Below are 57671 nucleotides of genomic sequence, written 5' to 3' on the forward strand. Positions count from 1 at the left end.
TCGCTGGCGCCCTGGTTGCTCTCGCCGGGTGCGGCGGTCGTCATGACCGTGCTCGCCTTCAACTTCCTTGGCGATGGCCTGCGCGATGCGGCCGACCCCTATGGGCAGTAAGACGATGAAAACATTTGATATGCCCCAAGAGCGGCTGCTCGACGTCGACAATGTGCAGGTGCACTTTCCCTTGCGCGAAGGCCTGGTCAAGGCGGTCGATGGCGTCTCTTACCATGTCAACAAGGGTGAGGTGCTCGGCATTGTCGGCGAAAGTGGCTCGGGCAAATCCATCACCGCCCGCTCGATCATGCGTTTGCTGCCCAAGCGCGCGGTAGATGCGGGGGGCCAAGTGCGCATGCAACTGCGCTCCGGCGAGCAGTTCGACCTTTCGTCATTCGGCCGCAACAGCCGGGCGATCCGGCAGGTGCGCGGCAAACATATTGGCATGATCTTTCAGGAGCCGATGACAGCGCTCTCGCCGGTGCACACCATTGGCGCCCAGATCATGCGCACCGTGCAGTTGCATATGGGGCTAAGCCGCGCCGCGGCGCGGGAACGCGCCATTGACCTGTTGGCCAAGGTGCAGATGCCGCGCCCCGAGCAATTGGTCGATGCCTTTCCGCATCAGCTTTCAGGCGGCATGCGCCAGCGTGCGATGATTGCGCTGGCCATCTCCTGCGATCCGGCCCTGTTAATCGCCGATGAGCCGACCACGGCGCTCGACGTGACCACGGAAGCGCAGATTCTCGAGCTACTCAAGCGGCTGCAGTCCGAGCTGGGCATGGCGATCATTTTCATCACCCATAATTTCGGGGTGGTTGCCGATATCGCCGACCGGGTGTCTGTGATGTATCTGGGGCGCATCGTCGAAACCGCCACGGTCGACGACATCTTCTATGCGCCCAAGCATCCCTATACCCAGGCCTTGCTGCGCTCCATTCCCCGGCTGGGGGTGGATCAGGGGCGGCGGCTGCCGACCATTCCGGGCATGGTGCCCGATCCGTTCAGCGTGCCGCCGGGGTGTACCTTCAACCCCCGCTGCAGCCATGCCCTGTCAGGCCTGTGCGACACCCAGACCCCGCCGGAGAAGCGGTTCGGCAGCCAGATGTCGCGCTGCCATATTGCCGAGCAGTTCGCCCAGGAGCCCGTCCATGCTTGATGTTGCAACACAAAATGCTGGTCTGGCTCATGCCGACATGCCCGAAGATGCGTTGATCTCGGTTCGCAATCTCAAAAAGTATTTTCCCATTCAGGCCGGCTGGCTGAAAAAGACTGTGGGCCAGATCAAGGCCATCGATGATGTGACCCTCGATATCCGCAAGGGGGAAACCTTTGGGCTGGTGGGGGAATCCGGGTCGGGCAAGTCTACCGTGGCGCGGCTGATGCTGCGCGCCTATCAGTTGACCGATGGGCAGATCCTGTTCCGCCAGGCCGATGGCTCGGTTGTCGATCTTTCCGGCCTGACGGACCGGCAGATGCGCACAATGCGGCGCGAAATGCAGATGATCTTTCAGGACCCCTATTCCTCGCTCAACCCGCGCATGACCCTGCTGCAACTGGTGGGCGAACCGATGCTGATCCATGGCGTGGGCAGCCAAAGCGAGATCCGCGACCGGGTAGCCGAGTTGCTGCAAGTCGTCGGTTTGCGGCCCGAATATGTCAACCGCTACCCGCATGCCTTTTCCGGTGGGCAACGCCAGCGCATCGGCATTGCCCGGGCCTTGGCGCTCAACCCCAGCTTCATCGCGGCCGACGAGGCCGTCTCGGCGCTGGACGTTTCGGTGGCCGCGCAGAACATCAACCTGATGCAGGATCTGCAGGAAAAATTCGGGCTGACTTATCTGTTCATCACCCATGATCTGGGCATGGTCGAGCATATCTCGGACCGGGTCGGTGTGATGTATCTGGGCCGGCTGATGGAGACCGCGCCGACCGACAAGCTGTTCGCCAAGCCGCTGCACCCCTATACCGAGGCGCTGATGGCGGCAGTGCCGCAGCCCGATCCGCGTGGCAATCGCACGCGCAAGCGCGTGCCGCTCAAGGGTGAAATTGCCAATGCGGCCAACCCGCCCAAGGGGTGCAGCTTTCACCCGCGCTGCCCTTATGCCCAGCCAATCTGTGGCACGGACGTGCCGGCCCTGCGCGCTGTTGAAGGCGGACGCCAGGTGCGCTGCCACTTTGCCGAGGAGCTGTCGCTGACCGGTGTGACGGCTTAGGCGCCGCTGCGCCCAATATTGACAAGGCCTTTTTTGATGACCACCCCTCTTTTGACCATTCGCCGTGGGGACAGCCTGACCGCCTGGGCATTGTCGGCCGTCGAGGCGACTTGTTTTCCCGGTGTGCCGGCCCCCGCCAATGATCCGCAGGACTACAAATATATCAACGGGTTCGTGGATGTCGGGGATCTGCCTTGCCGCGTTGCGACCTGGAAGGACGTGGCGAGCCGCAGTGTTGCCTTGCGCACCGACTGGGCGGTCGAGGCGCTTTATCTGCCGGGCAATAACCGGCGGGTGGAGTTCAGCCAGTTCCGGCATCGGCCGACGCGGCTGGCGCGGTGGTGCCGCACGAAGGTGAGCAGCCCGGTCGACCGCTATTGCTCGTTTGACCTGCACACACGCGGCGGCGTGCATATCTGGGTCGATGGCGAATTGGCCGGGCGTTTTGAGCCATTCACCCGCAATGCCGATCAACGCAGCGTGGTCCACCTGCCCATCAAGGCGGGCGGCAGCGAGATCATCGTGCTCACGGAGGACATGGCCGAGCGGGACACCAACTGGTTCTTCGAGTTGGTGCTGCTCGACGATGTGGCGCTCAACGTCTATCTGCCGGGTGCGAGCCTCGGGGCGCATGTCGAGACGTTGCGCGGGCTCTCGACACAGGTTCGGACGCGCGGCGATGTGGTAACGAGTAAAGATGCGCTGACCCTTTTGTTCGACACACCGGCCAGCCTGCCGGTGCGTATTCGCGCCGTCATTGCCTCGACCTCGCACACCAAGGCCGTGTTGCTCGATGCCACCTATGATTTGCCGGCGGGCGCGACCAAACTGGTGTTATGCCAGGGCCGGGACCTGCCGCAGGGCTATCACGATCTGCGGCTGACCTTTTCGGCGGGCGATAGCGTGGTCGAGCGCAATATCGGCTGCGCCATTCTACACCAGGTTTCGGCAAGCGCGCTTGGGGGCGATCTCCCCAGCCGCAAAGAACTGGCGCTCGAGAATGCCATTGCCCATGGCGAAGGCCGGATGGGGCTGGTCGTGGCACTTCTCGAAAGCGGCAAGGCCGACGATCCACGGATTGCCGGCATTATCGAGGAGACCTTGCTGGCCATGGCAGAACGGCGCGACTGCGCCGATTTCGTTGCCGTGCCTTTGCTCTGGGTCTGGATCCGCTGCCGCGATGCGCTGCCGGCTGCGCTGCAAACGCGTATTCGCCAGACCCTGCTCGGCTTTCGCTATTGGGTGGATGAGCCGGGCAATGACGTGATGTGGTTCTGGAGCGAGAACCACGCGCTGTGTTTTCACGTCGCACAATTGCTGGCCGGTCAGAGTTTTCCCGAGGACATATTTTCTGCCTCAGGCCGGATCGGGGCCGAGCAGGCGGAACTGGCTGTCGAGCGACTGGCGCGCTGGTTCGATGCGGTCGAAGAGGACGGGTTGGCCGAATGGAATTCGGCCGCCTATTACCCGGTGGATTTCATCGGGCTGCTGACACTGGCCGAGCTTGGGCCCGCAGACCTGGCGGAACGCGCCCGGGCCATGTGCGACCGGATCTTCACCATGGTCGCGCTGCACACGCTGGACGGCGTGCCAGCGGGATCGATGGGGCGGGCCTATGACAAGGAATTGCGCGCCGGGCCACTGACCGAGCTGGCGCCTTTTGCGGCGATCGCCTTTGGCAAGGGGTGGCTGAACAAGGGGGTGGCTTCGCTGCCATTGTTTGCCGCAGGCCGTTATGAACCGCCCGAGGGGCTTGAGCGCTATGCTTGGCCAGAGCCGGGACAGGTCGTTTCCGCGCGCTACCTGCAGGGCTATGGCCCGGCGGCTTCGCTGGGGCTCTACAAGACGCGCGCTATCCAGCTTTCCACCAATAGCGGCGCCAAGGCGGGCGGCTATGGTCATCAGCAGCATGTGCTTGACCTGCGCTTTGCCAGTCATCCCATGGCCCGCGCCTGGATCAACCATCCGGGCGAAGACGATCCCTGGGGCCAGCAGCGCCCGTCATACTGGGCCGGCAATGGCAGGCTGCCGCGCGTTGGCCAGCATGAAAACATCGCCCTGCTGCAATACCGGCTGGGGAGCGAGCCGCGTGTCGATTTCGCCCATGCCTATGCTGCCCGCACAGGTCTGATCCACCACCACCATGGTGACACGCTCATTCTCGAGGGCGGGGATGGGCTCGTCGCCCTCAAGGCGACTGGACCGCTGCAGGCGATCACCGAGGGGCCTGCAGAGGGACTTGAATATCGTTGCAACGGACCGCTACAGGGGTGGGCCGCCATAGTTGCGCAAGGCGAATCCCTTGCCGATTTCATCGACCTGATCGCGCAATGCCGGCTGCATTTCGACGGCGGAGACGCACTTGTGCTCGAAGGGCCGGGCCTGGCCAATCTGCGCCTCGACTGGGAACAGGGGCTGCTGGTCAATTCAATCCCGCAGCCGCTCCCGGCCTATGGCGTGACGCCAGACATCACGATCAGCACCCTTTAGGGGCAGGACGAACGACATGCGTATCAAGAAACTGGACCACCTTCTGCGTCGCCTGCGCGCGCATATCTTTACGGAGATCACCACGGAATTGCCGCTGCGCTTCCGGCGCGGCCTGCCCGAGCAGCGCGGCGATATCGTTGGCGAAGATCCAAAGGGCTGGGAGGCGGTCGGTCCCGATCTGGTGTGGGGTGAGCCGGAGAGCTATTTCTGGTTTGCGACGCGTTTTGCCATGCCGGAGTCCGTTGACGGGCAGCGGGTGTTTCTCAAGGTCAATGCACAGTTCGGCAATACGCGTGGCCGCTCGGACCCGCAATGCCTGGTCCGGGTCAATGGGCGCATTGCCCAGGGCGCCGATGGCAATCACCAGGAAGTGCTGCTGAGCACTGCTGCCAAGGCCGGCGAAGAATTCGATATCCTGGTCGAGGCGGGCACCATCGAGGATCGCCGGCAATATGGCATGTTGTTCTCGCTGCTGGCGCATGACGCACTGGTCGAGAAGGTGTTTTACGATCTATCCGTGCCGCTTGATGTGGCGCGCCTGCTGGCCGAGGATGACCCGCGGCGGCACCATATTCTCAAGCGGGTGGATGCGGCGCTGGCGCTGATCGATTTCCGGCCCGGCGATGCGGCACGCTTTGCCGCCTCGCTCGAACAGGCCGAGGCGATTGCCGAAGAAATCTACGCGGCCGAGGATTTCGAGGACAAGCCGGTGATCACCGTTACCGGCCACACCCATATCGATGTTGCCTGGCTCTGGCGCGTGCGCGAAACCCGCCAGAAGATGGCGCGCTCGATGTCGACGGCCCTGGCGCTGATGGAGCAATATCCCGATTATCGCTTCATGTATAATCAGGGCGTGTTGCTGGATTACCTCGCCCAGGACTATCCCGAAGTGTTCGAGCGGCTAAAAGGGCAGGTCAAGGCGGGCAAGTTCGAGATCGAAGGGGCGCTCTGGCTCGAACCGGATGCCAATATCACCAGCGGCGAGTCGTTTGCCCGGCACATCCTGCATGGCGTGGCCTATCACGAGGAAACCTTCGGGGTGACGCCGCGCGTGTTCTGGCTGCCCGATACGTTCGGCTATTCGGCGGCCCTGCCGCAGATGATGAAGCTGGCTGATGTCGACATGTTCGTCACCCACAAGATGAGCTGGAACGACACCAACCGCATGCCCAACGAAACCTTTCACTGGCAGGGGATCGATGGCAGCACGGTGGCGGCCTATTTCATGACCACCCAGCCCTATACCGCGACCGGTTTCGGCACGACCTACAATGCCGACATCAAGCCCACTTTCGTCATGGGCACCTGGAAGCGCCATGCCCAGCAGGCGCTCAACAAGGAACTCTTCATGGTCTATGGCCATGGCGATGGCGGTGGCGGGCCGACCCGCGAGATGCTGGAAAACATCCGCCGCATGGAAAAGGGCATTCCGGGCTGCCCCTCGATCCGGCATGAACATATGCGCCCCTATTTCGAGCGGTTGCTGAAACGCATGGCGAAGCGCCCCGACGACTATCCAACCTGGGTGGGGGAGCTTTATCTCGAGTACCACCGCGGCACGCTCACGTCGGTGGCCAAGAACAAGCGCAACAACCGGCTGGCTGAACAGGCGCTGCGCGAGCTCGAAGTGCTGGCCGTGTTGGCGCAGGAACAGCTTGGGGTGCCCTATCCGGCGCAGCCGTTGCACGATCTGTGGCGCATCGTGCTGCTCAACCAGTTCCATGACATCTTGCCCGGCACCTCGATTGGTGGCGTGTTTGACGATAGTGACCGAGACTATGCACGCTTCTTTGAAACTGCCGAAAGCTTGCGCGCCGAACTGACCGGTGCCCTGGCGGGGAAGGGGCACTTCGGCCTGTTCAACGCCCTGGGCAGGTCGCGCGATGGGTTGCTCGAATTCGATGCCGACCAGCCTTCCAGCCTGACACTGGGTGGTCAAACTCTGGCCAGCCAGATCATTCATCGGGCCGACGGACGGACGCGCCAAGGCGTGCTGGTCAAGGACCTGCCAGCCACCAGCGTTGTGACAGTTCAGTGTGCGGAAGCGGACCTGGCCGAGGGTACTGGCGGGCTCGTGGTCTCGGCGCATCGCCTGGAAAACGCCTTGATTGCGGCACGTTTCGACGACAAGGGACATCTGGTGTCCCTGTTCGACAAGCGGCGGGGGCGAGAGACGATCAAGCCCGGGCAGGCGGCGAACCGGTTGCAGGCCTATCGCGATATGCCGGTCGAATATGACGCCTGGGACATTGACGACAGTTTCGAGGATCAGGTCTGGGAGATCGACACCCTGGTCAGCGCCGAGGTGGTCGAGACCGGCCCGCACCGCGCCGCGATCCGTTTCGAATGGCGCTATGAGCGCTCGCGCATCGTGCAGATCGTGGCCCTTGAGGCGGGTAGCGACCGGCTGGACTTTGACAGTTTCGTGGACTGGCATGAACACGATACGCTGGTGAAAGTGGCGTTTCCGCTCGATGTGCTGGCCCAGGAAAGCACGGCGGAAATCCAGTTCGGTCATGTCCGTCGCCCCAGCCACGCCAATACCTCATGGGATCAGGCGCGTTTCGAGACCGTCATGCATCGCTGGGTCGATGTGTCCGAACCCGATTTCGGCGTCGCCTTCGTCAATGACTGCAAATATGGCTATGATGTGCGCGGCAGTACGGTGCGGCTCACGCTGCTGAAGTCGCCGGTCTATCCCTGGCCCGAGGCCGACCAGGGCGAACATCATTTCCGCTACGCGGCCATTGTGCATCATGGCCTTCTGGCCAGCGACATTCCGGCTCGCGCCGAGGCATACAACCTGCCCCTGAGGCTGGTGGCGGGGCAGGGCGATGGGGCCGCAAACGGGCCGCTGCTGGCACTGGACGGGCAGGGCGCGACACTCGAAGCGCTCAAGCGCAGCGAAGACGGGACAGGCCTTATCTCCCGCATCTGGGAGACCCATGGCCGCAGCAGTACGGTGAGCGTCCGCCTGCCCGAAGGCACAAGTCAGGCCCAGATCGTCAATCTGCTTGAACGGGATCCGCAGGCCCTGATAATCGAGGACGGCAAGGTGCAGTTGGCACTGGCGCCCTTCCAGATCGTGACTCTCAAACTGCAGACGGGGACCGGGGCGTGATCCCGGCCATCCCAAATTCTTTACCGCCACTCGAGGCCCGGGAAGGGGTTTGGCTCAAGGGCGATTGGCATCTGCATTCCCGGCACAGCACGGATTCGTCCAACAATTCGATTGGCAAGATCATCGGCTTTGCCGAGCGGCATGGTTTTGACTATCTCGCCATCACCGATCACGACGTTCACGTCATGGGCGCGGTGGCCAGCCACACCTGGGCCGATCCCGAATTTGGCTCGGATAGGCTGCTGCTGTTCCACGGTGCCGAGCTGACCGCCAATCGCGGTCATATCAACATCCTTGCCACCGAACCCTATGACCACCAGCGTGTGTTCGACCATCGCGATGATCGCGACTGGAACCTGCTTGCACTCAAGCGCGAGCTGGGTGTGCATTTCTCCGCCAATCATCCGAGCACCAAGAACCATTATGGCTTTTCGTTCGACCTGGCGGATTCGGTGGAAATCTGGAATGGCAGCGCCTGGCCCAAGAACATTCCGGGCGTCCGCATCTGGGACGACATGCTCAAGTCCGGGCGCATGCTGGGGGGGCGCGGCGGCAGCGACGCCCATCATGGCGTGCCCGAAACACCTGAATTGACAACGTCCCTGTCCATCGAGGCGAGCGCCAATTATGTTGGCACGCCCACCACGTGGATTTATGCGCGCGAGCGCAGCAAACAAGCCGTGCTTGAAGCCATGGCGGCCGGCCGGGCTTCAGTCAGCGCCAATCCGTTCAATCCACGCGTCGAACTGGTCGCCGATCACGATGGAGACGGGGTGATGGACATGATGATGGGTGACAATGTCAAACCCACCGGTGCGCCGGTAACCTTCGAGGTGCGCCTTTTGGGCGGAGGCATCGAGGGGGCCAGCTATCGCGTGCGGGTGGTCCGCAATCGCGACGAATTTGCAACGCTGATTACCGATCCTCAGACGCGCAGCGTTCGCTTTACCGACACGCCAGGTCTTGACGAGCGCAACTACTATCGCGTCGAGATCGAGGGACCGCAGGTGCCCTATCCGGCGGTGCCCAATTCCATGGCGCTGAGCCAGAACATGGTCGCCCTCTCCAATCCGCTCTATTTCAACTACAATCCGTCTTTCTAGGCGCCCAAATGGGCGGGATTGCCTGCCTGACTTGACAACCGAGCGGACCGACCGCCACTAGCAGGCATGAAAAAGGCAAAGTCCATGCTTGTTCTCAACGGCGTCACGCGGCATTTCGGTCGCGTCGCGGCGCTTGAGGATGTCTCGCTCGAGATCGGGGCCGGGCAGGTGTTGTGCCTGGTCGGGCATTCCGGCTGCGGGAAATCGACGCTATTGCGGACCATTGCCGGCATCGAGACGCTTGATGCCGGCAGCATTGTGATCGACGGCACGCCGGTCTCGGGGCCGGGCGTGTTTGTCGAGCCGGAGCATCGCCGGGTTGGCTTCATGTTCCAGGATTATGCGCTGTTTCCGCATTTGAGCGTGCGCGACAATGTCGGTTTCGGGCTAGGCCGGCTGCCGCGTGCAGAGCGTGGGGCCCGCGTCGCCTCCATTCTGGACAGCATTGGCATTGCGACGCTGGCGGACCGCTATCCCCACATGCTTTCAGGTGGTGAACAGCAGCGTGTGGCGCTGGCACGCGCCCTGGCACCGCAGCCGCGCCTGCTGCTGATGGACGAGCCGTTTTCCAATCTGGATCGCGGGCTGCGCGATCGGGTGCGGCACGAGACCCTGTCCATCGTGCGCGAACTGGGCATGACGGCAGTGGTCGTGACCCATGATCCGGAAGAGGCCCTGGCCATTGGGGACATGGTGGCGCTGCTGCAGAAGGGGCGCCTGGTTGAAATGGGGACCGGCGAGCGCATCTATGACGCGCCTTGGACGGCCTATGCGGCCTCGTTCTTTTCCAGCATGAATGTCATTCCGGCGCGATTGAAGGCCAATGTGCTCGAGACGCCGCTGGGACGTTTCCCTGCGGCGGCGCTGGAGGGAACACCCAAGGTCTTGTTGCGACCGCAATCGATCACATTGAGTGATGACGGCCTTCCGGCACAGGTGCTCGACAGGTCGGTCCTGGGGGAAATCGAGGAGCTGCTGCTGGCCGTCGAAGGGATGGACGAGCCCTTGGTGATGCGTGGCACTGCACGTCACGATGTGCGCCCCGGGGATGCGGTGCGGTTTGCCGTAAATGCGCATGAGGTCTTGATATTTCCATCGGAATCCGAGCCGATCTGATTATTGAGTACAATCAATAGTTTAGATCCATTCTAAGCTGGTTCCAAATAATTTGACTTTTACTGTCCGGTATGGCTTTTGCGGCGTCGAAGAGGGTGCGGCGGAGGAGTCCGGGCATCCTGCTGATGTCGTAATGGGAGATCGACTATGCGCAAGCTTTTCAAGAATTTTGGTGTTGCCAGCGTGTTGGCCATGGCCGCAGCCGTTCCGGCCATGGCCCAGGAAGTCAACATCTACACCACACGCGAGCCGGGCCTGATTCAGCCGATTCTCGATGCCTTCACTGCAGAAACCGGTATTGCGGTCAACACCGTGTTTCTCGAGAGCGGCCTGATCGAGCGTGTGCAGTCGGAAGGCGAAAGCTCTCCTGCTGACCTGCTGATGGCTGTCGATTTCGGTGCCCTGATTGATCTGGTCGAGGCCGGCGTGACGCAACCGGTGGATTCGGACGTGCTGGAGGCTGCCATTCCGGCTTCGCTGCGGGACGCGGAGGGCAACTGGTTTGCGCTCTCAGGCCGTGCCCGCGTAGTCTATGCGGCCAAGGAACTGGACCTCGACAGCATCACCTATGAGCAGCTCGACGACGAGGAATTCCGCGGCAAGCTGTGTATCCGCTCGGGGCAGCACCCCTACAATACCGCGATGTTCGCGGCCTATATGGCCAAGTATGGCGAGGACGCCACGCGGAGCTGGCTCGAAGGCATCAAGGCCAATCAGGCACGCGCGGCCGCTGGTGGTGACCGGGATGGTGCCCGCGATATTGCAGCCGGTGTCTGCGACATCGCTGTTGCCAATTCCTACTATTACGGCCTGATGGCGAGCGGTTCGAGCGGTGACGAGCAAAAGGGCTGGTCGGATGCGGTCAAGGTGATCCTGCCGACCTTTGAAGGCGGCGGCACGCTGGTCAATGTGAGCGGTGCGGCCGTGGCGGCCCATGCCCCCAACCGCGAGCAGGCCGTTGAACTGCTCGAATATCTGGTTTCCGACGCTGCGCAGAAGCTCTATGCCGAAGCCAATTTCGAGTATCCGGTAACAACCACGGCAGAGGTGCACCCCATTATTGCCGCCTTTGGCACGCTGGAACCCGACAGCCAGTCGCTGACCGAAGTGCTGCCGTTCCGGGCACGCGCCAGCGAACTGGTCGATGAAGTCAATTTCGACACCTTCACCAACTGAGTTGGTTCGGCGGCGCCTGAAAGGGCGCCGCACTTCTTGATGGCCGACATGACCCAAGGACGCCGACGAGGCCGTCCTGACATTGCGATCAGCCCCTGGGCCGCCGTGGCATTCGTCGCGGCGGCTCTTGCGCTCGTCCCCATTTTGGCGATTGCGGCAACGGCTGTGGCGAATACCGGCGGGCTGTGGGGACACATTGTCCAGTTCGTGCTGCCCCAGTCGACCTGGAATACGCTGGTGCTGCTGGCCGGTTCGGGACTGATCGCGACCATGGTCGGCACCGGCGCGGCCTGGATCGTCAGCGCCTATGATTTTCGCGGGCGCGGCTTTCTCGAATGGGCGCTGCTGCTGCCATTGGCAGTGCCGACCTACATCATGGCCTATGCCTATCTCGACATTCTGAACCCGCTTGGCCCGGTGCAGGGCGTGCTGCGCTGGGTGCTCGGCTATTCCAGTCCGCGTCAGTTCCGCTTGCCTGACTTGCGGGCGATGTGGGGCGCTATCCTGGTGTTCGGGTTCGTACTCTACCCTTACGTCTATCTGACCGCGCGGGCGATGTTCCTGACCCAGGCCGCAAATGTAACCGAAGTGGCGCGGACGCTCGGGGTGCCGCGCTCAGCCATATTCTGGCGGGTGGCGCTGCCATTGGCGCGGCCGGCCATTGTGGTCGGCGTGTCGCTGGTTTTGATGGAAGTGCTCAACGATGTGGGGGCGGCCCAATTCCTGGGCGTGCGTACCTTGACGGCCACCATCTACACGACCTGGATCGTGCGTACGGATCTGGCCGGGGCAGCGCAAATTGCCATTGGCATGCTGGTGCTGGTTGTGGCCGTGTTGATGCTGGAGCGCTGGGCGCGGCGCAATCGGCGGTTCGCGTCCACGGCGCAGAATGCACGGCAGATGCAGCGCTTCGCGCTCAAGGGGCCGGCCGCCGCGATTGCTTTCGGCCTGGGTGTTGCGCCGATCCTGATCGGGTTCGTGGGCCCTGCGATCTATCTGGTGGTTGCTGCCGCGCGGCGGCTCGAATTTGCGGGGCTTTCCAACGCATTGCTGCGCGCGACGCTCAATACGGTCAGTGTCTCGGCGATCGCGACATTGGCCATTCTCGCCATTGGCTTTGCGCTGGCCTATGCGGCCCGCCTGCATGCATCGCGCTGGACCAGCGCGGCGATGCGTATTGCCTCGTTGGGCTATGCCGTGCCCGGTACCGTACTGGCAATCGGCATTCTGGTGCCGGTGGCCGCGCTCGACCGGACGCTGGGGGGCTGGTGGACGGCCTGGACGGGGCTGCCGGGCGGGTTGTTGCTGCTCGGGTCAGGGGCTGCGCTGGTCTATGCTTATGCGGCGCGCTTCATGGCGATTTCCGCAGGGGGAATCGAAGCCGGGTTGAGCCGCATTCCGCCCGCCTATGACCACGCCGCCCGCACGTTGGGGCAATCGTCCAGCGGCACGCTGCTGCGCGTTCACCTGCCCTTGTCGCGGTCGGCGCTGACAGCGGCGGGCCTGCTGGTTTTTGTGGACTGCATGAAGGAGCTGCCGGCAACCTTGCTGCTGCGGCCGCTCAATTTCGAGAGCCTCGCCACGCTGCTCTATGGCGAGGCGGCGCGGGGAACCTATGAAGATGCGGCGCTGGCCGCTCTCATCATCGTGGCCATCGGTATCCTGCCGGTGATCCTGCTCGCGCGCACGTCGAACAGGATCCGGTGATGGGCCGCCCTATCCGCTGGTGTCTGGGCTAGATCAGCCGAGCCCGTATGCGGCGGGAGATGGCGTCGATGATCGCCACGGTGACCAGGATCATCAGGATGATGAAGGCAGCTTCCTGCCAATTGTTGATGCGGATGCGGTCGGACAGTTGCAAGCCGATGCCGCCCGCCCCGACAATGCCCAGAATGGTGGCTGAGCGGACATTGGATTCGAAGAAATAGAGCACGTGGCTCATCATGACCGGGAAAACCTGAGGGAAGACCCCGAGCCGAACCACGTGGATATTGTCGCCGCCAGAGGCCCGGACTCCGTCAACCGGCTTATTGTCGACGTTCTCGATAGCTTCGGCGAAGAGTTTGCCGAAGACCATGACATCGCCCACGGCGATGGCCAGCACGCCGGCAAAGGGCCCGAGGCCCACGGCAGAAACGAAGATCAGCGCCCAGACCAGGCCGTCTATGCCGCGGAAGGTGTCGAAGAAGCGGCGGAGCCCGAAATGGAACAGCCAGTTGGGGACGATGTTCTTGGCGCCAAGAAAGCCCAGCGGCAAGGCCACTATGAAGGCGATCAGCGTGCCCAGAAACGCCATGGCCAGGGTTTCGAACATGGCATAGGTGTAGTCCCATAGGCCATCACCGGGCCAAGGCGGGATCATCAGGGTGACCAGCAGGCCGAGCTTGTTGAGACCGTTCACGATCCGCATGGGAGAGGCGTCGATCCACCACAGGCCGAAGGCGAGGACGGCCACAAAGCCCAGCCACAGCCCCCATGTGCGCAGACGCTCAGGTAGCGGGCGGGTGAATATCCGGGGGTTGGTGCGCCTGAGGCGCGCGATGTCGGCGTGCAGCGTAGCGGTCATGGTTCAGGCAACCTGTGTCAGGGTGTGGCCGATCAGGCGATGGCGGATGGCTTCGCAGGTGATGTCGATGACCGAGGTGGTCAGGATCAACAGCAGCATGATGGCCGAGATATCGGTGTACTCGAATTGACGGATGGCGACGTAGAGGTCCTGGCCAATGCCGCCCGCGCCAACAAGCCCAAGTGCCGAAGCGCCGCGCACATTGATCTCGAAGCGCAGGAGCAGATAGCTGGCATAGTTGGGCAGGGCCTGGGGGACGACGCCAAGGCGCATGATCATAGGCCAGTTTCCGCCTGATGCCCGGACACCCTCGATGGGGCGCGGATCGACATTCTCGTTCACTTCGGCGAACAATTTGCCCAATGAACCGGCCGTGTGGACGGCGATGGCAAGCACGCCGGCGAACGGGCCCAGGCCAAAGGCAAAGACGAAGATCAGCGCGAAGACCAGCTCGGGCACGGTGCGGAAGAATTCGAGCATGCGGCGCGCTGCAAAATAGATTCCGGAATTCTCGACAAGGTTGCGCGATGCCGGAAAGCTCAAGGCAAGGGCAATGATGCCGCCCATCACGGTGCCGACAAACCCCATGAGGATGGTTTCGACCAGAAGGCGCAGCCAGAAGCGCAAGCCCCAGTACCAGTCGGCGAGGTCAGCCCAGAAATTCTCCAGCGTCAGCGTGGGGAACGTGCCCAGTATATAGTTCCAGGCCATGGGCAGGCCCTTGACGAGGCCCGGAATGGAAAAATCGCTGACCGCAACGGCGCCAATCAGGGCGGCGAGAAACAGCGCGCCATAAAGCAGGGTCCAGTTGCGGCGGGTGAATTGCTGCTGGCGGTAGCGTTCGTCGAAGGACAGCAGGCGTTCATCCCGCGTCGTCGATGCCAGCCGGCCATTGGTGGGGTTGAGTGTGGACACGCGCGCCTCACGAAAAAAAAAGGCCGGTACGCGGGATGCGCACCGGCCAGGAAGGGATCAGTTGCCGTTCTTGCGGCGCTGTTCGGCATTGAACTCGGTGATCGCCACAACATCGAGATAGTCTTCATGGGTGGCTTCGACATAGCCGCTGGAGGTGCCGCGGGTGTATTCGGCGAAACCTTCAGGATCCTTTTCCGGGAAGGCCATCAGGACGGTCTTGAACTCGTCCTGCAGTTCCTGGGGCAGGGTGGTCAGCATCATCACCGGGGTATTCGGGATGACGGGCGAGGTCCAGATGATACGGGTCGAGCCCTTTTCGATCAGGCCGTTGTTCTCCATGGTCTGGATATTGCCAGCCTCTTCGTTGCGCCAATGGGTGGCGACCACGTCGAAAGTGCCGTTAACCAAGGCCATGACGCTCTGCTGATGGCCGCCGGAGAAGGCAACCTCGCTGAAATATTCGTCGGCCGTGGTGCCCAGGACGGTCGAGAGATAGTAGGAAGGCACTGCATAGCCAGAGGTCGAGTTGGGGTCGGCAAAGGCGAAAGAGGCGCCCTTGACGTCTTCGATCGACTGGTAGTCGCTGTCAGCGCGCACGGCCAGGATCGAGTGGTAGCCGAGATTGCCTTCGTTATCGAGGGTCACGGCGACCGGGGCAATGTCCTCGCCCATGATCTTGCGGGCCAGGGCATAAGCAGCCGGGCCGACCGAGGCGATCTGCACGTGGCCCGAGCGCATGGCTTCGATCACGGCGGCATAGTCGGTGCCGCGCACGATATTGACCGGTACGCCCAGTTCGCGGCTGAGATAGTCGGCATAGGGCTGGTTGCGGGCGATGGCGTCGGTTTCGTTTTCGCTCGAAGAGATGCCGATGGTCAGTTCCGGAAACTGCTCGCGCCAGTCCTGGCTAAGGGCTGGGGAAACCAGGGCGAGCGAAACCATCGCGGCCACAAGGCCGCGGCGCGTCAGGGTAAGCATTGATGTAGCTCCGAGTTGAGGTAAGAGGAGCGGCTAGTGGGCCGCCTCCAGGTGTCGTTTGCCGGCTTGGCCTGCCGTGCCGGTGGCAGCGATGGTCGAGGTCAGGCTCTCGTCCACGGCTGTTTCGTGCTCGTCACCATAGATCTGCTGGATCATCGAGCTGGTCAGCATGTCGGGCGTGCCGTCGAACACGACATGGCCATGGGCCATGCCGATGATGCGGTCGCAATACGCGCGTGCGGCGTCCAGCGTGTGCAGATTGGTGATGACGGTGATCTTGTCCTGCTGGTTGATGGTGCGCAGCGCTTCCATCACCAGTCGTGCATTGCGCGGATCGAGCGAGGCGATCGGCTCGTCGGCGAGAATGATGCTTGGCTTCTGCATCAGGGCCCGGGCGATGGCCACGCGCTGCTGCTGGCCGCCCGAAAGCGTGTCGGCGCGTTGCAGGGCCTGGGAAAGCAGGTCGAGGCGGTCAAGCGCCATGGCTGCATTGGCGCGGTCGGCGGCCGAGAAATGCTTGAACATCACCGGCAAGGTACCGGCACTGCCGATCCGGCCGATCAGCACATTGGTCAGTACATCAAGCCGATTGACCAGGTTGAACTGCTGGAAAATCATGGCGCAGCGGGCGCGCCAGGCACGCAATTGGGTGCCATTCAAGCTGCGAACGTCAATCTCGCCCGAGGTGATCTTGCCTTCATCGGCCGTGGCCAGGCGATTGATCAATCGCAGCAGGGTGGACTTGCCGGCGCCGGAGCGCCCGATCACACCGACCATTTGTCCGGGTTCGAAATTGGTCGAGACATTGTTGACCGCAATCGTGTCACCGAAGCGTTTGGTGACGTTTCTCAGTTCCAGCATTTCCCACCTCGTGGCGTTGCTATGCAGAGACCCTAGATCAGCTAGATGACAGCGTTAACTCATTCGAATGACATGCTCGTGACGCCTGCCAACCGCGGAGACATCGAGGGTACCATCGGCATGCACGATCCGGCCGCGTGAGAAGGTGGCATGTACCTGGCCCACGCCGGTGCGGGAGGCGACTGCCAGGTCAGCGCGGAGGCCGACGCGGATTTCGCCGCGATCTTCCAGGCCAAGGGCGCGGGCGGGATTGCGCGAGGTGAGGCGGGCGGCGCCGGCCAGACCATCGGGATCGGTTTGGGCCAGCACCAGCACTGCGGGCAACATGGCGGAGGGATGATAGTCGGCGGCGAGCAGATCAAGGATGCCGGCAGCGTGGGCATCACGGGCCGAGAGATTGCCCGAATAGGATTGGCCGCGCAGGGCGTTGGGTGCGCCCATGGCATTGAGCATGCCGCGTCGATGCGCTTCCTCAGCGGCTTCCAGGGTCACCGGAAATTCGGAAATATTGGCGCCGAGCTGGTCCATCAGTGTGACCTTTTCGACCGTGTCGTCGTCGTGGCTGGCGACGGGCACGCCGTGCATGGCGCAATATTGGGTGATGGCGCGCAGGGTTTCGGTCATGTCGCCGGCAGTTTCCTTGCGGTCCCGAATACGCTGCTGGAGCTGCTCCATCGCCGCTTCGGGCGAAATGCCCTTGTTCCTGGAGATATTGGCAACCTGCAGATCGAGGTCGCGATACTGCCCCTGGCCGGGTGTGTGGTCGCACAGGGACACCAGGTCCACCGATCCCTCGCCCACCAGTTCCTTGACCACTGAAAGGGCTGCCGGGAAGGTCACCTCGAAACGGGCATGGACCCGGTGGTCGATCAGCAGACTGGGGCGCGCGGCGACGACAGCGCGGATCAAGGCGCTGGTGAAGTCGTAGCTTCGCATATGGCCGTAGGTGGAGCCCGGCGCAAAGGAGAGGGAGGCGTAGGCGGTGGTGATGCCGGCGGTAGCCAGCTTCATGTCGAGGTCGCGCAGCCCCATATCCATGGGCATGCGTACACCGGGGCGGGGCTCGATTTCGCGCTCGATCATGTCGCCATGCATGTCGATCATGCCGGGCAGCAAGAGCAGGCCGTTGCCTACGATATCGGCATTGGCAACCGGCGTTTCGCTGATTTCGGCAATCAGCCCGTCCTCGATACGCAGGGCGCCGCTCTCGATGACGCGGTCGGACAGAACAATTTGAAAGTCAGACAGCCACATGGTCTTCCTCGGCGCTTTGGTCGGCGATGACCCTGGTGTTGAGGTTGATTTCGCGGTCGATCAGTTCGGCCACGTCGCCGGGATGGTGGAACACCCCAATGATGGCGACCCCTTGGGACTTGAGGTCGGCAAGGCGCCGGACGAGCGCGGCCCGAGCGCCGACGTCGAGCGAGGCGGTCGGCTCGTCGAGCAGCAGGAGCTTCTGCGGCAGGATCAGGGCGCGCGCCAGATTGACCTTTTGCTGTTCGCCGCCCGAGAAAGTGCTGGGGTAAGCGCGCCAGAGTTCGGGGCGAACGCCGAACTGATCGAGCCAGTGACGGGCCTGATCGAGCGCCTCGGCCTGGGTGGCACCGGCCAGGCGCAGCGGTTCGGCGACGATATCCTGGGCGGCAACGCGGGGCCGGGCATTGAGGAACTGGGTGACGAAGCCGATTTCCTCGCGCCGGAGCAGGGCAATATCGACATCGGCGGCATTGGCGAGGTCGATTTCGCCATGGCTCGAGGCATAAAGCACCTGACCGGCAACGGGCAGATAGCTGCGCCAGATGGTGCGGAGCAGGGTCGACTTGCCGGCGCCATTGTGACCGCGCAGCAGCAGAAATTCACCCTGGTAGAGATCGAAGCTGATGTCCTCGAAGGCATGCAGCATGCTGTCGAGGTGATACATGCGGAAGGTCTTGGTGAGGCCCTTAACGCGCAAGAGGGGCGTGGTTGTCATGGGGTCACCTCAGAGCTTGGCGTGGACGAGTTGCTGGGTATAGGGGTGCTGGGGGTCTTGGAAGACCTGGTCGGCCAGGCCCTGTTCCACCACCTCGCCATGGCGCATGACCATGACCCGGTCGGCCATGGTGCGGATGACCCCCAGATCGTGGCTGACGAGCACCATGGTGATCTTGCGATCGCGCTGAAGCCTTTTCAGCGTGTCGAGCACCAGTGCCTGAACGGAAACATCAAGGCCGGTGGTCGGCTCATCGAGCAGGAGAAGGGCCGGTTCGAGGGCGATGGCCTTGGCCAGTTGCACGCGCTGCTGCATGCCGCCCGACAGCTCGATGGGCCGGGCGTCCATGCGGTCGAGCGGGAACTCTGAGGCGTCGAGCGCTTCACGCGCCTTGTCGCGTAACACCTCGAAACTGCGCTCGCCGGCGATAAGCAGACGCTCGGCGACATTGCCGCTGGAGGAGTGTTTCATCAGCAGCCCCAGATGCGGGTTCTGATAGACGATGCCGATATTGCGCGCGCAGAGCATGCGGCGCTCGTAGCGGGTGAGATCGAACAGGTTCTCGTTCTCGCGGCCGGGCAGGCGCAGGGTGTAGTTGCCGCTGTCGGGGGTATCCTCAAGATTCATCATGCGCAGCAGCGTCGACTTGCCAGAGCCGCTTTCACCGACAATGCCCATGACTTCGCCGGGATAGACGGCCGCATCGACATCGCGCAGGGCGCGCACATTGCCATAGGACTTGGAAATGTCGCGCATGTTCAGGAGCGGTTCAGTCCGCATGAGGCGGGGGGCCGCGCGCTCCAGCGCGGGAAGTCCGAGGTCGAGGCTCATGCCGAATACTCCCCGTTGCGATACCAGGTTTCGCCGATTTCAATTGCGGAACCGTCAGCCTTGTCGATGGCCTTGATCCCCAGATTGCTGTCCGAAACTTCGAATACCGAGCCGCCGCCATCCTGGGGCAGTTCGTTCATGAAGAAGCCGCGGACTCCCGAACGCCGGCAGGTCAGATCCGCGTGGTCTTCCACCTGGTAGGGCCGATCAGAGAAGACCAGCGGTTCAACCCGCGTGTAGGGTGGCACGGCATGAAGCCGTTTTTCGCGGCCGGCGGAGAGAAAGGTCAGGTGCCGAGCCATATTGAGCTTGGGCACGTCCCAGCGCGGTATAGGCGAGGGGGTCATCACGTGACGGCCATTGACCATGGCCGGATAGGAGGCGCCCTGCATGATGCGGCCCTTGCGCACGATCTGCTCGTAAAGCGTCAGCCAGAGCTTGCCGTAATCAGCATCGGCATGCATCTGCCGGGCGATCGAGATATTGGGCTCCACCCCGCGCAGCGGCTCGGGATTGGGCACTTGAAGCACCAGCACCTGATCCTCGCGCATGATTTCTTCGGGGATGCGATGGCGGGACTGCACGATGGTCGCACTCAGCGTGTCCCAGGTTTCCGCAGCACCGGAGACGCGGGAAATGAATCGGCGGATCGAGGCGGCGTTGACGCCGTCATCGGCGCCCTGGTCGATGACTTTCACGACCGAGGCTGAATTGACCAGGGTCAATGTCACCTGCAGGCCGCCGGTGCCCCAGCCCCGGGCCATCGGCACTTCGCGGCTGGCATAAGGCATCTGGCAGCCCGGAACTGCGATGGCCTTGAGCATCTTGCGGCGCAGTTCGCGTTTGGCTGAGGCGTCGAGGAAGCCGTAGCTGGTGGCGGCCCAGTCTTTAGTCAGACTTGCAAGGCTCATAGGACGGGTTCCTCTTCGGGTTCGGCGACATAGACCTCGCCCTTGGCTTCGGCCGCGGCCTTCTTGGCCTTGGTGTCGCGCATGGCGTCCAGGATCGACTGGAAGGTCACGTAGTGGGGCAGTTTGAAGTGAATGCAGAAGCCCGAGGCTTCGACGCTTTCGGTGTGGTAGAGGTAGAATTCCTCATGCACCGGCGAGCCGACGGGGGCCTCGTCGGAGTTGAGATCGAGCGTGGCGGCGGCAATCACCTTGACCTCGTTCCAGCCGAAGGTGGCGGCAAAGCCGAGTTCGAGATAGCCGCCCTTTTCCTTGGAGGTCACCTCTGCCTGGCTGACGCGCACGCGACCGGCCGAAAATTCCGTGCCGCGCGGATGTCGGACTAACACATTGGCTTCGCCCAGACGCAATTCGTTGACCGTGGGGTGGGCATTGCCATAACCGCGCATGGCAGCATAGCCGAGGGCCAGAACACCGCCGGTTTCGGCACGGGCCAGGCTTTGCAGACGATGGGCGCGCGAGGCTGGGAACAGCAATGGCTCGCGCGTCAGATCGGGGATGTCCTCCGGGGCAATATCGGAAGGTTCGGTCGGAGCAACCAGGCCTTGTTGACGCTGCCAGTCGGCCAATGAAGGCTGCTTTGCCGGGGCGGGGCTTGTGGCCTTCTCGACCTGGGGCGGAGCAAACGGCTTGCCTTCCAGCACGTCGGTGGCCAGTACGCGGTGGGAATAATCGAGCGTTGGCCCGAGGATCTGGCCACCTGGAATGTCCTTGAAGGCGGCGGAGATGCGGCGCTGGGTCAGGACTTCGTCCTGCTTGACCGGACGCGCGATGGCGAGCCGCGGCTGGGTGGTGCGCCAGGCACGCAGCACCAGCACAGCCTCGGATAATTCTCCGCCAGTCTGCGCCAGCGCCAAGGCGGCCAGTTCTTCATCGTAAAGCGAAGCTTCGCCCATCACCCTGTCGATCAGATAGGGCATGGTGGTGCGAATGGTCTCGACGCGCTGTGCGTCGATCGTGCCAAGGTCCTGTCGGAACAGCCGCTCGGCCTGTTCGATGGCCTTTTCGCCACCGCGGGTTGCAACATAGGCCATCTAGAGCACCTCCACCTTGGTCGAGCGCGGAATGCCGATGACCTTGTCGCCATCGACGCAGAAAATGTCGAAGCCTTCGGGATAGAGACAGAGCAAGTCCCGCATGGCCCAGAAGCCGGAGGGCAGGTCCAGTGCAATTTCAGTAGCGTCCTTGATGCCCGGGCCGGACAGCCGCAGGCGCTGTCCCCGGTGAGCAGCGGCGACGATCAGGGTTGCGCCGTCGTCCGGGTAGAGCGCTGTGCCGCAATTGATCTCGGCCAGTTGCTGACCGGCGTCTTCAAGCGCAGTGATAAACACGTGGTCGGCATCCCCGATGCGGTCGGCCAGCATCGCGCCGCTGGCCACAATGCGCTCGCGCATTTCGGATGTATCAGCATAGGCGCTGCATTCGAGGTCAACCAGGGTTTCGGCAATGGCGTCAAAGCCAGCATCGGGCAGAGTGCGGATATCGCCGGGGCGCGAGAGGGCCCACATCAGTGCTTCGAAGGTGGCGTTCGAGCGCAGTTCGACGGCGTCGGGAGGCGCGACGGTGAGCATCAGAAAGTCTCCATTTCAACGCGGGTGGCCTCGACCTGGCGCATGCGCTCTTCGTCGGCAGCAGCGCGATGGGTCCGTTCCTGTTCGAGAAAGCTGGCCGTGATATCGTCCTGACCGCGCGCAGCCACGCTGAGGTCGATGACTGCCATGGCCATGGCCCTTTCGAGGTCGCGGCCGGTGACCATGCCATAGCCGACATGTCCGGCCGCGTCGGTGATGTGGGCTTCGCTCACCAGCACTTCGCCGAGATGGAAATCGACATTCTTGACCGTGTCGCGCATCGGCACCATGACGAGACCCGTGCGGTTGGCGATGACATTGATCTCGCCCATGGTGGTCAACAGCGTTTCAGCGTGTTGCTTGAGGCGGTCGGGGCGGGCGCGGGCGAGGATGTCGAGCATCGCGCCGTGCCCGGGGCCGGTGGTTGGGGTCTCGTTAAACATGGGTAGTGTTCTCGGTGGTCATGACGGTGGGTTGATCGGTTTCAAAGGTGAACTGGACGCGATCTCCGGCCCAGACGGCTTCGGAGAAACCGATAGGGTTGCGGTCAAGATCAGCGTCGATCTTCTGCACCACCAGTACGGATTGGCCGGGCCGCAGCATCAGCATGCCGGCTTCGTGTTCGGTGGCGATACGGGTGAAGACGGTGGTGCGCTGGCGGTGGTAATCGGTGATGCCGTAGGAGCGGTATACTTCAGTGATCGAGGGTGTGTGGTGGCGACGCTCCGGCAGGTCCGGGAAGCGCGCTGCGTCGTGGTAGGCCCAGCCCATGCTGATCGGTAGATCATTGGCGAAGCCACGCCAGGAGCGGGCAAAGACAGGTGCGTCCTTGTCGATCCCAAGCGCCCTGGCAACCCGCTCGCTAGCCGGAATTTTCATTTCGGACAGAGTTTCACCCGAGGCCGTCAGCCCCTGCGCCATGAGATTTTCGCGGAAGCGGGTGCGTGTGCCGATGACGTAATTGAGCAGCGGGGCTCGCTCGACAAAGGTGCCACGGCCGTGCTCGACCCGCAGCTTGCCTTCTGCCACCAAGGCCGCCAGGGCCTTGCGCAAGGAATGACGACGGGCGCCATAGAGCACGCATAGCTCGGGTTCCGAGGGCAGTTTTGAATCTGCTGCCAGACGTCCTGAGGTTATTTCTTCACTGATCCTGTCCCGGGTCTCTTCCCAGGAATGTCCTTGACTGCGCATATCACCAACTCATTCGAATGAGATGGTTCTAGCGAGCCGAAGTGACATTGAAATGACGGTAGCGTTTTCCTGCGACAGTACAGCGTCGACACATTCGAATGTCATCGCCGGGTGTCGTTTGCCTGTCACAGAGCCTGAGTAGGGGAAGAACCAAGGAGACACCCATGACTGCCATCGGACTTGACCAGACCATTCTGACAAATGCCCGCATTGTGCTGGCCGATCAGGTGATGGAGGGGAGTGTCGAGATGGCGGGTGGGGTCATCACTGCTATCGGGTCGGGCAGTTCGCGCGGCGTTGACCTGGAAGGTGATTTCCTTATTCCAGGGCTGGTTGAGCTGCATACCGACCATCTTGAAACCCATTATGCACCGCGCCCGAAAGTGCGGTGGCATCCGGTGGCGGCGGTGCAGGCGCATGATGCACAGATCGCGGCGTCGGGCATTACTACAGTGTTCGATGCCATCCGGGTGGGTACAGATGAACACGCCGATATGGGCGCTGCGGAGCTGCAGGTTCTGGCTGATGCGGTGACGGCGGGTGTCCGGGCCGAGCGGCTGCGGGCAGACCATTTCATCCATCTGCGTTGCGAGGTCTCGGCGCCGGATTGCCTTGAGGCCTTCGAGGCGATCATGGATCATCCACTGGTCCGGCTTGCGTCCCTGATGGATCATGCGCCGGGGCAACGCCAGTTTGCCAATCCGGAGGCCTACAAGGCCTATTATCAGGGCAAGCTCAAGATGAGCGATGCGGAGCTGGCCGAGTTCATCGCGCGGCGCTCGCTGGAATCGATCACTTTTTCCGATCGTCATCGCAAGGCACTGGCAGAACTGAGCCACGCGCGCAGTATCGCGCTCGCCAGCCATGACGATGCGACCGAAGCGCATGTTGATGCAGCGCTGGAGTTGGGTATCCGCATTGCCGAGTTTCCGACCACGCTGGAAGCGGCTCGCGCGTCGCGCGATGCGGGGCTGGCCATTCTGATGGGCGGGCCCAATCTGGTGCGTGGTGGTTCGCATTCGGGCAACGTCTCGGCGCGGGCGCTTGCCGCAGCGGGTCTGCTCGATATTGTCTCATCCGACTACATTCCGTTCTCGATGCTGCAATCGGCGTTTTGTCTGGTCGACACGGTTGAGGGCATCAGCGTGCCCGAGGCGATCGGCCTGGTGACAAGACGTCCGGCCGAGGCCGCGGGTCTTGATGATCGCGGCGAGATTGCACTGGGCAAGCGGGCGGACCTGGTTCAGGTTCGGCTCGATGACGGGGTGCCGATCGTGCGGACGGTGTGGCGTCAGGGCAGGCGGGTGCTATGAACGGGGTCTTTGTTGCGGTTGTCGGCGCCAGCGGTGTTGGCAAGGACAGTCTGATCAATTTCGCGCGCGACCATCTGGCCGATCAGGTCGCCGTGGTGCGCCGGGTGGTCACCCGGGTGGCCGACGATGGCAGCGAGGATCACGACAGCATGACGCCGGAGGCCTTCGCCGCCGCCGAACAGCGGGGTGAGTTTGCCCTGAGCTGGGAAGCGCATGGCCTGCAATACGGGCTGCCGATCACGCTTGATGACGACCTGACCGCTGGTCGCGTGGTGATCGCCAACCTTTCACGCGCGGCCCTGCCACGGGTGCTGGCGCGCTACCCAGCGGCACTGGTGGTTGAGGTGACGGCGGCGCCGGAGATCATCGCCCGCCGGCTTGCGGGACGCGGTCGCGAGGACAGCGAGGAGATCCGCCGCCGCATGGAGCGCGGCGCCGGATTCAGACTGCCGCCCAGCACGGTGCAGATCGACAATTCGGGGGTGCTGGACGAGGCAGGAGAGCGCTTCGTGGCGCTGTTGCGCGATCTGCTCCGGCAGCCGGCTTGAGGACACGAAATGAAGAAGCTGAGCGAAGCGCCCTTCGTCCATGAGACGGCAAGGGTAAGCCAGTCGACCTTGGGTCGATACACGGAAATAGGCGCGCATTGCCATGTCGCCTATTCCACGATGGGTGACTATTCCTACTGTGTCGGGGGCACCCAGATCGCCTATTCCACGATCGGCAAGTTCTCCAATATCGCGGCGCATGTTCGCATCTATGCCTCCATGCATCCCATGGAGCGCGCTTCCCTGCATCACTTCACCTATCGCTCGGCCCAGTATTTCGAAGGGGAGAGCGACGATGCCGCGTTCTTTGACTGGCGGTCGGGCAATGACATCCATATCGGCCACGATACCTGGATCGGGCATGGTGCGGTGATCATGCCGGGCGTGAAAATCGGCAACGGCGCGATTGTCGGTGCCAATGCCGTGGTGACCAAGGATGTTGCGGACTTTGCCATCGCGGTCGGCGTGCCGGCGCGGACTATTCGTCAGCGCTTCAGTGATGAGGTCGCCAGCCGGCTTGACGCGCTCAATTGGTGGGACTGGGACCACGAACAGTTGCATCGGGCTCTGCCGGATTTTCGCAATCTGGGTATCGAGGCCTTCCTCGAAAAATATGAAGGCTGAATTAGCCTCTCAATCTGCCCAAGGCAAAAAGCGGTCGGCGCAGTCCGTCTTGTGCCGCTGGCGGAGCAGTATTGCAGGCATGTTTCCTCGAAATTTCCTTTGAGAAACAGCGGTGTAACGCGTTCATCGAACTGTCGTTCGACTGTCGTGCCGTTGTTACGGCGCCCCTCTAGGTCATTGAACGAAGACCAATGGGGGCGACGGCATGCTAAAGATTTCAAACGTGACGCGACGATTTGGCGACAAGGTCGCCGTCGATGGCGTGACGCTGGAAATCGCCAAGGGTCAGATGGTGGGCATCATCGGACGATCCGGGGCGGGCAAGTCGACCCTGTTGCGCATGATCAATCGGCTGACCGATGTCTCGGAAGGCACGATAGCCTGCCAGGGACAGGCTGTGTCAGAGCTGCGCGGTCCGGCCCTGCGTAACTGGCAGCGCGACTGCGCGATGATTTTCCAGCAGTTCAATCTGGTGCCCCGACTTGATGTCATCACCAATGTGATGCTGGGACGGCTGAACCAGCGCAACACGCTGATGTGCATGCTCAACCTGTTTCCCCGCCAGGACATCTTGCGGGCTATCGAAATTCTTGAGCGGCTCGGCATAGAAGAACACGGTCCCAAGCGCGCCGAAGCGCTCTCCGGCGGCCAGCAGCAGCGTGTCGGTATCGCCCGCGCCTTGATGCAGGATCCACGGATCATTCTCGCGGACGAGCCGATCGCTTCGCTCGATCCGATGAACGCGCAAGTGGTGATGGACACATTGCGCCGCATCCACGACGAGGACGGGCGCCTGGTCATCTGCAACCTGCACACGCTCGATACGGCACGACGCTATTGCGACCGGGTCATTGGCATGCGGGCGGGACAAATCGTCTTTGACGGCCGCGCCGAGGAGCTGACCACCGCTGTCGCCCGCGAGATTTACGGCGCCGACGCGGATTTTTCCGAGGAAGCCACCTCTACCAGCATCGAGACGCTGAGCCGCCCACGGGACGCTGCGACCCGCAGGCCAGAACTCGTCGACTGAGCACAGAAATCCCCGGCATCACGCCGGGGCGGACCACCACCCCACGGGAGACTGAAATGAACAAGTTTGCTGCAGCGCTGCTGCTGACCTCGACGCTGGTCGCGCCGACCATGGCCCAGGAGATCACCGAATTCCGCATCGGTATCCTTGGCGGCGAAAACGCCCAGGACCGCCTCACCTCCAATGAGTGCGTGCGCGCCTATGTCGAGGACCTCCTTGGTGTTGAAACCAAGATCTTCACCCCGGCCGATTATGACGGCGTGATCCAGGGCCTGCTGGGCGGCACCATCGACATGGCCTGGCTCGGTGCTTCCGCCTATGCCAAGACCTACCTGACCGACCCGGAAGCCGTGGACGTCGTGCTGGTCAAGACCAATCTCGACGGCTCGTTCGCCTATCATTCGATCGGTATCGCCCGCGCTGATAGCGGCATCACCTCGCTGGCCGATATGGAAGGCAAGGTTTTTGGCTTTGGCGATCCGAACTCGACCTCCGGCTACCTGATCCCTTCGGTTGAAATTCCGCAGGAAACTGGCGCCTCGATGGAAAATGGCGACTATTTCGGTGAAGTGCGCTTCACCGGTGGTCATGAGCAGACCATTGTTGCCGTCGCCAATGGCGATGTCGATGCTGGCGTGACCTGGGCCGACGGCCAGGGTGACTGGGCCGATGGCTACAATTCGGGCGCCCTGCGCAAGGCCGTGGACTCGGGCCTGGTCGACATGAACGACCTGGTCGAAATCTGGAAGTCCAAGCCGATCCCGGAAGGCCCGATCGTGCTGCGCCGCGCGCTGCCGGAAGACGTCAAGGCCCAGGTGGTCGAGTTCCTCTCGGGCCTGCATGCCCAGGACGAGCAGTGCGCCTACAACATGGCTGCCGGTGAGACCGCAGGCTTTGCTCCGATCACTCATGACGCCTACCAGACCATGATCGAGCTGCGCCAGAGCCAGGAAAACTAGGTCTGGCCGCGCCAGACCCGAGGGTCGGACGCCGAGTGCGCCCGACCCTTTTTGTATCACCGGGAGCCCCGTGACCATGTCGGATGTCGCCATCAGCGGTCCAACCGCCCCTCAGCCCCCCGACCTTCGCGCATCCTATTTGCGGGATCTGCAGCGCCGCAGGCTCTATTCAGGCCTTTTGCTGGCGCTGTTCGCATTGCTCTTCGTGTCCGGCTTCATGCTGGCGGACGATCGCAATGCAGGCGGCTTCTGGGACGGACTACCGAAGATATTCGATTTTCCCAGTGAGCTTGTGGCGGAGGCTGTCGAAAAGTCGGCCAATCTGCCCGCTCATTTTGTGCGCTATTTCCCATCGCTACTGGAAACCATCAACATTGCGGCTGCCTCCACCCTGGTGGGAGCAATTCTGGCCAGCGTGATCTCGATGCTGGCGACCCGCGGGCTGGCGCGCTGGCCTGCGTTGATCCCCGTGTTCCGCCGCGTCATGGACATTATGCGGGCAGTGCCCGAAGTCGTGATCGCCCTGGTGCTGATCTTCGTGCTGGGTGGCGGGCCGGTGGCGGCAATGATCGCGATCGCCTTTCATACCACTGGCGCACTGGGCAAGCTGTTCTCCGAGGTCAATGAAAATGCCGATCTGCGGCCGGTCGAGGGACTGGCCTCGGTGGGGTCGACCTGGACGCAGCGCATGTGGTTTGCGGTGCTGCCGCAGGTGGCGCCGAACTATCTCAGCTATGGCCTGATGCGGTTTGAAATCAATATCCGCGCTTCTGCCATTCTCGGCTTTGTCGGCTCGGGAGGCATTGGCTATGACCTGCGCAATGCCATGAGCTGGGGCAAGGGGCGCTATGACGAGGTGGCCGCTATCTTCATTCTGCTGCTCACCACGATCGTGATCGTGGATCAGCTTTCGAGCCATTACCGCAATCGGCTGGTACGAGGGGTATGACCATGGCGCTCTCGGCAACTGGATTGGACCTGCGCAGCGAGGCATCGGCGCTGTTCCGGCGCAAGCGCCTGATCAGTATCGGCCTGCCGGTGCTGGTGCTGGCCTATTTCGTCTATATCTTCTTCAGCTTCGATATTGCCGGCATCGCCGAACGGGCGCGACCGGACAATGCGCGCATCCTGCTTTCCGATACCTATAGTTTTAAAACGCACGTCACCCGCAATAACCGGTCCGGTGACTTCACCGTGGCCATTGAGGGCGAAACCAAGGGGACATATGCAACGGGTGTGGCGCCCGACTGGGTGTCTCTCAATGGTGATGATGCCGATGTGCGGCTCGATGACGGCTCCTTGGTGCGGTTCCGCGGTGACATGGTCATTGTCGATCTACCCGATTTCGGCACGATCGAGTTGATTTCCGCTGGCGGCGATATCGAGTTGAATTTGCCGACGGACGAGGTCCCCGAATGGATCAGCGCCTCGGCGACGCGCGTGTCACTGACGCTGCCGGCGGGCCGCGTGCAGGTGACACGCTCCAAATCCGAGGTGTTCCGCTATGAAGGCGGATGGGAGCTGTTCTTCTTCACGCTGGACAGTCCATTTCATGGCCGCAGTTTTGCTGAACTGGCCTCTCTGGCAATGTCTCCTGAGGAAGTTGTACCCGGCAAACCCAATGTGGTCGCCATGGTGGAGGGCTTCTGGACCAATACCATGTGGCGCCATGGCGATGTGTTCTGGGCGCTGTGCGAGACCGTGCTGATGGCGTTTCTGGGGACGTTCGGCGCGGGCATGATCGCCTTGCCGATCGCATTTCTGGCGGCATCGAACTTTACCCCAGCGCGCCCCCTGCGCTTTGCCATGCGCCGCATTTTCGATTTTCTGCGCGGCGTTGACGGGCTGATCTGGACGATCATCCTGTCGCGCGCCTTTGGACCAGGTCCGATGACGGGGGCCTTGGCAATTCTGCTCACCGATACGGGCAGTTTCGGCAAGCTGTTTTCCGAGGCGTTGGAAAATGTCGATGACAAGCAGATCGAAGGTGTTCGTTCGACCGGCGCCAATGCCTTGCAGCGGCATCGCTTTGGGGTGATGCCGCAGATCGTCCCGGTGCTGATCAGCCAGCTGCTGTATTACTTCGAATCCAATACGCGTTCGGCTACCGTGATCGGCGCGATTGTCGGCGGTGGCATCGGCCTGTTGCTGACCCAGGCGATCAGTACGCAGAAGGACTGGGAAGAGGTCACCTATTACATCGTGCTGATCGTGCTCATGGTCATGGCCATGGACACGCTGTCGGGCTGGCTGCGCCGCGCCTTGATCAAGGGTGGACAGTGAGGGCGGGAGAACCGTCGCAGAAGGGCGGTCGGGCTATTCCCAGTCATGCCCGAAGCGGGAAAGGCAGTCGGATAGGGCATCCTCCAGATCCTGGGGCGTGACCCCGTTTGCAGAGCGCGCCTGCTGCCAGTGCGCCTCTGCAAACCCAAGTCCGGCGGGCAGATCGGCGGTCGTGAGGATGGTGCCAGCCCGGTCGACGATGTTTCCGCTTTCGAGCAGGAAGGCCGCGAAGTTGAGGGTGTAGTTGATGCCCTTTTCGATGAGGTTGTGCCGCTCATCCTTGAGAGCATTGTCGCGATGATCCCGCAGCAGGATGTGGCATATGAGCGTGCGTTGATACTGATCGAAGTGACCGCGACCGCTTGAGTTCGGGTAGGGCCACGGTTGTTCGGCGGACGCAATCGGAGCCGACATCGCCAGCACAAGAAGCAGGGGAGCGGCCACGGGGTGGCGGCTGGCAGGGCGTGGACTTCGGGTGTTGGCGTGCGCCAGGGCCGGGTTCATGGCCAGGCCGGGGGCGGAAGGGTGTCAAGGCAGACCTCGGGCTGAAAGACGCCACGCGGCACCGGGTCCCGATCCGCATCGGGATCGTCCGTCAGGTCGCCCGCGCCATACCAGAGCGCCAGGCCAATTTCGGGCACCATGATATAGGCTGGTGCCGGTTCGCCGGACATGGGGGGCTCGAACCAGAAGGTGAAGTCTTCATCCAGCGCATAGAAACGCAAGGCACGCAGGACGTCGTGCGTGGCTTCGTCGTTGCTTGAAAGATCGATCAGTTCCTGAGGGCCGTCCGGTTTGGCGTCGGCACGTGTTGGGTCGGTCACGGGCAGCAGGGTCATGCCGCTATAGCCGTTCGAAACCGAGAAGGTGAACCAGTAGGTGCGTTGCGTGGTGGTCAGATAGAGGTAGAGGTTGGAGGCGATGGAAGCATAGTTCTGCGCGCGGGCAAAACCGAGCTCCAACCGGCCCTCTTCGGTGTCGAGACTGTAGAGGGCGCGTTCTGCGGGACATTCATCAGCCAAGAGGGCGACCGGAAAGAATGGCACAAGCACTATTGCGGTCGCGGTGGCCAGTCGGGTGAAAGCCTTGAGCACGGCGTGGCTCCAGCAGTTCAGATGATGAACGGGACGAGCAGGCTGAGGGCGAGCAAGGGCAGCGTCAGAAGCCCCAGCCGCCATCGCTGGGAGGCATACCGCGGTGCGGTAAAGCCATGCCGGAAGGCCTGCAATGTCGCCGAAGGTCCGGGCACAGTTTGGCCGCTGCGCGCAACGGCGTCGGCCCTGATGTCAAAGAGCCAGCGAAAGGCCCAAATAATCCAGATCAGAAACAGGATCGCCTGCGCACACAGAACCAGGAGAAGGTGGAGGGGCATGGCGGTTACTGGCACGTCAGTGTCTGTCCGAGAAAAGAGAATCCGCAGCCAATCGCGTATTGCTCCGCAATGGCGCTCGCCGCATCTTCGGGGACGCCATGGGCCTCGATTTCGATCAGAGCCACCAGGCTTTCGTCCGGCGCCAGGAGACTGAACCAGAGGAAGGGCCGGCCTGAGGGATAAGTACCGCCATAGACAAAGCCCAGATCGCTTTCGGATTGCAGGTCGAAGGTGACATTCCGGCCCGGCAGCAGGGCACGGCCCCTGTCGAACAAGAGCGTATTGCCGACATGGACCAGCACGCGATTGCTGCCATAGTCAAACACGTCGCCATAGTAGCTCGATCCGGCCAGAATCAGAGGCAGGTCTGATTGCGGCCGGGGCAATTGGCCGTCCACAACCGCTGCCTGATTGAAATTTTCGAAGCGTTGGAAGTCGAGATAATCCATGGCGTCGGCCAGGTCTTCCTCAATAGTGGCAAAGGGAGGCGTGAACATCGCGTTGAACCCGCCCTTCTTGAAGATACGGCGTGCCGCTTCGCCACCCGTGCCCAGGGTCGACCAGCCGTCAGGGCGGTGAAACAGCGTAACCATAGGACGGACGGCGCCGGCGACCCCGGGAGCTGTGTAGAGCGAGAGGTCGACATCGCCGTCAAGCCACGCCTGGTCGCTTGGCAAGGCGCAATAGGTGACGTCGAGGGGATTGTCGGGACCCATGCGGAAGCCGCTGAGGGCTTGGCCGGATTCGTTGCTGGCGAAGTCCGTGAGGAATTCGGTGCCCACAGCGTCCGGCGCGGCTTCAAAGTAGGTGTTCTTGTGGTGGGCCAACAGGCGCAGGCAAGCATTGCGAATGGCCGTCGGCTTGTCCCCAATCCAGTGGCCGAGGGCAGACGGTGGCAGGTGACTGCGGGTAAGGTAATAATCCTCGCCGGTCGTAACGTCATAGGATTCATCGGGGCCCATGCTGACGACATAACCGAGGATGTTCGGGTCGACATTCCAGTCGACCAGTTTTTGCACCATCAGGGAAATATCCTCCCGGCTGGCCCCCAGCACTGTGTCCATGCCGTGTGCCGCAACCAGGGTTTCCAGGTCTTCTGACGCGAAGTAGGGGGCGTGAAAGCCCAAGATACCCATCGGCTCGACAATCCGGTCGCCATAGACGCCAATGCCCTGCTGACTCGAGTAGCCGGAACCGCCCAGAAAGGCGAAGGCGCAAGCCGAATAGCACTCGGCCCAGGACTCAACCACGGTCGTGATGGCACGGTCGCGCATCATCTGGGCCAGTTTCAGGCCTTCAATGTAGTTGCCGCCAGGGCTGTGCATGGTCATCACGGCACAATTGCCGCCTTCAGTGGGCAGCGATTGGACATCGCATTCCACAATCTGGTCGATCATTTCGGCAAGGGCATCCGCATCGCCTTGCAGAACCGGCCCTTCATAATGGAAGTGCGGCACAAATCGCTCGGCGGAGTAGTGGTTGGAGATAAAGGATATCGTGGCAGCAGAAGCTGTCGGCAGCGCAAGGCCCCAGGCCAGGAGGCCTCCGAACACTGTTGCTGCCGTGCGCCCAAATGTCCCTATTGCCATCATTCCCTCCTCACGCCGGATGTGGCCTGAAGGTAGCTGGATGCACGCCCATGCCACATACCCCGTTCGGGGGAGCGCATGATTGTGGCGAGGGGGTTAGGCTGGAGAAGAATCTGGAGACATCAGTATGATGCGCGTCAATCTTCCCCATGGTTTGGTCCTGACCCTGGCTTTGCTTGCAAGCCCAGCAGCGATGCTCCCGCCCAACGCGGTGATTGCTGCCGAAACAGTGGGACTGGGCGACGGCGCAAGCATCGACATTCTTGAGTATCTCATCGAGACCAGTCCGAACGGACACAAGACGGTCGTTGTCATGGCCAAGCCAAATTTCGATCCCGAGCCTTTCGGGGCGGTGCCATCCGATAACTTCGCCCGACGTGTCGAGCCTCTGTGCGCCGGCCTGGTGGGCAATAGCCGGGACAGCCTTGAGGCAGAAGGTGTGGGGGCAGTTCGGGTGCGGTGGGACTTCGAGCCGAGTTATGACACTGGCTCACCGAGCGAAATCAAGATCTCCCGCTTTCACGAGTTTGTCTACGACATTGACGAGAACTGGAAATGCATTCCGCGCCCGCTTGGGGTTGGTCTGGACAATCTCTCGCCGGAACTCCCCAGTGGGTTGGATGTCAGCCTGCGCTATATCGAGCAGGGGCCGCGGGCCAGGCAGCTCGCCCTGACCTATCAATCTGCCTTGCCCCTGGAAGAGGTCAGCGACGAAGTTCTTGAGAACGCGGCCATCGAACTGTGTATCGTGCATGGGGACCTGATCCTGGCTGACCGGCGCCGATACTATGAGCAATTGGAAGCGGGGCTGGTGTCGATCGGCTTTGTGCAAACCGACGACCGCGGAATGGAATTGGAGCGGCGTGTTCTGTTTGGCGTGCTGGATGATAGCTGCAATACAGGGTTGAGCTCCACATTGGCCGATGCCATCCGCGAGACGGTGGCCGGAGGCAGCTAGGCGGGGCGCCGGCAACAAGAAATCTGATGCATTGGGTCGTTCCGACGCTGCCATGAATTACCGGCACGGCCTGGTCTTCAGGTCATGCCGCCCCGAACGCAAATTCTGCTCCGATGTTCATCGTGACGGAGCCTAGCCGGTTTCTCCGGTCACGAACTCTTGGATATCATGTGTCACAGAACCGTTGCGTCCGTCGAAATGATGTGCTTAGTTCATTTTTGCATACGAATGCAAAGTTAGTCATGCATACGTATGCAGAGGGTTGGAACGTCAAATTGAGCTTGGTACCGCCAGCGGTGCTGCCAAGAGGGTGGGTACGGAAGTGCCCAAAGTCAGGAGAACTAATATGAAGCCCATTCTTATGCTTGCCGTCTCGGCGGCTGCCTTGGCCCTTGGAACGGGCAGCGCCTTTGCCGATTGCGGCGTGGAGGCCGGGTCGGTACGCATTCTGAGCAATGATTTTGAAGCGTTGCGGATCATCAATGCGACTGCGCAGGAATGCGCGACTGATGCGGTGACCGTAACGGCCAATGCGACTGCCGAGCACAAGGAAATTCAGGTGCCGGCATTGACGATCAATCCTGCCGAATACTCGGTGGCTGTTGTTGCCAACAACTCCATCGTGCCGCTGCTCAACGAAGACCTGATCCGTCCGCTTGACGATCTGGTGGCAGAATATGGCCAGGACCTGCTGCCCAGCCAGCTCGTCAGGATCGATGGCAAGATCATGGCCATCGCCTTCATGGGCAATGGCCAGCACATGTTCTATCGCAAGGATATTCTCGAGCAAGCCGGCGTCCAGCCTCCGACCAGCTATGACGATGTGCTGGCTGCTGCTGCCGCTATCAAGGAAGCCGGTCTGATGGACTATCCGCTTGCAGCTTCCGTCAAGCCGGGTTGGGACCTGGCTGCCGAATTCGTTAATTCCTATCTCGGGACGGGTGCTGATTTCTTTGCGCCGGGCAGTGCCGAGTTGACCATCGACAATGAGAATGGCCTGGAAGTGTTGCGTGTCATGCGAGACATGACGGCGTTCATGGACCCGGACTATCTCACCTTCGACGCCACCGAGATCCAGAAGGAATACGAAGCGGGCAACGTTGCGATCATGAATGAATGGGGCTCGCTGGGCGGCGCCGTTCTCGATGATGAAGGTGCGGTCGAAGGCGTGGTTGAGAACACCGTCCTGACAGCGGCTCCGACCATCGGTGGTGGTTCCATTCCGGCGGCAGCTCTTTGGTGGGATGGCTTCACGATCGCCAAGAATATCTCCGATGAAGATGCCGAAGCGTCCTTCCGCGCCATGGTGCACGGCATCAGCCCGGAGATGATGGCGGCCAACAAGGATGCAGCAACCTGGCTGATCGCCGGCTATGAGCCTGGCCCTGCAGCGGTCGGCGTTATTGCCAACGCCAATGGCGGCGCCCGCGCCTATCCGATGCAGCCCTATATGGGCCTGCTGCACACAGCGCTCTCGACTGAACTGGCCGAGTTCGTGGCGGGTTCGGAAGATGCCGAACAGGCCCTGGCCGACGTCAAGGCTGCCTATGACACAGCCGCCCGCGAGGCCGGTTTCCTTCAGTAAGTCCTCCCTAGGACACGCTGCGCCTCCTCCCGCAAGCGGGGGGAGGTGAGCGGATCCATAGCCCGCGAGGCGATGATATCCGCATAGCCGGAATTTGGCTTTGCGCCGCGTGCGGGGCCGTTCCATTCTCGTTGCCGACAGACGAAGTGCACTGAGGAGGCAGGCAATGCCGAACAAGACATTCTTTGCTTTCATCCTGCCATCGCTGATTGCCATGGTGCTGTTCATCGCGCTGCCGATCGTGTCGGTTGTGGTGCAGTCTCTCTATGTGAGCCATGAGCAGATCATGGTGGAAGTCGAGAATTGCCAGCCCTTCGGTGGCTGTTCCACCGAACTGCGCGTGGACACAGCGGCGACTGCCGCATTGCGCGAAGAGCAGCCGCTGGGGCGGTTCAACGGCCTGGGCACTTATGTCAATCGCGCCCATCTGGCCACGACCGAACTGGGCGTCATTCTGTCCAGTGAGCGCAGCATTGGCGAGAAATGGGCGCAAATCCTCAATCTGCCATTCTACAAAGCGCTGATCTTCACGCTGGTTTATTGTTTTGTGGTTACGCCGCTGGCCATGGCACTGGGTTTCACCATCGCGCTGGCGGTCAATGCCTTGCCCAAGGTGACCAAAGGCCCGATCATCTTTTTCTCGCTGTTGCCCATGATCATCACACCACTGATTGGCTCGCTGATCCTGTATTGGATGCTGAGTCCCAATGGTATTCTGGGCGCCACCATCCAGCATATCTTCAATGATCCGACCTTGTCGTTGCGCGCATCTCCTGCGCTGACCTGGGGGGCTTTGTTGACCTATGGCGTCTGGACCAATGCGCCGTTCTCTTTCGTGGTGTTCTATGCAGGTCTGCAGACGGTTCCCGGTGATACGTTGGAATCGGCGATGATCGACGGCGCCTCACGCTGGGAACGTATTCGCTATGTCATCATCCCGCACCTGGCCCCGCTCGCGACCTTCGTGGCGCTGGTGCAGCTAATGGACAATTTCCGTGTCTTCGAACCCATTGTCGGCTTTTCAGCAGAGGCCAATGCGACCTCGTTGAGCTGGCTGATCTACAACGATCTGACCGGGGATTCGCAGCAGTTCGGTTCGGCCGGCGCGACATCGGTGCTGACCATCCTGGGTGTTGTCATCCTCCTCTCGCCGGTGCTGGTGCGCACCTGGCGCGAATTCAAGCACAAGGCGGTGTGATCATGTCCGAAGCAATGGCCCATAAGCGCCCAGCTCTGCTCAACACCTTCATCTATGACTTCATCGTCCTCTGGGTGATCCTGGCTGCCGTGCCGTTTTTGTGGACGGTCTGGGGCTCGTTCAAGGTGGAGGCCGATTTCTTCTCCCGCGAGAGCTGGTGGAATGCGATTTTCGGTACGGCCACGATGCGTGAGACCGGTGCGGCGTTCACGGGGGACGGCTATTATGGCGCCTGGATTACGCGTGATTTCTGGAAAGCCGCGTTCAATACGATCATTGTCACCATCTGCGTGACAACGATCTCTTTGACCCTTGGCACGCTGGGCGGTTATGCGCTGGCCCGCTCGGGCAAGAATTATGCATTCTGGATCCTGATCGCGGCACTGGTCTTCCGGGCCATGCCGCATATCACATTGGTTTCGGGCTATCTGCTGCCGTTTTTCCAGCTCAATATCTGGGGCGTGTTGCCCACTTCGATCATCGTATTGGTGGCGATCAACCAGCCCTTCACATTGTGGATGTTGCACTCCTTCTTCCTCTCGATCCCCAAGGATCTGGATGAGAGCGCAATGGTGGATGGCTGCACTCGTTTCCAGGCGTTCCGGCTGGTCATCATGCCGGTGATGTGGCCGGGCGTGGTCACGACCGGGCTGTTCAGCTTTCTGCTCGGCTATAACGACTTTGCGGTCACGGCCATGCTGCTGAGCGCGGAAAACCAGACCATGGTGCCCAAGATCTCAAGCTTCCTGGGCTCGATCCAGGAAACCGGCAATGTGATGTTCGCCGTTGCTGCCGTGGTATCGGCCACGGTGCCGCTGTTTATTCTCGTCCTCTTCTTCCAACGCCAGATTGTCAGCGGCCTGACCGCTGGCGCTGTGAAAGGCTGATCCAATATGGCCCAGATCCGTCTCAAGAATGTCTCCAAGCGCTGGAACAAGTTTGTCGGCGTTGACAATTTCAACCTCGATATTGCCGACCAGGAATTCCTGGTTCTGCTGGGGCCTTCGGGTTGCGGCAAGACCACGACGATGCGGATGATCGCGGGGCTCGAGGAGATCACCGAGGGTGAAATCTGGATCGGCGAGCGCATGGTCAACAAGCTCGAACCCAAGGATCGCGATATCTCGATGGTGTTCCAGAGCTATGGGCTCTATCCGAACATGACGGTCTACGAGAACATCCGCTTCCCGCTGAAGGTGCGTCGGATCCCCCAGGACCAGCATCATGAACGGGTGATGAAGGCGGCCGCGATGGTCGAACTCGAACCATTCCTGGAACGGCGCCCGGCGGCACTGTCCGGCGGGCAGCGGCAGCGCGTGGCCCTGGCGCGTGCCATTGTGCGTGAGCCGAATGCCTTCCTGATGGATGAGCCGCTCTCCAATCTCGATGCCAAGTTGCGCGTGTCCACCCGAGCGCAGATCAAGAACTTGCACCACGCACTCAAGACGACGACGATCTACGTGACGCACGACCAGATCGAGGCCATGACGCTGGCGGATCGCGTGGTGGTGATGAACAAGGGCCTGGTGCAACAGGTCGGCACGCCGATGGAAATCTATGACCGGCCGGCCAATACCTTTGTTGCGAGCTTCATCGGCTCGCCGGCGATGAATCTGGTCAGTGGTTCGATCGAGAATGGCGTTTTCACCAGCGACGGCATCCGTATCGAAGGGTTGCCGCATCGCGCCAGCGGGGCGGTGACGCTGGGGTTCCGGGCCGAGGATGCCAATCTCGCCGAGGCCAATGGTCAGATCGAGGCGCCGATCTACACGGTGGAACTGCTCGGGGAGGCGACCATGCTCTCGATGCGGGTGGCCGGAGAGCTGGTTTCGATCAAGGTCGGCAAGGACTATCGTGCCGAGATCGGCGATTTGGCGCGGATCGCCATTCCAGCTTCAGCCTGCCATATCTTCGACCAGTCAACCGGCGCACGGATCGAGGCCTGAACCATGACGCGGGACAGCGCTCCCAAGAGCCGGACCGAGGCTGCGTTGGAGCGTCACGGGCTAAAAGTGTCGGCCAAGGAAGCGGATGGCCTGACGCGCCTCGCAACCTGGATGCATGAGGGGCTCTCAGCGCCCGCGCCGGAGTGGCCCGCGTCAGAGCGCAACGATGGGCTGGATCTGCCGATCACTGAACTGGCCGCGCGGTTGCGTGACGGGCGGCTGACCTCTGTGGCGCTGACCCGGGCGACGCTCGACAGGATCGCGGCCCGCGACCAGGCTTATCTGAGCTTTTATGCTGTGTTGGAGGAGACTGCGCTGGCCGAAGCCGCCCGTGCCGACCAGGATCTGGCTTCAGGACTGGATCGGGGGCCGATGCATGGGATTCCCGTGGGCATCAAGGATCTCATCGATGTAGCGGGGGTGCCTACGACTGCCAACGCTCCGGGTCGCGCAAAGGCCGTCGCGGCGCAGGATGCCGAGGTGGTCCGCCGGCTGCGCGCTGGTGGCGCCATCATCATCGGCAAGCTGGCAACCTATGAATGGGCGACGGTTGGCCCAGACAAGTCGGGGCTGTTTCCGCCTGCGAAGAACCCGTGGCGACTCGATCATATTACCGGCGGGTCCTCGTCGGGCTGTGCGGCGGCGGTGGCCGGGGGGCTGGTGCGCACCTCGATTGGTACAGATACGGGTGGGTCAGTGCGCGGGCCATCGTTTTATTGCGGGACGGTGGGGCTGAAGCCGACCTTCGGCCTGGTCCCGACCTCGGGGGTACTCGATCTGGCCCCGAGCCTGGACCATGTCGGGCCAATCAGTGCCACGGTGGCCGACGCTGCGATAACGCTGGATGTGATGAGCGGGCGCGATGGCGAACGCCGTGCAGCGAGCCGGCTGGACGAACCGGTGTCCGGCCTGCGTATTGGCTATGCGCGCAACTGGTTTGTGCAGGACAGCCAGACCATGCCCGCGGTGACGGCGGCGCTGGATGCGGCTGTCTCGGTGCTGTCTGCACAAGGGGCTGTGGTCCGCGAGGTCGAGATGCCGGAGGCTGCCACGATCGAAGTTGCCGTGGCGGCGATCCTGCATGCAGAAAGTTTCAAATTGCATGCAGAGGCGCTGCGCGATCAGCCTGAAAGTTATGGCCGTCGTGCATTCCTCAGCCTCGCGGCAGGGCTGTCGCTGTCTGATGCCGAGGTGGAAAAGGCGCGCGCCATCGGGGCTTCGTTCCGGCGCGTCATCGATGAATTGCTGGATCAGTGTGATGTGCTGATGACCGCTGGGGCCCTGACCACGGCGCTGCCTGCCGCGCCCTTCGAAAAGGAGGCGGTGTGGACGCCGATGCGCACGATTGGCTTCAACGTGTCGGGCCATCCGGTGCTGGCCGTGCCGGTCGGCTTTCATGATGGCCTTCCGATTGGCATGCAGATCATCGGGCGCCACCATGCGGAAGCGCGAATCGTGCAATTCGGCCATGCTTTCGAGCAAGCCACCGATATCAGCGTGCAGCGACCGCCGCCTCCGTGAATAGGGCGAAGGTCGTGCTTTCGCACGCCACCAACTTGCTGTATTGCATACGTATGCAAATTGCGAAACTGCTTAGAGAGGGGAGCACCCATGCCAGTCTGGCTGAAACGCGGTAAAGATGTCGAGGAACGGGCCGAGGCGGATCGGCAGGTCCGGGCGACGGTCGAATCCATACTCGGCGATATCGAAAAGCGCGGCAATGAAGCTGTCCGCGAACTCTCGCTCAAGTTTGACAAGTGGGATCGGGCCGATTTCCGGCTGAGCCAGAAAGAGATCGACGACTGCAAGGCGCAGCTCACCGATCAGGATCTGGTCGATATCGAGTTTGCCCAGACCCAGGTCCGGAACTTTGCCCAAAAGCAGAAAGATACCATGCTCGATCTGGCGGTCGAGACGCTGCCGGGCGTAACGCTTGGCCACAAGCATGTGCCGATCAATGCGGTGGGCTGTTATGTGCCGGGCGGTAAATATCCGCTGCTGGCTTCCGCGCATATGTCTGTGCTGACGGCCAAGGTTGCCGGCTGTCCGCGCGTCATCACCTGCGCGCCGCCATTCAATGGCAAAGCCGCGCCGGCTATCGTTGCTGCTCAGGCCATGGCGGGTGCCGATGAGATCTATGTGCTGGGCGGCATCCAGGCGATCGGCGCCATGGCCATCGGCACCGAAAGCATCGATCCGGTCGATATGCTGGTCGGACCCGGCAATGCCTTTGTGGCCGAGGCGAAACGTCAGCTCTATGGTCGGGTTGGCATTGACCTGTTTGCCGGTCCGACCGAAACGCTGGTCATCGCCGACGAAACCGTTGACGGCGAAATCTGCGCCACGGATCTGTTGGGTCAGGCCGAGCACGGCCCAACCAGCCCGGCGATCCTGCTGACCAATTCGGAGAAGCTGGCCCGTGACACCATGGCGGAAATCGAGCGCTTGCTGGAGATCCTGCCCACGGCAGACATGGCGCGCAAATCCTGGGCCGATTATGGCGAGGTAATCGTGTGCGAAAGCTATGAGGAGATGCTGGCGGAAGCCGATCGGATCGCCTCGGAGCATGTGCAGGTGATGACCGACCGGGACATGTGGTTCCGGGACAACATGACCAATTACGGCGCGCTGTTCCTGGGCCCGCGCACCAATGTGGCCTATGGCGACAAGGTCATCGGCACCAATCACACGCTGCCCACCATGAAGGCTGCCCGCTATACCGGTGGCCTCTGGGTCGGCAAATTCCTCAAGACTTGTACCTGGCAGACCGTCACCACCGATGCGGCTTCGGCGATGATCGGCGAATACGGGTCGCGCCTTTCCATGCTCGAAGGTTTCGTCGGCCATGCCGAGCAGGCCAATATTCGGGTGCGTCGCTATGGCGGACGCAATGTCCCCTATGGTACCGCTGCACACCCGACCAGCAAGACCGGCCACTAGCATGCACCTGCCAAAGACCCCCAGCTTTCGTCTCGATGGGAAACGTGCCCTGGTCACCGGTGGTACACGGGGCATCGGACTGGGGGCCTCGGTAGCGCTGGCAGAAGCTGGAGCGCATGTCACCGTGGCGGCGCGTACCGCTGCCGATATCTCGCAAGTCGTCAACCAGATGGCGGCTGCGGGGCATTCGGTTGAAGGTGTCGTGCTCGACATCACCGATTTCGACGCCGTTCGGACTTTTGTCGCTGACAGCGCGCCATTCGACGTGCTGGTCAATTCGGCCGGTACAGCGCGCCACAGCGATCTGGCCGGTGTAACGCCAGCAGACTATCAGGCTGTCATGCAGGTAAACCTGGGCGCGACGCTGTTCGTGACCCAGGCCGTGGCCGGCAAATTGCAGGCCGCGGGGCAGGGGGGCTCGATTATCAATGTGTCCTCGCAGATGGGACATGTCGGTGGACCCAATCGAGCGGTCTATGCAGCAAGCAAACATGCTGTTGAAGGTCTGACAAAAGCCTTGGCCATTGAGCTCGGGGCCAGCAATATTCGGATCAATACGGTCTGCCCGACCTTCATAGAAACCGAGTTGACGGCGAAGAACCTGAGCGATCCCGACTTCCGCTCGTGGGTTTTGTCAAAAATCAAGCTGGGGCGGCTCGGGCGGGTGGAGGATATCATGGGGCCAATTGTATTTCTGGCCTCGGACGCGGCGTCGCTGATCACCGGCACGGCGCTTCTGGTGGATGGCGGATGGACAGCGGAGTAAAAAAGTCGGGGGTGACCTCCTCGCAGGTTGCACGGCGCGCAGGCGTCTCGCAGTCTGCCGTCTCCCGCACTTTTACGCCTGGCGCTTCCATCTCCCCCAAGACCCGGGAAAAGGTCATGGCCGCGGCGCAGGAACTGGGCTACCGGCCCAATGCCATCGCCCGCTCGCTGATTACCAATCGCTCGCGCATCATCGCGGTTGTGATGGCCTACCTCGAAAACTTGTTCTATCCCGATGTGCTCGAAGAACTGGGACGCTTGCTGGTCAAGGAGAATTACCGTCTGCTGTTGTTCACCGGCCATATGGACCGAGACAGCGACCCGGTGTTTGACCAGCTCATGCAATATCGCGTCGACGGGATCATTCTCGCCTCGACGACGCTTTCTTCCCATCTGTCTGAAGAATGTGCCACGGCCGGCATTCCCGTGGTGCTGTTTAACCGTACGACCGAACGCGATGCAGTTTCGAGTGTGACAACGCGCAATCGCGAGGGCGGACGACGTATCGCGGAATTCCTGATCGCCGGCGGGCATAGACGCTTCGGCTATATTTCGGGCGTTGAGAGCTCTTCAACCAATCGGGACCGTTTTGCCGGATACCAGGAGGCGCTGGCCGAGGCCGGGCACGACGAGATTGCTATCGGTGTGGGGAACTATGATCGCGCCGAGGCCGAGGCCGCTGCCAGAGAAATGCTCTCGCAGCCAAACCGTCCCGATGCCTTGTTTGTTGCCAATGATCACATGGCCGTCGCGGTGATGGACGTCGCACGATATGAACTGGGCTTGTCCATTCCGGAGGACCTCTCCATTGTCGGCTATGACGATGTGGGCCCGGCGCGCTGGACGTCTTACGGTATCACCACGATGAGCCAACCGCTCAAGCGGATGGTGGAAGCCACAGTCAACATTCTGATGGGCCAGATTTCCAGCGGGGAGATCGAAGCTGAGCACCGCATCTTGAGCGGCGAATTAATGGTGCGGACATCTGCGCGCCTGCCCAAGACTGGCGTAGTCGAAATCGACGGCCGCCGAATTTACAAACCTGGCAAAAGCTGAGGAATTGTCCATGCGGACATGGCTTTGCCACATCTGAAACGCATATTGCATACGAATGCAAAAATGCTATCCTGCCGACCGAAAGGGGATCACACCATGACCCAGAAGACCTGGACCCAAGCCGATATGGAAAAGCGCCTGGTGCGCTATGCTGACCTCAAGGGGCTGCGCAATGCCTTTATCGATGCCCGCACGCCGGGATCGGATCGGAAGGAAAACTTCACGATCATCGGGCCGGGCGTTTCGGAAAACCCGGCGCAGGTGGTGCATATTCCCGAGGCGCATGGCTTCAATGTGGGCGCGGCGCGCCAACCCTTCGGCTGTACCAATTCCCAGCACAGCCACCTGACGGCAGAGACTTTTGTGGTCCATACCGGAAAATGGCGTTTCGTCTTTGGTCCGGACAAGGACGAGGGCTATATCGATGTCGAGCCGGGCGATGTGGCCACCGTGCCAACCCATATGTTCCGCGGCTTCGAGAAGCTCGATGAAGGCACCGGGTTCCTGTTCGTCGTGCTCGGCCATGACGATCCGGGCAAGGTGGTCTGGGCGCCGAGCGTGTTCAAGATGGCCGAGGACTACGGATTGAAGCTGCTCAAGGGCGGCAAGCTGGTCGACACCACTTTGGGCGAGACCGTGCCGGAGGGCGCCGAACTGGAGCAGCCGCCGAGCGCCGAGGTACTCAAGGCGCTCGCCACGCCGCCGTTGGAAGAACTTGCCAAATACGCCATCAAGGCGAACGACATCAAAGGCGATCCGAACTCGCCGCTGGCTGGCGAAGGCGTCGAGGAAGCCGGCGTTATCGGTGATGTTGATGGGCAGGACGGCATCAAGGCCGGGCCGATCATCGGGCACTGGAAACATGACTTCACCCTGCGTCGCCTGAAGCTGGAAACGGGCGCCGTTATCCCTGCCCATGCCCGTGCGGAGCAGGAAGTGATCTTTGTGCAGTCCGGTACACTGGAGTTCACCTGGGACGGGGGTTCGCTGGTCATGGGTGCGGGCGACACGCTGACTGTTCCTGTCGGATTGATGCATGGTTTCCGCAACCCGGCGTCGGCCGAAGCGGTTGCCTTTGTCATCCGCGGTGCAGCGGCTCCGGCGGCGCCGGTGTTTGCGGCCGCGCAGGCAGCGGAGTAGCCGCAATGCCCACCATCACCCGCGAAACGCTCGCCGCTCTGCGCAAGGCGGATACGCCAACCGTCTGCAATGCTCTTGAGCATGTCATGGGCGGGCGCACGGCGGAGGGTTTTACCAAGCACCCCGTGGTCTGCGCTGATCCGGCTCTGCCGCCGGTGGTGGGATTTGCCCGCACGGCGAAGATCCGCGCCTCCTCGCCGGCACAGAAGCCGGCGGCAGATGTTCGGGCGCTGCGCATGCAGTATTACGAATATGTCTCGGCTGGGGCTGGCCCCAATGTGGTGGTCATCGAGGATACCGACTGGCCCCATGTGATCGGCGGTTTCTGGGGCGAAATGCAGGTGGCCCAGCACAAGGGGCTGGGCGTTGCCGGCACGCTGACCAATGGCGTGTTGCGCGATCTGGGCATGCTCGATGAGGGCTATCAGGTGATCGCCGGGGCAGTGGGACCGAGCCACGCTTTCGTGCATGTGACCGAGCTGGATTGCCCGGTGACAGTGTTCGGGATGAGCGTGCGGCCCGATGATCTGATCCATGCCGACCGGCATGGCGCGGTGGTGATTCCGGCGGAACATATCGAGCGCATGCCTCAAGCTATCGATGTCGTGATGCGCAAGGAAGTGCCGATTCTGTCAGCAGCACGCGCGCCGGGGTTCACAGTGGAAAAGCTGCGGGCGGCGTGGGCAGAGGCCGACGGGATCAAGTGAGGCGCTCTCGTCTTGTCATACCCACATGAGAAAGGGCCGGTGTCTACACCGGCCCTTCTTTTCTAGTTGGCCTTGGCTTGCATGCGGTCGAGCCGCAACTGGGCGGCGCGACGGTGGCCTTCGAGGCCTTCGCTGGCTGACTGGCGCGCGGCGGGCGGGGCGACCTGGGAAACGCCGCGCTCATCGAGCCACTGGTGGGTGGCGATCTTGACATAGGCGCCGACCCAGAGCCCGCCAGTATAGCGTCCTGCGCCCATGGTGGGCAGGGTGTGGTTGGTGCCCGAGCACTTGTCGGAATAGACCACGCTGGCCAGTTCGCCGATGAACAGCGACCCGTAATTGCGCAGCTTTTTCGCAAAATCCCTGGCATCTGCGGTATGCACCTGCAGGTGCTCGGCCGCGATGAGATCGGAATAGGCGATCATGGCCGCCTCGTCTTCGCAGACGGTGATCTCGCCGTAGTTGATCCAGGCTTCGCGGGCAGTATTGGCTGTCGAGAGCGTTTCAAGCTGGACCTCGACCTCTTTCTGCACGGCATCTGCCAGAGCCTTGTCGGTGGTGATGAGGCCGACGCGGGTGCGGATGTCATGCTCGGCCTGGGCCAACAGGTCGGTAGCGATCATCTCGGCGTCGCCTGTTGCGTCGGCGACCACGAAGATTTCGGAGGGGCCAGCGAGCTGGTCAATGCCGACGGGACCGAATACCTGGCGCTTGGCCTCGTTGACGAAGGCATTGCCGGGGCCGACAATCTTGTTGACCGCCGGAACGCTCTCGGTGCCATAGGCCATGGCGGCGATGGCCTGGGCCCCCCCGATCCTGAATATGCGGTCTGCGCCCGAAAGGTGACAACCAGCGATCATGGCCCTGTGCGCGTTGGGCGGCAGGCAGGCGACGATCTCGTCGACGCCGGCGACCTTGGCCGGAACGATGGTCATGATTGGGGCAGAAAGAAGGGGGTAACGTCCGCCCGGGACATAGCAACCGACGCGCTCGATGGGGATGACGCGATGCCCCATATGAACGCCCGGCAGGGTCTCGACCTCAAGCGGCAGGATGGTGGCAAGCTGCGCTTCAGCGAATTTGCGGACATTGTCGATGGCGAATTCGGTGTCCTTGCGGGTCTGCGGGTCGAGCTCGGCCAGAGCGGCTTTGCGCTCCTCGTCCGTGACTTCGAAGACTTCCAGTTCGGCCTTGTCGAACTTGAGCGAATAATCCCGGATGGCAGCATCCCCATGCGCGCGGACATTGGCGATGATTTCGCCGACCAGCGTTTCAACCGGCGCATTGTCGCTCACCGAGGAGCGCTCGGGTGCCTTGACATAGGTTACGCCGGGGACGGGCGAAGAAGCGGGGGCGGTCATTGCAAACTCCAAAGGCCATGAATTTGTGCTGCAGGGCGGACGGCGCTTTGCTTGCGCCCACCTAGTCGGCAGCTCTGAAATTCGATCTTGCATACGTATTCAAAATTTGCCAGAGTTTTTTGCGGGAGAGGGATCGATCTTTCGTCGATGCCCGACGACACGGTTTGATGAACGCACACGCAGTGCCACTGGTGAGAAGATCAAGCAATGAGGCCGCGGTGTTACCGCTGTTGTTGCTGCCGGGCACGGTTTGTGATGCACGCCTGTTCGGGCCTCTAATGGCGGAACTGGATCATCCGGACATGCGGGTCATGGAGATGACCGGCGCCCAATCGACGCTTGAATTGGCAATGAAGGTGCTGGCAGAGGCGCCTAAGCGTTTCGCGTTGCTGGGTTTTTCCTTGGGCGGGATTGTCGCGCTCGAGATGATGGCGCAGGCGCCGGAGCGGATTGAGCGATTGGCGCTGATCGATACGACGCCGCGACCGGACCCTGCAGCCAACGCCAAGGTGCGTCGCGAAGTCGTGGAAAAAGCCCGGAAAACCGGAATGGATAGCTATATCCTGGATGCCTGGGGCAAGCTGGTGTCTCCGGCGAATGCGGGGGACGAAAAACTCAAGGAAATCATCGTCGAAATGGCCCGGGATGCGGGCGTCGACGTGCTGGCGGCGCAATCGGAAGTAGCGATCCATCGCGCCGATAGCCGCGACCGGCTGAAGGCGATCAAGGTGCCGACACTGGTCCTGGGGGGTGAACATGAACAGATCTGCCCGCTCGCGGCGCATGAGGAAATCGCCGCCGGCATCGCTGGCGCTCGTTTCTTCACCATTCCACACGCTGGGCACTTCGCCCCGCTTGAAAATCCTGCCGCAGTGGCGCGACATATGCGCGACTGGTTGGCTGGGACAGATGCACACCATGCCGCGCAGGCAGCAGACCAAGGAGTTGAGATGAGCGCGAATGACAGCACCGGCAAGGGCAAGGCGACGCCCGCCACCGGAAAGGAAGAGGTGCTGCAGGTCGAGCGCCATGACTATGTCGACCTGGCACCGACCAACCGGCCGCGCGGCCAGTCCATGGAAGGGTTCGACGATATCTATACGGACATTGTCGACTACATCATCCGTTGCACCCACAAGATTTGGGATGAGCGCGATATCGGGCTGATCTACACCCACTACACCCATAATTGCGTGCTCTATGGCACGACCGGCACGATCTACAATCGTGAAGACATCGTGAGCGACACCATCCAGCGCCTGGTGAGCTTTCCCGAGCGGCGCGGCATGGGCACCCAGGTGATCTGGAACGGCAATGACAAGGAAGGTTTCTTCACCAGCCATTTGGTGACCGGTTCGGGCCGTCACACCCAATACGGCCATTTTGGACCACCGACCGGCAAGCCGTTTGTCAGCCGCACCATTGCGGACTGCATGATCTTCCAGAACAAGATCTACCGGGAGTGGGTCGTGGCCGACAATATGGCCATCATCCAGCAGCTTGGCCTGGATCCGCATGCCTTCGCAATGCGCACGGCCAAGGCCAAGTTCGATGCGGGGCTGCTCTCGCTTGATATCGGCGAGAACCGTCGTTTTGTCGGCCAGACCCCGCCGGCGGAGAAGGCCGATACGTCACTGGCCCACAATGATGTGGAAGCCCAGACCATCGAAATGCTGCATGAAATCTTCGTCAAGCGCATGTTCGGCCGTATCGCGCAGGATTATGCGCCCAACGCGCAGTATCACGGTCCGCTGATGAAGGAGCTCTATGGTCACGCGGCCATCATTCACCAGCATCTGGGGCTGATCGGCTCGCTGCCCGACGCTTCCTATGAAATCCAGCATGTGGCATCTAATCCGTGCGACGAGGGCGGCACCAAGGTTGCCGTGCGCTGGATCATGGAAGGCCACCATCTGGGCTATGGCATTCTGGGCACGCTGGGCGATCCGACCGGCAAGCGCGTGCAGGTGATGGGGATGAGCCACTATCACTGGAAGAACGGCAAGATCGTCGATGAATGGACGGTCTATGACGAGCTAAGCCTGCTTGCCCAGGTCAAGCTGGGACAGTTGGCAGACGGCGCCGAGACCGAATAATACGAATACGGGAGCGGTCAGACCGCTCCCGTTCTTGCTTTCAGACCGTCGTTCCGACTGGCTATTCGGGGTCGCGTGTTGCCCGGGAGCGCAGGGCGTCGACCACCTGCTGGCTGGAGATCGAGCCGATCTCCTTGCCGTCCTCGTCGGTGACCCCAATGGTATCTGCGCCATCAGACAGGGCGTCGATCACATCGGCGACCGGCGCATCGGAAACGACCTGAACTTCGTTGTCCGGGGTGGCGGAAGGCGCATCGGCGCTTGCGAGCATGACGTCCGAAGCCTGCAGCACCCGCAGCGGATTCATGTGGGTGACGAAGTCCTCGACATAGGCATTGGCCGGATTGGCCGTGATTTCCTGGGGCGTGCCAGCCTGGGTGATGCGCCCGCCATCCATGATGGCGATGCGGTTGCCCAGCTTGAAGGCCTCGTCGAGATCGTGGCTGACGAAAATGATGGTGCGCTTGAGCTTGGCCTGAAGTTCGAGCAATTCATCCTGCAGTCGTGTGCGGATCAGCGGGTCGAGCGCAGAGAAGGGCTCGTCCATGAGCAGAATCGGCGCTTCGGTAGCGAAGGCCCGCGCCAGGCCGACGCGCTGTTGCATGCCGCCCGAAAGCTCGCCGACCTTGCTGTCGGCCCAGTCAGCCAGGCCGACCAGTTCGAGCTGCTCCTTGACCTTGGCTTCGCGTTTGGCACGGCTCATGCCGCCCAGCTCGAGGCCGAGGGCGACATTGTCGGTAACATTGCGCCAGGGCAGGAGGCCAAATTGCTGAAAGACCATGGCGATGCATTCGCGGCGCAGGCGCAAAAGGTCGTCCTTGCTGCAATTGCCGGGGTCGCAGGTCCAGTCGCCGATATTGACCCGCACATTGCCGCGCACCACCGGGTTGAGGCCATTGACGGCGCGCAAAAGGGTGGACTTGCCCGAACCTGACAGGCCCATCAGGACGAGGATTTCGCCCTCCTGAACGGAAAGCGAGCAATCATGCACGCCCAGTATCTGGCCGGTTTCCTGCTGGATTTCGGCGCGATCCTGCCCGGCATCCATCAGCGGCAGTGCGGTTTCGGGATGATCGCCGAAGACGATGCTCACATTGTCGAAGACGACAGCGTCACTCATTTCTGTTCACTCCCGATGCGCAGCATACGGTCAAGGATGATAGCCACCACGACGATGACGAAGCCGCTTTCAAAGCCGAGGGCCGTGTTGACCGAGTTGAGCGCCCGCACCACGGGAACGCCAAGACCGTCCGCGCCCACAAGAGCGGCGACCACGACCATGGACAGCGAGAGCATGATGGTCTGATTGAGGCCCGCCATAATCTGGGGAAGAGCATAGGGCAGTTCGACCTTGATCAGTTTCTGCGTGCCGGTGCCGCCAAAGGCATCGACCGCTTCGAGCAAGGGCGTCGGCGTGCTGGATATGCCGAGATAGGTCAGCCGGATCGGAGCGGGCAGCACGAAGATGACCGTGGCGATCAGGCCGGGCACCATGCCGATGCCGAAGAAAACGATGGCCGGAATGAGATAGACGAAGGTGGGAAGGGTCTGCATCAGGTCCAGGACCGGCTGCAGGTAACGATAAAGCTTGGGGCGGTGGGCCACGAAGATACCGATGGGCACGCCGATGGACATGCAAACCAGGCAAGCGCTCATCACCAGGGTGAGGCTTTCGGTGGTGGCCTCCCAATATTCCTGGTTGAGGATGAACAGGAAGCCGACCAGTACCAGCAGGCAGGTTTTCCAGTTGCGCTGCAGGATCCAGGTCAGACCAACAAACAGGCCGATGATAATGAGCGGATGCGGCGTCTGCAGCAGCCAGAGCAGCCCCTCAATCAGGGCCTCGGCGCCGTCGGCCATGGCGTCGAACACGCCGGAAAAATTGTCCCGAAGCCAATCGAAAAAGTTGCTGGCCCATTTGCCGATCGGAATCTTGTTGTCAGTCAGCCAGTCCACAGCCGTACTCCCTCAAAGCGTCCAGCCCAGGCATCTGGCAGGGCTGGCCGGGAGAGTGACCCCGTCAATTGCGGGCGGGGTCACTCAGGATCAGAGTTATGTCACGTGTCGAAGACGCGTCGGCCTTAAAGGCCGAGTTCGGCCGTGACCGCGGCAGCGCCATCGCCACCGTCGAGCGTCGTGACACCCTCAACCCAGGCCAGCACGGCGTCGGGGTTGGCCTGCATCCAGGCCAGCGACGCGTCGCCGGCGTCTTCACCGTCATTGAGGATCGCGCCCATGATTTCGTTTTCCATGGGCAGGGAGAACTTCATGTTCTCAAGCAGCTTGCCCACATTGGGGCATTCCTCGGCGAACCCCTTGCGGGTGACGGTCTGGACAATGCCTTCGCCGCCGAAAAAGTCTTCGCCACCGGGCAGGTACTTAATGGGGAAGGCAGAATTCATCGGGTGCGGGGCCCAGCCGAGGAAGACGACATCCTCGCCATCATCAACCAGGCGGTTGACCTGAGCGAGCATGCCCTGTTCGGAGCTTTCGACAACATCGAAGCCTTCCAGGCCATGGGTGTTGTTCTCGATCAGTTCGACCAGATAGGCATTGCCCTCATTGCCCGGCTCGATGCCATAGATCTTGCCATCGAGCTCTTCGCGGAAATCGGCAATCTTGCTGTAGGAGGTCAGGCCCTTGTCGAAAGTGTATTCGGGCACGGCCAGGGTGTAGTTGGTGCCTTCGAGATTGGTGGTGATCACCTCGATCTCGCCGCTTTCCAGATAGGGCGTGATGGCGCCGGTCTGGGCGGGCATCCAGTTGCCGAGGAAAATATCGACATCATCGCTTTCGAGCGAGGCGAAGGTGACGGGTACGGAAAGGACCTTGACGTCCACATCGTAGCCGAGGGCCTCGAGCACCTGCCGCGCAGCGGCGGTGGTGGTGGTGATGTCAGTCCAGCCGACATCCGAGAAGGAGACCGATTCGCACTGACCAGCGGCGAAGGCGGAGGTCGACATCAGCGACACGGCCAGGGCGCCCGTCAGCGTGAGGATAGGTTTGATCATGGATTTGCTCCAGCGTGCAGGTTGGAATTTTGTTGATTGACTGTTCAATCAAAACCTACATGATGGGCAATGTAAAGCCCAGAAGCGGGAAAACTGCCCAGATGCCGAAAATTGGAATGCAGCCTTTGCGCCGACAGGCAATGATCCGCGCGACGATTTCCGAGATCGCCGCGGCAGGATCTCTCGACGTTACTGTCAGCCAGATTGCCAAACGGGCCGGAATGTCTCCGGCCCTGGCTATGCATTACTTTGGGACCAAGGATAAGATCTTTCTAGCGACAATGCGGCATGTGCTTGAACTGTATAGGCAGGCCGTGAGAAAGCGGCTTGATGGCGTCTCTGACCCCTATGAGCGCATTGTCGGGATCATCGACGCGAGCTTCGAGGCGAGCCAGCTTGAGCGCGAAGTGGTGGCGGCCTGGCTGGCTTTTTACGTGCGGGCGCTGCAGTCGGGTGAGGCCCGGCGGCTGCTCAATGTCTATGCCGGGCGGCTGCAATCCAACCTCCGGTTCAACTTGCGTCAATTGTTCGACGAGGCGACGGCAAAGCAGATCGCGCAGGGCCTGGCCTCGCTGATTGACGGCTTCTACATCCGTCACGCCTTGCAGGATCTGGTCCCTGATCGGGACGAAACCAGAGCCCTGGTTCAGGACTATCTTGAATTGTGGCTCGAAAGGAAAAATCGACTTGGCTGATAAGCCCAATATTCTCGTTCTCATGGCCGACCAGCTCAACGGGACGCTGTTTCCCGATGGTCCGGCCGAGTGGCTGCATGCGCCAAACTTGAAAGCTTTGGCGGCCCGTTCTGCGCGCTTTGCCAATGCCTATACCGGCTCGCCGCTCTGCGCGCCCGGCCGGGCAAGCTACATGTCCGGCCAATTGCCACATCGCACCCGGGTCTATGACAATGCGGCCGAATTTGCCTCCGATATCCCGACCTATGCGCATCATCTGCGTCGTGCAGGCTACTCCACAGCGCTATCGGGCAAGATGCATTTTGTCGGCCCCGACCAGATGCATGGTTTCGAGGAGCGGCTGACAACGGATATCTATCCGGCCGATTTCGGTTGGACACCCGATTATCGCAAGCCGGGCGAGCGGGTGGACTGGTGGTATCACAATCTCGGCTCGGTGACCGGTGCGGGGATCGGCGAGATTTCCAATCAGCTCGAATATGACGATGAGGTGGCCTATCACGCCACGCGCAAGATCTACGACCTGGGCCGGCGGCAGGACGCGCGGCCCTGGATGCTGACGGTGAGCTTCAGCCATCCGCACGACCCTTATGTGGCGCGACGGAAATATTGGGACCTTTATGAGGATTGTGCGCATCTCGACCCCGAGGTGCCCGCCTTCGAGCTGGCCGATCAGGACCCGCATTCGCGCCGCCTGCTCGAGGCGAGCGATGCCGGCTCGTTCGACATCGCGCAAGACAATATCCGCCGTTCACGCCGGGCCTATTTCGCCAATATCTCCTATATCGACGACAAGATCGGGGAGGTGTTGAGCGCGCTTGAGGCAACCGAGCAGTCCGAAAACACGATCATCGTGTTCGTGTCCGACCATGGCGATATGCTGGGCGAGCGCGGGCTGTGGTTCAAGATGAGCTTCCTCGATGGCTCGGCGCGCGTGCCGCTGATGATCGCCGCGCCTGATTTGCCTGCGGGGCGGATCGAAACCCCGGTCAGTACGATGGATGTCAATCCGACGCTGGCGGACCTGGCCGGGATTGATCTGGGCGACATCCTGCCCTGGACCGATGGGGAAACGCTGGTGCCGCTGGCCCGGGGTAAGGTCCGTACGGCGCCGGTGCTGATGGAATATGCCGCAGAAGGGTCCGAGGCGCCGTTGGTGGCGATCCGGCAGGGGCAGTGGAAGTACATCCATTGCGAACTCGACCCACCGCAATTGTTCGACCTCAATGCCGATCCGCATGAGTTGCGCAATTTGGCGAGCGACCCCGATCATGCCGCTCAAGCGGAGCGGTTTGCGGCCATGGTGAGTGAGAATTGGGACCTTGCCGCCTTCGATGCCGCGGTGCGCGAAAGCCAGGCCCGTCGGTTGATCGTCTATGAGGCGCTGCGCAATGGCGCCTATTTTCCCTGGGATTTCCAGCCGCTGCAGCGGGCCTCCGAGCGCTTCATGCGCAATCACATGGACCTCAATGTCCTGGAACACAATCAACGCTATCCGCGAGGCGAATGAGCATGCGTAACGCCCAGCCCAAAGCGAGCCATTTCATCGATGGTCAATATGTCGAAGACCCCGCCGGGGCCGAGATCGCTAGTGTCTATGCCGCAACCGGCGAAACCATTGCCGTGCTGCATTCGGCCACGCCGGCCATCATCGACAAGGCGTTGAGCGCCGCGTCGCGTGCGCAGAAGCAATGGGCGGCCCTGCGGCCGGCCGAGCGCGGGCGGGTGTTGCGCAAGGCGGCCGACATGATCCGCGCGCGCAATCCGGAATTGTCGGAACTTGAAACGCTGGATACCGGCAAGCCGATCCAGGAAACGCTGGTGGCCGATGCGCTGTCGGGCGCCGAGGCGCTGGAATATTTCGGGGGTATTGCCGCGGGCATCACGGGCGAGACCATGCCGTTGGGCGAGGATTTCGTCTATACCCTGCGTGAGCCGCTGGGCGTCTGCGTGGGGATTGGCGCCTGGAACTATCCGACCCAGATCGCCTGCTGGAAGGCAGCTCCGGCGCTGGCCTGCGGCAATGCCATGGTGTTCAAGCCCAGCGAGATGACGCCGCTCGGCGCGCTGAAACTGGCCGAGATCCTGATCGAGGCCGGTGCGCCGGCCGGGCTGTTCAACGTCGTGCAGGGCTATGGTGATGTCGGAGCGAGCCTGATTGCGGACAGGCGCGTCGACAAGGTGTCGCTGACCGGTTCGGTGCCCACGGGGCGCAAGGTCTATGCCGCCGCCGCCGAGGGGATTCGGCATGTGACGATGGAGCTGGGGGGCAAGTCGCCGCTGATCATTTTCGAGGATGCGGATATCGAAAATGCGGTGAGTGCGGCGATCAACGCCAATTTCTATTCGACGGGGCAGATCTGTTCCAATGGCACGCGGGTGTTTGTGCATCGCGATATCCGGGCAAAGTTTGTTGCGCGGCTGGTCGAGCGCAGCCGCCATGCGGTGATAGGGAATCCGCTGGATCCCGGGACGCAGATCGGGCCGATGGTGAGTGCGGTCCAGCGCGAAAAGGTGCTGGCCTATATCGCAACCGGCAAGGCCGAGGGTGCGCAATTGGTGCTGGGCGGCGGGGTACCGCAGGGCGAGCGCTATGCCTTGGGTAACTATATCGAGCCGACCATCTTCGATGGCGTGACCGACGAGATGACCATTGCCCGCGAGGAGATTTTCGGGCCGGTGCTGTCGGTGCTCGAATTCGCGGATGAGGACGAGGTCATCGTGCGCGCCAATGCGACCGAATTCGGTCTGGCAGCGGGTGTGTTCACCAGCGACATCAAACGTGCCCATCGGGTCGTGGCCCGGTTGGAGGCCGGGACCTGCTGGATCAACACCTATAATCTCACTCCGGTCGAGGCGCCCTTTGGCGGCGTCAAGATGTCGGGCGTGGGCCGGGAAAATTCACGCGCCGCCATCGAGCATTATTCGCAGCTCAAATCGGTCTACGTCGCCATGGGTGACGTCGAGGCGCCTTTCTAAATTGGAAGGCCGCGGCATGCGTGCCGTGGCAGGGATAGTTCAATGCAAGCAGATTTCGTGATTATCGGCTCAGGTTCGGCTGGCGCCACCATGGCTGCGCGCCTGAGCGAAAGCGGGCAGCATTCGGTGATCGTGCTCGAATATGGTGGTTCTGATATGGGGCCGCTGATCCAGATGCCGGCGGCGCTGAGCTACCCGATGAACATGGCGATGTATGACTGGGGCTACAAAAGCGAGCCCGAGCCCCATCTGGGTGGGCGGCGGCTGGTGGTGCCGCGCGGCAAGGTGGTTGGTGGTTCGTCCTCGATCAACGGCATGGTCTATGTGCGTGGCCATGCGCGTGATTTCGACACCTGGGCGCAGAGCGGGGCGAAGGGTTGGAGCTATGCCGATGTGCTGCCCTATTTCAAGCGCATGGAAAACTGGCACGATGGCGGCCATGGCGGGGATCCGGCCTGGCGCGGCACCGATGGGCCGCTGCATGTCACGCGCGGCAAACGCAGCAATCCATTGTTCAAGGCATTTGTGGAGGCCGGTGCACAGGCGGGGTTTGAACGCACGGACGACTATAATGGCGAAAAGCAGGAGGGCTTCGGCCCGATGGAGCAGACGGTCTGGAAGGGCCGGCGCTGGTCCACCGCCAATGCCTATCTCAAGCCGGCGCTGAAGCGGCCCAACCTGGAGTTGGTCAAGTGCTTCGCCCGCCGCGTAGTGATCGAGAACGGCCGTGCTGCCGGCGTCGAGATCGAGCGCGGCGGCAGGATCGAGACCGTGCGGGCCAATCGCGAGGTGATCGTGGCGGCGTCCTCGATCAACTCGCCAAAACTGCTGATGCTCTCCGGCATTGGTCCGGCTGCGCATCTGGCAGAGCATGGCATCGACGTGGTGGCTGACCGGCCGGGTGTCGGGCAGAACCTGCAGGACCATCTCGAACTCTATATCCAGCAGGCTTCGACCCAGCCGATAACGCTCTACAAGCACTGGAATTTGTGGGGCAAGGCGTTGGCCGGGGCGCAATGGCTGTTCTTCAAATCCGGGCTGGGCGCCTCGAACCAGTTCGAAAGTGCAGGCTTCATCCGCTCTCGCGCGGGGCTGGAATATCCCGATATCCAGTTCCATTTCCTGCCCATTGCGGTGCGTTATGACGGACAGGCCGCGGCCGAGGGGCATGGCTTTCAGGCGCATGTGGGGCCGATGCGGTCGGCTTCGCGCGGCGCGGTGACGCTCGCCTCGGGTGATCCACGACAGGCGCCGTCGATCCTGTTCAATTACATGTCCGATCCTCAGGACTGGGCGGACTTCCGCCATTGTATCCGGGTGACCCGGGAGATCTTTGCGCAGCCAGCCTTTGATGCCTATCGGGGGGCGGAAATCCTGCCGGGGGCGGCCGCGCAGAGCGATGACGAGTTGGATGCCCATATTCGGGAGCACGCCGAAAGCGCCTATCACCCCTGCGGCACCTGCCGCATGGGTTCGACCGATGACCGGCAGGCGGTGGTCGATGAACAGTGCCGGGTGATCGGGGTTGATGGGTTGCGGGTCGCGGACAGCTCGATCTTTCCCACCATTCCCAACGGCAATCTCAATGCGCCATCGATCATGGTGGGCGAAAAGGCCTCGGACCATATTCTGGGGCAGGGCATGCTGCCGCCGGAACAGGTGCAACCCTGGATCAATCCGCGCTGGCAGGAATCGGACCGGTAGCGACCGGCGACACTGTGCGAGGCAGCAGTTGTCGGTCTCTCGCCGCGTCCAAAAGTGGATGCTTTCTTCGTGGCGGCTTGTGACGGGTAGATAGCAGCCGGGCTGTTGTCCTCGCCGCTCGGGGACGCGTGGCAAAGCAGCGCTTCTGGCTTTGGCATCGCCTCACCCGATCAAATTCCTATAACTTTCAATGGGTTGACGGCGTCTTTGGGGCGGTGCTGCGCGGCGAGTGCAAAGCAAGGCTTGACTCTCCCTGCGCTTGAATCAATAGTTCGGTCAGTCACCGAACTAATTAGGGCATCGATGTGAGCCAGGCCATTCGAATTTCGCGGCAGTATTCTCTTCGCTCTGTCATGGAAGCGATCGTGCAGGGTGGATCGGTGTCCCGCGCGTCACTGTCCAAGCAAACGGGTCTGTCCAAGCAGACAATTTCGGAAATCATGCGCCAGCTCGAAGATGAAGGCTGGGTTCAGGAGACTGGCCGCACCAGCGGGCATGTCGGGCGCACGGCGGTCACCTATGAACTGGTGCCGTCGGCTGCCTATATCGCGGCGGTCGATCTGGGTGGCACCAAGGTGCGGGTGGCCATTTGCGATCTGTCCAGCCACGTGCTGGCGGAAGTGACCGAGCCGACCCATGCGGCCGGTGGGCAGGCTGTGGTCGAGCAGATTGTTCAGCTTTGCTGGCAGGCGGCGGACAAAGGCGGTGTGCCGCGCGACAAGCTGCGCATTGCGGTCGTGGGC

General features: G+C 61.8%; 53 protein-coding genes (2 of these 53 cut by a window edge). 33 read left to right on the forward strand and 20 right to left on the reverse strand.

The features are described from left to right. The 9 genes from DDE76_RS02145 to DDE76_RS02185 all read left to right on the forward strand — a co-directional run. Positions 1–111 carry the end of an ABC transporter permease gene (locus tag DDE76_RS02145; RefSeq protein ID WP_104893405.1) on the forward strand. 1023 nt of this gene lie to the left of the window's left edge, so 111 of the gene's 1134 nt are visible here — the last part of the coding sequence; its start codon lies beyond the left edge, outside the window; its stop codon occupies positions 109–111. A 4-nt stretch (positions 112–115) separates the two neighbouring features. Continuing rightward, positions 116–1150, forward strand: a complete 1035-nt coding sequence (locus DDE76_RS02150; protein WP_198650814.1) for an ABC transporter ATP-binding protein — start codon at positions 116–118, stop codon at positions 1148–1150. After that, positions 1143–2207: an ABC transporter ATP-binding protein gene (locus DDE76_RS02155; protein WP_245891769.1), complete on the forward strand. Its 1065-nt coding sequence runs from the start codon at positions 1143–1145 to the stop codon at positions 2205–2207. The genes DDE76_RS02150 and DDE76_RS02155 overlap by 8 nt, the downstream gene beginning before the upstream one ends. A gap of 36 nt (positions 2208–2243) precedes the next feature. Next, a complete protein-coding gene (locus tag DDE76_RS02160) occupies positions 2244–4697 on the forward strand; it encodes a hypothetical protein (RefSeq protein ID WP_104893406.1) in 2454 nt (817 codons plus the stop codon). Between the two features lie 16 nt (positions 4698–4713). Continuing rightward, complete coding sequence (locus tag DDE76_RS02165) at positions 4714–7821, forward strand: alpha-mannosidase (RefSeq protein WP_104893407.1); 3108 nt, start codon at positions 4714–4716, stop codon at positions 7819–7821. Beyond that, on the forward strand, positions 7818–8924 hold the full coding sequence (locus tag DDE76_RS02170) for a CehA/McbA family metallohydrolase (protein ID WP_104893408.1): 1107 nt from the start codon (positions 7818–7820) through the stop codon (positions 8922–8924). Before DDE76_RS02165 ends, DDE76_RS02170 begins: the two co-directional genes overlap by 4 nt. Positions 8925–9008: 84 nt before the next feature. Continuing rightward, positions 9009–10040, forward strand: coding sequence for an ABC transporter ATP-binding protein (locus tag DDE76_RS02175; protein ID WP_245891770.1), 1032 nt, complete (start codon positions 9009–9011; stop codon positions 10038–10040). A 147-nt stretch (positions 10041–10187) separates the two neighbouring features. Then, a complete protein-coding gene (locus DDE76_RS02180; RefSeq protein WP_104893410.1) occupies positions 10188–11216 on the forward strand; it encodes an extracellular solute-binding protein in 1029 nt (342 codons plus the stop codon). Positions 11217–11264: 48 nt separating this feature from the next. After that, positions 11265–12923: an ABC transporter permease gene (locus tag DDE76_RS02185; RefSeq protein ID WP_245891771.1), complete on the forward strand. Its 1659-nt coding sequence runs from the start codon at positions 11265–11267 to the stop codon at positions 12921–12923. A 28-nt stretch (positions 12924–12951) separates the two neighbouring features. Here DDE76_RS02185 and phnE (DDE76_RS02190) read toward each other — a convergent pair whose 3' ends face one another. The 12 genes from phnE (DDE76_RS02190) to phnF are packed head-to-tail and all read right to left on the reverse strand — an operon-like array spanning position 12952 to position 23069. Beyond that, positions 12952–13782 (reverse strand): phosphonate ABC transporter, permease protein PhnE, encoded by an 831-nt coding sequence (phnE, locus tag DDE76_RS02190; protein WP_104893412.1) that lies wholly within the window; start codon positions 13780–13782, stop codon positions 12952–12954. A gap of 3 nt (positions 13783–13785) precedes the next feature. Further along, entirely contained in the window at positions 13786–14697 is a 912-nt protein-coding gene (gene phnE / locus DDE76_RS02195) for a phosphonate ABC transporter, permease protein PhnE (protein ID WP_245891772.1), read from the reverse strand. Between the two features lie 57 nt (positions 14698–14754). Continuing rightward, positions 14755–15675: a phosphonate ABC transporter substrate-binding protein gene (gene phnD, locus DDE76_RS02200; protein WP_104893413.1), complete on the reverse strand. Its 921-nt coding sequence runs from the start codon at positions 15673–15675 to the stop codon at positions 14755–14757. 33 nt (positions 15676–15708) lie between these two features. Beyond that, on the reverse strand, positions 15709–16536 hold the full coding sequence (gene phnC, locus DDE76_RS02205; protein ID WP_104893414.1) for a phosphonate ABC transporter ATP-binding protein: 828 nt from the start codon (positions 16534–16536) through the stop codon (positions 15709–15711). Between the two features lie 54 nt (positions 16537–16590). Beyond that, positions 16591–17790, reverse strand: coding sequence for an alpha-D-ribose 1-methylphosphonate 5-triphosphate diphosphatase (locus DDE76_RS02210; RefSeq protein WP_104893415.1), 1200 nt, complete (start codon positions 17788–17790; stop codon positions 16591–16593). Beyond that, positions 17777–18508 carry a phosphonate C-P lyase system protein PhnL gene (locus DDE76_RS02215; protein ID WP_198650815.1) on the reverse strand — a complete coding sequence of 244 codons (732 nt, stop codon included), beginning with the start codon at positions 18506–18508 and terminating at the stop codon, positions 17777–17779. The genes DDE76_RS02210 and DDE76_RS02215 overlap by 14 nt, the downstream gene beginning before the upstream one ends. Before the next feature lie 9 nt (positions 18509–18517). Then, positions 18518–19339, reverse strand: coding sequence for an ATP-binding cassette domain-containing protein (locus DDE76_RS02220; protein ID WP_104893416.1), 822 nt, complete (start codon positions 19337–19339; stop codon positions 18518–18520). After that, a complete protein-coding gene (locus tag DDE76_RS02225; protein WP_104893417.1) occupies positions 19336–20250 on the reverse strand; it encodes an alpha-D-ribose 1-methylphosphonate 5-phosphate C-P-lyase PhnJ in 915 nt (304 codons plus the stop codon). Before DDE76_RS02225 ends, DDE76_RS02220 begins: the two co-directional genes overlap by 4 nt. After that, a complete protein-coding gene (locus DDE76_RS02230) occupies positions 20247–21341 on the reverse strand; it encodes a carbon-phosphorus lyase complex subunit PhnI (RefSeq protein ID WP_104893418.1) in 1095 nt (364 codons plus the stop codon). The genes DDE76_RS02225 and DDE76_RS02230 overlap by 4 nt, the downstream gene beginning before the upstream one ends. After that, on the reverse strand, positions 21342–21878 hold the full coding sequence (gene phnH / locus DDE76_RS02235) for a phosphonate C-P lyase system protein PhnH (RefSeq protein ID WP_104893419.1): 537 nt from the start codon (positions 21876–21878) through the stop codon (positions 21342–21344). Then, positions 21878–22321: a phosphonate C-P lyase system protein PhnG gene (gene phnG / locus DDE76_RS02240; protein ID WP_104893420.1), complete on the reverse strand. Its 444-nt coding sequence runs from the start codon at positions 22319–22321 to the stop codon at positions 21878–21880. The genes phnH and phnG overlap by 1 nt, the downstream gene beginning before the upstream one ends. After that, positions 22314–23069: a phosphonate metabolism transcriptional regulator PhnF gene (gene phnF / locus DDE76_RS02245; RefSeq protein ID WP_104893421.1), complete on the reverse strand. Its 756-nt coding sequence runs from the start codon at positions 23067–23069 to the stop codon at positions 22314–22316. The genes phnG and phnF overlap by 8 nt, the downstream gene beginning before the upstream one ends. Positions 23070–23233: 164 nt before the next feature. On the opposite strand from phnF, the gene DDE76_RS02250 reads away from it, so the two are divergent. The 7 genes from DDE76_RS02250 to phnE (DDE76_RS02280) all read left to right on the forward strand — a co-directional run bounded on the left by DDE76_RS02250 (position 23234) and on the right by phnE (DDE76_RS02280) (position 29826). Further along, a complete protein-coding gene (locus DDE76_RS02250; RefSeq protein ID WP_104893422.1) occupies positions 23234–24382 on the forward strand; it encodes an alpha-D-ribose 1-methylphosphonate 5-triphosphate diphosphatase in 1149 nt (382 codons plus the stop codon). Continuing rightward, positions 24379–24930 (forward strand): phosphonate metabolism protein/1,5-bisphosphokinase (PRPP-forming) PhnN, encoded by a 552-nt coding sequence (gene phnN, locus DDE76_RS02255; protein WP_104893423.1) that lies wholly within the window; start codon positions 24379–24381, stop codon positions 24928–24930. The genes DDE76_RS02250 and phnN overlap by 4 nt, the downstream gene beginning before the upstream one ends. A 9-nt stretch (positions 24931–24939) precedes the next feature. After that, complete coding sequence (locus DDE76_RS02260) at positions 24940–25554, forward strand: DapH/DapD/GlmU-related protein (protein WP_104893424.1); 615 nt, start codon at positions 24940–24942, stop codon at positions 25552–25554. A 205-nt stretch (positions 25555–25759) separates the two neighbouring features. Beyond that, complete coding sequence (phnC, locus tag DDE76_RS02265) at positions 25760–26584, forward strand: phosphonate ABC transporter ATP-binding protein (protein WP_104893425.1); 825 nt, start codon at positions 25760–25762, stop codon at positions 26582–26584. A gap of 56 nt (positions 26585–26640) precedes the next feature. Next, entirely contained in the window at positions 26641–27543 is a 903-nt protein-coding gene (phnD, locus tag DDE76_RS02270; protein WP_104893426.1) for a phosphonate ABC transporter substrate-binding protein, read from the forward strand. A 76-nt stretch (positions 27544–27619) separates the two neighbouring features. Further along, positions 27620–28492, forward strand: coding sequence for a phosphonate ABC transporter, permease protein PhnE (gene phnE, locus DDE76_RS02275; RefSeq protein ID WP_104893427.1), 873 nt, complete (start codon positions 27620–27622; stop codon positions 28490–28492). Positions 28493–28494: 2 nt separating this feature from the next. Continuing rightward, complete coding sequence (phnE, locus tag DDE76_RS02280) at positions 28495–29826, forward strand: phosphonate ABC transporter, permease protein PhnE (RefSeq protein ID WP_104894925.1); 1332 nt, start codon at positions 28495–28497, stop codon at positions 29824–29826. A gap of 33 nt (positions 29827–29859) precedes the next feature. Here the strand turns inward: phnE (DDE76_RS02280) and DDE76_RS02285 are convergent, their stop codons facing one another. From DDE76_RS02285 to DDE76_RS02300, 4 genes are read right to left on the reverse strand one after another with little or no spacing between them, the layout of a single operon-like run. Continuing rightward, positions 29860–30330: a hypothetical protein gene (locus DDE76_RS02285; protein WP_104893428.1), complete on the reverse strand. Its 471-nt coding sequence runs from the start codon at positions 30328–30330 to the stop codon at positions 29860–29862. Beyond that, positions 30327–30920, reverse strand: a complete 594-nt coding sequence (locus DDE76_RS02290; RefSeq protein WP_104893429.1) for a hypothetical protein — start codon at positions 30918–30920, stop codon at positions 30327–30329. The genes DDE76_RS02285 and DDE76_RS02290 overlap by 4 nt, the downstream gene beginning before the upstream one ends. Positions 30921–30937: 17 nt before the next feature. Then, positions 30938–31198, reverse strand: a complete 261-nt coding sequence (locus tag DDE76_RS02295; RefSeq protein ID WP_104893430.1) for a hypothetical protein — start codon at positions 31196–31198, stop codon at positions 30938–30940. Between the two features lie 5 nt (positions 31199–31203). After that, positions 31204–32787 carry a hypothetical protein gene (locus DDE76_RS02300; RefSeq protein WP_157955629.1) on the reverse strand — a complete coding sequence of 528 codons (1584 nt, stop codon included), beginning with the start codon at positions 32785–32787 and terminating at the stop codon, positions 31204–31206. 127 nt (positions 32788–32914) lie between these two features. Here DDE76_RS02300 and DDE76_RS02305 point away from each other — a divergent pair, with 127 nt between their 5' ends. The 11 genes from DDE76_RS02305 to DDE76_RS02355 all read left to right on the forward strand — a co-directional run bounded on the left by DDE76_RS02305 (position 32915) and on the right by DDE76_RS02355 (position 45082). Further along, positions 32915–33745 carry a hypothetical protein gene (locus tag DDE76_RS02305; RefSeq protein ID WP_104893432.1) on the forward strand — a complete coding sequence of 277 codons (831 nt, stop codon included), beginning with the start codon at positions 32915–32917 and terminating at the stop codon, positions 33743–33745. 346 nt (positions 33746–34091) lie between these two features. Next, positions 34092–35330 carry an ABC transporter substrate-binding protein gene (locus DDE76_RS02310; protein ID WP_104893433.1) on the forward strand — a complete coding sequence of 413 codons (1239 nt, stop codon included), beginning with the start codon at positions 34092–34094 and terminating at the stop codon, positions 35328–35330. A gap of 166 nt (positions 35331–35496) precedes the next feature. Beyond that, on the forward strand, positions 35497–36528 hold the full coding sequence (locus tag DDE76_RS02315; RefSeq protein WP_104893434.1) for a carbohydrate ABC transporter permease: 1032 nt from the start codon (positions 35497–35499) through the stop codon (positions 36526–36528). Positions 36529–36530: 2 nt separating this feature from the next. Further along, positions 36531–37415 carry a carbohydrate ABC transporter permease gene (locus DDE76_RS02320; RefSeq protein ID WP_198650818.1) on the forward strand — a complete coding sequence of 295 codons (885 nt, stop codon included), beginning with the start codon at positions 36531–36533 and terminating at the stop codon, positions 37413–37415. A gap of 6 nt (positions 37416–37421) precedes the next feature. After that, a complete protein-coding gene (locus DDE76_RS02325) occupies positions 37422–38474 on the forward strand; it encodes an ABC transporter ATP-binding protein (RefSeq protein ID WP_104893435.1) in 1053 nt (350 codons plus the stop codon). A gap of 3 nt (positions 38475–38477) precedes the next feature. Further along, positions 38478–39995, forward strand: coding sequence for an amidase (locus tag DDE76_RS02330; RefSeq protein ID WP_245891773.1), 1518 nt, complete (start codon positions 38478–38480; stop codon positions 39993–39995). 90 nt (positions 39996–40085) lie between these two features. Further along, positions 40086–41414, forward strand: a complete 1329-nt coding sequence (hisD, locus tag DDE76_RS02335; RefSeq protein ID WP_104893436.1) for a histidinol dehydrogenase — start codon at positions 40086–40088, stop codon at positions 41412–41414. Position 41415: 1 nt separating this feature from the next. Continuing rightward, positions 41416–42180 carry an SDR family NAD(P)-dependent oxidoreductase gene (locus tag DDE76_RS02340; RefSeq protein ID WP_104893437.1) on the forward strand — a complete coding sequence of 255 codons (765 nt, stop codon included), beginning with the start codon at positions 41416–41418 and terminating at the stop codon, positions 42178–42180. Continuing rightward, positions 42165–43235, forward strand: a complete 1071-nt coding sequence (locus DDE76_RS02345) for a LacI family DNA-binding transcriptional regulator (RefSeq protein ID WP_104893438.1) — start codon at positions 42165–42167, stop codon at positions 43233–43235. Before DDE76_RS02340 ends, DDE76_RS02345 begins: the two co-directional genes overlap by 16 nt. 96 nt (positions 43236–43331) lie before the next feature. Further along, positions 43332–44375: a cupin domain-containing protein gene (locus tag DDE76_RS02350; RefSeq protein ID WP_104893439.1), complete on the forward strand. Its 1044-nt coding sequence runs from the start codon at positions 43332–43334 to the stop codon at positions 44373–44375. Between the two features lie 5 nt (positions 44376–44380). After that, positions 44381–45082 carry an RraA family protein gene (locus tag DDE76_RS02355; protein ID WP_104893440.1) on the forward strand — a complete coding sequence of 234 codons (702 nt, stop codon included), beginning with the start codon at positions 44381–44383 and terminating at the stop codon, positions 45080–45082. 62 nt (positions 45083–45144) lie between these two features. Here DDE76_RS02355 and hisD (DDE76_RS02360) read toward each other — a convergent pair whose 3' ends face one another. Beyond that, positions 45145–46443, reverse strand: a complete 1299-nt coding sequence (hisD, locus tag DDE76_RS02360) for a histidinol dehydrogenase (protein ID WP_104893441.1) — start codon at positions 46441–46443, stop codon at positions 45145–45147. 167 nt (positions 46444–46610) lie between these two features. On the opposite strand from hisD (DDE76_RS02360), the gene DDE76_RS19890 reads away from it, so the two are divergent. Next, positions 46611–48539, forward strand: a complete 1929-nt coding sequence (locus tag DDE76_RS19890) for an alpha/beta fold hydrolase (RefSeq protein WP_245891774.1) — start codon at positions 46611–46613, stop codon at positions 48537–48539. Between the two features lie 61 nt (positions 48540–48600). Here DDE76_RS19890 and choV read toward each other — a convergent pair whose 3' ends face one another. The 3 genes from choV to choX form a co-directional block, all read right to left on the reverse strand. Continuing rightward, the gene (gene choV / locus DDE76_RS02375; RefSeq protein ID WP_104893442.1) at positions 48601–49659 is read right to left on the reverse strand and encodes a choline ABC transporter ATP-binding protein; all 1059 of its coding nucleotides are present in this window, start codon (positions 49657–49659) and stop codon (positions 48601–48603) included. Continuing rightward, positions 49656–50495 carry a choline ABC transporter permease subunit gene (choW, locus tag DDE76_RS02380; protein ID WP_104893443.1) on the reverse strand — a complete coding sequence of 280 codons (840 nt, stop codon included), beginning with the start codon at positions 50493–50495 and terminating at the stop codon, positions 49656–49658. Before choW ends, choV begins: the two co-directional genes overlap by 4 nt. A 125-nt stretch (positions 50496–50620) precedes the next feature. Continuing rightward, positions 50621–51550, reverse strand: a complete 930-nt coding sequence (gene choX / locus DDE76_RS02385) for a choline ABC transporter substrate-binding protein (RefSeq protein WP_104893444.1) — start codon at positions 51548–51550, stop codon at positions 50621–50623. A 101-nt stretch (positions 51551–51651) separates the two neighbouring features. Between choX and betI the strand changes: the two genes are divergently transcribed. The 5 genes from betI to DDE76_RS02410 form a co-directional block, all read left to right on the forward strand. Continuing rightward, positions 51652–52245 carry a transcriptional regulator BetI gene (betI, locus tag DDE76_RS02390; protein ID WP_104894929.1) on the forward strand — a complete coding sequence of 198 codons (594 nt, stop codon included), beginning with the start codon at positions 51652–51654 and terminating at the stop codon, positions 52243–52245. Further along, positions 52238–53755, forward strand: coding sequence for a choline-sulfatase (gene betC / locus DDE76_RS02395; RefSeq protein ID WP_104893445.1), 1518 nt, complete (start codon positions 52238–52240; stop codon positions 53753–53755). Before betI ends, betC begins: the two co-directional genes overlap by 8 nt. After that, a complete protein-coding gene (betB, locus tag DDE76_RS02400; RefSeq protein ID WP_198650819.1) occupies positions 53752–55224 on the forward strand; it encodes a betaine-aldehyde dehydrogenase in 1473 nt (490 codons plus the stop codon). Before betC ends, betB begins: the two co-directional genes overlap by 4 nt. Before the next feature lie 42 nt (positions 55225–55266). Then, on the forward strand, positions 55267–56928 hold the full coding sequence (betA, locus tag DDE76_RS02405) for a choline dehydrogenase (RefSeq protein ID WP_198650820.1): 1662 nt from the start codon (positions 55267–55269) through the stop codon (positions 56926–56928). 305 nt (positions 56929–57233) lie between these two features. Further along, positions 57234–57671: the beginning of an ROK family transcriptional regulator gene (locus DDE76_RS02410; RefSeq protein ID WP_104893447.1), read on the forward strand. Its footprint extends 777 nt past the window's final position; the window shows 438 of its 1215 coding nt (coding positions 1–438); the start codon lies at positions 57234–57236; the stop codon falls past the right edge of the window.

The organism is Devosia indica (assembly GCF_003056405.1).
GTDB lineage: Bacteria > Pseudomonadota > Alphaproteobacteria > Rhizobiales > Devosiaceae > Devosia > Devosia indica.

Excerpts from the sequence above, each read along its gene's own strand:
- DDE76_RS02150 (WP_198650814.1), top strand. The coding sequence starts at position 116 with ATGAAAACATTTGATATGCCCCAAGAGCGGCTGCTCGACGTCGACAAT.
- DDE76_RS02155 (WP_245891769.1), top strand. The coding sequence starts at position 1,143 with ATGCTTGATGTTGCAACACAAAATGCTGGTCTGGCTCATGCCGACATG.
- DDE76_RS02160 (WP_104893406.1), top strand. The coding sequence starts at position 2,244 with ATGACCACCCCTCTTTTGACCATTCGCCGTGGGGACAGCCTGACCGCC.
- DDE76_RS02165 (WP_104893407.1), top strand. The coding sequence starts at position 4,714 with ATGCGTATCAAGAAACTGGACCACCTTCTGCGTCGCCTGCGCGCGCAT.
- DDE76_RS02175 (WP_245891770.1), top strand. The coding sequence starts at position 9,009 with ATGCTTGTTCTCAACGGCGTCACGCGGCATTTCGGTCGCGTCGCGGCG.
- DDE76_RS02180 (WP_104893410.1), top strand. The coding sequence starts at position 10,188 with ATGCGCAAGCTTTTCAAGAATTTTGGTGTTGCCAGCGTGTTGGCCATG.
- DDE76_RS02185 (WP_245891771.1), top strand. The coding sequence starts at position 11,265 with ATGACCCAAGGACGCCGACGAGGCCGTCCTGACATTGCGATCAGCCCC.
- phnE (WP_104893412.1), bottom strand. The coding sequence starts at position 13,782 with ATGACCGCTACGCTGCACGCCGACATCGCGCGCCTCAGGCGCACCAAC.
- phnD (WP_104893413.1), bottom strand. The coding sequence starts at position 15,675 with ATGCTTACCCTGACGCGCCGCGGCCTTGTGGCCGCGATGGTTTCGCTC.
- phnC (WP_104893414.1), bottom strand. The coding sequence starts at position 16,536 with ATGCTGGAACTGAGAAACGTCACCAAACGCTTCGGTGACACGATTGCG.
- DDE76_RS02210 (WP_104893415.1), bottom strand. The coding sequence starts at position 17,790 with ATGTGGCTGTCTGACTTTCAAATTGTTCTGTCCGACCGCGTCATCGAG.
- DDE76_RS02215 (WP_198650815.1), bottom strand. The coding sequence starts at position 18,508 with ATGACAACCACGCCCCTCTTGCGCGTTAAGGGCCTCACCAAGACCTTC.
- DDE76_RS02220 (WP_104893416.1), bottom strand. The coding sequence starts at position 19,339 with ATGAGCCTCGACCTCGGACTTCCCGCGCTGGAGCGCGCGGCCCCCCGC.
- DDE76_RS02225 (WP_104893417.1), bottom strand. The coding sequence starts at position 20,250 with ATGAGCCTTGCAAGTCTGACTAAAGACTGGGCCGCCACCAGCTACGGC.
- DDE76_RS02230 (WP_104893418.1), bottom strand. The coding sequence starts at position 21,341 with ATGGCCTATGTTGCAACCCGCGGTGGCGAAAAGGCCATCGAACAGGCC.
- phnH (WP_104893419.1), bottom strand. The coding sequence starts at position 21,878 with ATGCTCACCGTCGCGCCTCCCGACGCCGTCGAACTGCGCTCGAACGCC.
- phnG (WP_104893420.1), bottom strand. The coding sequence starts at position 22,321 with ATGTTTAACGAGACCCCAACCACCGGCCCCGGGCACGGCGCGATGCTC.
- phnF (WP_104893421.1), bottom strand. The coding sequence starts at position 23,069 with ATGCGCAGTCAAGGACATTCCTGGGAAGAGACCCGGGACAGGATCAGT.
- DDE76_RS02250 (WP_104893422.1), top strand. The coding sequence starts at position 23,234 with ATGACTGCCATCGGACTTGACCAGACCATTCTGACAAATGCCCGCATT.
- phnN (WP_104893423.1), top strand. The coding sequence starts at position 24,379 with ATGAACGGGGTCTTTGTTGCGGTTGTCGGCGCCAGCGGTGTTGGCAAG.
- DDE76_RS02260 (WP_104893424.1), top strand. The coding sequence starts at position 24,940 with ATGAAGAAGCTGAGCGAAGCGCCCTTCGTCCATGAGACGGCAAGGGTA.
- phnC (WP_104893425.1), top strand. The coding sequence starts at position 25,760 with ATGCTAAAGATTTCAAACGTGACGCGACGATTTGGCGACAAGGTCGCC.
- phnD (WP_104893426.1), top strand. The coding sequence starts at position 26,641 with ATGAACAAGTTTGCTGCAGCGCTGCTGCTGACCTCGACGCTGGTCGCG.
- phnE (WP_104893427.1), top strand. The coding sequence starts at position 27,620 with ATGTCGGATGTCGCCATCAGCGGTCCAACCGCCCCTCAGCCCCCCGAC.
- phnE (WP_104894925.1), top strand. The coding sequence starts at position 28,495 with ATGGCGCTCTCGGCAACTGGATTGGACCTGCGCAGCGAGGCATCGGCG.
- DDE76_RS02285 (WP_104893428.1), bottom strand. The coding sequence starts at position 30,330 with ATGAACCCGGCCCTGGCGCACGCCAACACCCGAAGTCCACGCCCTGCC.
- DDE76_RS02295 (WP_104893430.1), bottom strand. The coding sequence starts at position 31,198 with ATGCCCCTCCACCTTCTCCTGGTTCTGTGTGCGCAGGCGATCCTGTTT.
- DDE76_RS02300 (WP_157955629.1), bottom strand. The coding sequence starts at position 32,787 with ATGGCAATAGGGACATTTGGGCGCACGGCAGCAACAGTGTTCGGAGGC.
- DDE76_RS02305 (WP_104893432.1), top strand. The coding sequence starts at position 32,915 with ATGATGCGCGTCAATCTTCCCCATGGTTTGGTCCTGACCCTGGCTTTG.
- DDE76_RS02310 (WP_104893433.1), top strand. The coding sequence starts at position 34,092 with ATGAAGCCCATTCTTATGCTTGCCGTCTCGGCGGCTGCCTTGGCCCTT.
- DDE76_RS02315 (WP_104893434.1), top strand. The coding sequence starts at position 35,497 with ATGCCGAACAAGACATTCTTTGCTTTCATCCTGCCATCGCTGATTGCC.
- DDE76_RS02320 (WP_198650818.1), top strand. The coding sequence starts at position 36,531 with ATGTCCGAAGCAATGGCCCATAAGCGCCCAGCTCTGCTCAACACCTTC.
- DDE76_RS02325 (WP_104893435.1), top strand. The coding sequence starts at position 37,422 with ATGGCCCAGATCCGTCTCAAGAATGTCTCCAAGCGCTGGAACAAGTTT.
- DDE76_RS02330 (WP_245891773.1), top strand. The coding sequence starts at position 38,478 with ATGACGCGGGACAGCGCTCCCAAGAGCCGGACCGAGGCTGCGTTGGAG.
- hisD (WP_104893436.1), top strand. The coding sequence starts at position 40,086 with ATGCCAGTCTGGCTGAAACGCGGTAAAGATGTCGAGGAACGGGCCGAG.
- DDE76_RS02340 (WP_104893437.1), top strand. The coding sequence starts at position 41,416 with ATGCACCTGCCAAAGACCCCCAGCTTTCGTCTCGATGGGAAACGTGCC.
- DDE76_RS02345 (WP_104893438.1), top strand. The coding sequence starts at position 42,165 with ATGGACAGCGGAGTAAAAAAGTCGGGGGTGACCTCCTCGCAGGTTGCA.
- DDE76_RS02350 (WP_104893439.1), top strand. The coding sequence starts at position 43,332 with ATGACCCAGAAGACCTGGACCCAAGCCGATATGGAAAAGCGCCTGGTG.
- DDE76_RS02355 (WP_104893440.1), top strand. The coding sequence starts at position 44,381 with ATGCCCACCATCACCCGCGAAACGCTCGCCGCTCTGCGCAAGGCGGAT.
- hisD (WP_104893441.1), bottom strand. The coding sequence starts at position 46,443 with ATGACCGCCCCCGCTTCTTCGCCCGTCCCCGGCGTAACCTATGTCAAG.
- DDE76_RS19890 (WP_245891774.1), top strand. The coding sequence starts at position 46,611 with ATGAACGCACACGCAGTGCCACTGGTGAGAAGATCAAGCAATGAGGCC.
- choV (WP_104893442.1), bottom strand. The coding sequence starts at position 49,659 with ATGAGTGACGCTGTCGTCTTCGACAATGTGAGCATCGTCTTCGGCGAT.
- choX (WP_104893444.1), bottom strand. The coding sequence starts at position 51,550 with ATGATCAAACCTATCCTCACGCTGACGGGCGCCCTGGCCGTGTCGCTG.
- betI (WP_104894929.1), top strand. The coding sequence starts at position 51,652 with ATGCCGAAAATTGGAATGCAGCCTTTGCGCCGACAGGCAATGATCCGC.
- betB (WP_198650819.1), top strand. The coding sequence starts at position 53,752 with ATGAGCATGCGTAACGCCCAGCCCAAAGCGAGCCATTTCATCGATGGT.
- betA (WP_198650820.1), top strand. The coding sequence starts at position 55,267 with ATGCAAGCAGATTTCGTGATTATCGGCTCAGGTTCGGCTGGCGCCACC.